Here is a 57671-nt window from a genome sequence, read left to right as displayed (position 1 = left end):
GTGACAGAAACGTGCTTGTGCGTTCGCGATATGACGGCATATTCGACAGGGATGCAAGCAGCGCCACCGCTATCGCGAGCAGGCTCGCTCCCGCAGGTTGTTCCGGGGAGCATCAGAGCTTTGGGATAATTCCCGTGGCCTCGGCAATCGTCGCCAGCACTTCTTCCATTCCGGCAATGTGATTCTGAAGGTCTACAAAAGACTGATGGACCGCTTCGTTGGCGTCTACGGTCTGATGTCCGCGAAGCGCTACCACCCTGCGCAGCTCGTTTTCCTGAAGCTCATTCACGCTTTCTCGCAGGGCCAGGAGCTGGTCGAATATCTGTGCGACTTTGGTTTTGCTAGCGGCGTCCATCATCTCCAACCCAACCTCTCGATGAATGCACCCCAGGGACACGCGACCAGGATGCCAGGTCTTGAGATCTTGCCCGCGGGCTGTGGGGTGATCAATGGACACCTGAACACGCCGAGGAGTTTCGGTCCGGCCACGGCAGGTCTTCCTTGGAACGTAACGATGGCAAAGACAGTCGGAGCAATCAGGCCCTTGGCAAAGAAATCGTCCCATGCCCTTACGATCAGCCGTCCTCGCTGCGCTATTCACCCTGGCGACTGGCACAGCAGCCGATGCCCAGGAATCGCTACGCCTGGAAAACCTGAAACGTTGCGGTGACCTTTTGGAAAACCAGCGCCAGGACTGGTGCCTGACGGTGCGCGGGTTGGACGATGGCGTACCGCAATTGAAGCTGGGTAACCGAGCGATCCCCCCGGACGCGGTCCAGCGCAAGGGACAGCACCTGCGCTTGCAGCTGGACAGCGCCGACTACCAAAGTGGCCCTCTCTGGCTGGAGGATGGTCCACGCACCAGCAACGCCGCCTGGCTGACCCTGCGCAACAGCCACGTAATGGCCGCCGGCCCGGACGAGGTGGCGAAGAACATGGACGGGCTGACCACTTACGTCAATCTGGTCAGCCTGCTGATCGAGGAGGATCGTGCCGGCCGCCAGGAAGCCGAGCGCCTTGCCCGCAAGTATGGGGCGACGGTGGTCGGCAGCATTGCGCCCTTGAACCTTTATCAGCTTCGTCTGCCGGCCAGGGATCTGGTACAGCGTGACGCACTGGTGCTGCGCCTGGGCAGTGAAACCAGTGTGGACGCAGTGGTGATCGAGGAGTCCGCGGCGGAAGAAACCGAACAGTCCACGGCTCGGCCTGAAGAACCGAAGAAACCGGCGCAGGACTCCGACGAATGGGCCGCGAACCGCTTTCTCGACGCGGTGCACTACTACCAGCGGCGCATCCCCGGACAGCAGGCACCCATCCAGCCGCAGCCCGTGCGCATCGGCCTGATCGAGCGCGACGTGGATTTCGACACTGCGGATTTTGCCGACTATCTCGGTGCCTGCTCGGTACCGCGTACCTGTGTCTACGCCCGCGATGCCGCTGCCCCGGACGGCCACGGCACCACCGTCGCAGGCCTTCTCGCCGCGCGCTGGAACGACGGCGGCAACACCGGTTTTCTAAGCGGCCTGAATAAGGCCAGTGGTGGCTTCGAGGTCATCGTCGAACGTAATTCCGACGCCGGGATTACCGCCAATATCGCCGCCTCGGTCAACCTCGTTGAAGATGGCGTACGCGTGCTCAACTGGAGCTGGGGCATCCACCGGGTGGGTGCCAAGGACATCAAGGGGGACAATGTGGACTCCCTGCTGCGCTCGGGCATTGCCATGAGCGGCTACGAGGAACTGTTGGAAGAATTCTTCCTCTGGCTGCGCAAGGAGCACCCCGACGTGATCGTGGTGAACTCCGCCGGCAACGGTTCCTCGTTCTCGGGCAGCGATGAATACCGCCTGCCCTCCTCCTTCATCACCGAGCAATTGCTGGTGGTCGGCGGTCACCAGCGCAGCGAGCGTGCCGGAGTCTCGGTCGACGATCCGGCCTACGCGGTCAAGCGCAGTTCCTCGAACATCGACATGCGCGTCGACATCACCGCCGCCGCTTGCGCCCATGCCTCGACACCCGGCACAGGCCAGGATGGGGCGGTGCATTGCGGCACGTCCTACGCCACGCCCATGGTCGCAGGCCTGCTGGCGGCAATGCTGTCCATCAACCCGCAACTTCAGCCCGAGCAATTGCGCACGCTGCTGCGTCGCAGCGCCCTGACCATCGGCGACAACCACGATTTCGAACGGATGGACGCGGAAGACCTCACCGCGCCCATCCTGCCGTCGGAGCGCCGCTACCGGCTCAATGACAAGGACGTGGGACGCTCGGCGCGATTGGACATGCAGAAGGCACTGGATCTGGCGGTGGAAAGTCGCGAGCGGGTACGCTGATTCTCCGCGTATGCAATGCTCGGTGAATCACCCATTCCCGAGCATCTGCCACAACGACGCGCCCACCCCGGTCATGCTCTCCCCGGCAATCAACCCCGCCGCCGCGGTGATTGCGAAGCGCTCCGTGAGGCTCGGCCAGCGACAGCTCATCGCCCAGGTCAGCACCGCGCCGAGGGCCATCATCAGCGACACCGAGGCCGGCAGTACGAAAGCCAGGCCCAAGGCCGCGGTACTCGGCAGGAACCGGGCGCGGTGCTCGGGCAACAGGCTGTCGAGTACTCCCAGCAGTAAGCCGACCAGCCCACCGATGGCGATCGCCCAGCGGATGCTCACCGATAACGACGCCAGCCCCTGGGTCAGGGTTTGCGCCACGGCTTTCCAGGTGGCCACCGCCGGAGCCGGCCACTCTTCGGAGAGCAGCATGGCTTGAGGGTCCGGGATCAGAGCCAGATAGGCCAGTACGCCGACGATGCTGCCGACGAAAATACCCAGGGTCTGGGCGACCAACTGCTTGCGCGGTGTCGCACCAATGGCCCGGCCGACCTTGAAATCGTTCATCAAATCCGTGCACTGCCCCGCCGAACCACCGGCGGTGTTGGCACTCATCAGGTTGATCGGCACCTGCCCCGGCGCAACGATGCCGAAGCTCAACTGGGACAACTGTCCGATAGCGCCGATGGGCGGAATACCCGTGGCGCCGACCACTCGGGCGGCCACCGCCGCCAGGCAGATCGCCAGGGGAATGGTCAACAGCGCCATCCATGGATTGATGCCGAACAACAGCGCCTGCAAGCTCACCACCAGTACGATGGCCACCACGAAACCGACGGCAGGCCCAGCCTTGGGCACCACCCAGATTGGCCCACCGCCAGCCCGGATGGTGTTGCGCAAAGTCCATAGGCGAATCGCCAGGGAAGCCAACGTCGAACAGACCATCAGGCTCACGCCCGGCCATAGCAACCACTCCACCAGCGCAGCGAACTGCGGGCCACTGCTGCCATGCGGTAGCTGCACCAGGCCGCGCTCCAGCAGCCACGGCGCCAGCCCGCCCCACGCCAGCAAGGCGCCGAATAGCAGGGTCAAGCCAACGCGAATACCAATGATCCCGCCAAAACCCACCAACAGCAGCGAAGGATCGGCGGTGAATGTCAGCCGCTCCAGTTGAGCGGTTGGCGACCAACGCGGGAAAGCCCACATGAAGGTGTCCACCCACTTGGCCAGCCCGGACAACAACGCGGCGCAGAGCAGCACCCTCAAGCGCGTCGCCGCTTCATGGCCTTGGTTGTAAATGTGCAACAGGGTTTCCAGCGTTGCCATGCCTTCGGGAAACTTCAACGCCTTGTCGTTGAGCAGCGACGGTCGCATATACCAGGCGATCCAGATGCCCAGGAAGCTCACCGAAAATACCCAGGCGACCATGGGAATGGCATCTAATTGTTGGCCAGTCAACAAGGTGTAGGCCGGGATCGGTGCCACCAGTCCACCGGAAATGATCGAGGCCGCCGCGGAGGCCACCGTCTGGTTGATGTTGCTTTCGTGCAGCGTCCAAGGTTGTCGTCCGGCTGAACGCCTGGCGAGGCCTTGCCAGATGGCATAGCCGATCAACAAGGCAATGATCGACATGTTGAACGACCAGCCGATCTTCAACCCGGCGTATACATTGGAAGGCGTCAGCAGGATACCGATCACGATGCCGGTACTGACCGCGCGCACGCTGAGCTCCCGTTCGACGGGGCCATGAAGGGGCAGCGATGACGAGGTTTGAAGCATGCGAAATCCTTATCGGCAGTAAGACGGCGCGATCACTCAACGAGCGACCTAACAAGTGAGCGTCGTACTGGCGGAAGGTTCACAGGTTTAAGACAAGTCCTCGCGCACGTGCTCCGCGAGCCAGGGGTCCGGGATGCCGTTCAGAGGGTGATGTCGCGTGGCATCAAGGCTTGATGTTCTTCAACTCGTTGAGCAACGCCAGCAGTTGCTGCATCTTTTCCTCGCCGAACTGCTCTTCGATCCGTCGATAGTTGCCTTCCATCCCCTCGCTCATGGACACGAAGCACTGCTGGCCGCGTTCGGTCAGGCCAACGAACACCCGACGCTGGTCCTGGCTGGATTTCTGCCGGCGCACCAGTCCATCGCGCTCCAGGCGGCTGAGCACGCCGGTCATGCTGGGTTTGAGGATGCAGGCCTGATGGGCGAGTTGGTGGCTTTCCAATTCACCTTGCTGATGCAGGATGCGGATCACCCGCCATTGCTGCTCGGTGAGGTCGTGCTGGTTCAACGCCGGGCGGAAAAACGCCATGGCCGCTTCGCGGGCCTGCAGCAGGGTCAGCGTCAATGAAGGTCTGGGGTTGGCCATGTTCGGACTGCTTGGATGGACGAGTGGGCAGCTTAGTGGCGCAAATAATTAGCTGCAAGAGCAAGCCGCTTGCTCAAATTTGCCACGGGTTTGTGGCGAGGGGATTCATCCCCGCTGGGCTGCGAAGCGGCCCCAAATCAACTCACTCGGTCAAACAGATACACCGGAGTGTTTGGTTTTAGGTCTGCTCCGCAGCCCAGCGGGGCGGTGCGACGGTTCGCTGAATCCCCTCGCCACAAAAGCAAGTGTTCAATCGAAAGGAGGTTCAGCGCAATCCCGACTGCCGCTGGCGATACTCCCCAGGGGTGAGTTGGGCATAGCGCTGGAAAAAACGGCTGAAATAGGCCGGGTCCTTGAACCCGAGCTGGTAGCAGATTTCGTTGGCCGAGCTGCCGGTGAACAGCAGCAGGCGCTTGGCCTCCTGCATCAACCGCTCCATGATCAGTCGCTTGGAAGGCAGGTCGGCAATGCGCCGGCACACGTCGTTGAGACGCGCCTCGGTCACCCCGATGCCCTCGGCATAGCGCGACAACGGCCAGTGTTGCAGATAGTGCGCTTCGATCAACTCGTTGAAGCGGTGAAAAATCTTCAAGTCCTCATGCCGCGCCGGCCGCGCTTCCAGGGAGTTGGAGCACAGCCGCAACAGGCTGATCATGATCAGCCGCGTCAAACCGTCCAGCGCCACGCTGCGCCCCGGCCGAGCCGCCGCCACCTCCGCGCTCAGTTCCTCGAACAAGTATTCCAACCGGCGTACTTCCCCGGCCTGCTCCGGCCCCAATTGCGTCAGCGCCACACAGGCTGCCGGTAACTGCACGCCAGCCGGTGCGAGCCCGGGGTCGGCGTCGATCAACTGCCAGACCAACTGCTGGCGCACCGTCAGCACGTGTCCGTCGCTGTCGGCTTCGGTCACGAAGGAATGGGGAATGGTCGGTGGCGTGAGAAAGAACATCGGCCCGGATTCAACGTACTGCTGGTCGTCCAGATACACCCGCACGGTACCGCTCTTGACGTAGTGCACCTGAAAGAACCGGTCATGGCGGTGCACCGGCATGTTCCGACCAAAAAAGCCCGCCAGGTTGGCGAGCCGGTCGTAGTGCACCTCGGCATCGCTGTAGCGCTGGTCGTACACCTGGCCAATGTTGATGTTCGGGATCGGCTGACGATCGGTCATCACGCAGTACTCGTTTCTATTCTGATTCAGGCAACGCCCGAGGCTCATCCTGCACCGAATCCGGGAAGGCAACCAGTGCCGGTCATTCTGTCACGCTTGACGATAGTTAACATCTTAATTATAACTGTTAACACATTAACAATATCGCAGAGCCCTCCTCCCTCTGCACCGCCAGGAGACAAGCATGAGCCGTGCCCTGCATGACGTCGCAACCGGCACCCTGTTCGGGGTCGCGCTGAACTATCAGGGGCTGCTGAAGCAGCGCCTCGCCGAGTTCGAGCAACCGCCCTACCAGAAGCCGCCGGTCAAGCCGGTGCTGTTCATCAAGACCCCCAACACCCGCAACCGGCACGACGCCGCCGTGGTCCATCCCGGCCATGGCGAACGATTGCAACCGGGACCCGCCCTGGGCGTGGTGATGGGCAGGTCGGCCAGCCGCGTCAGCGCCGCCGAGGCCCTGGACTACGTGGCCGGTTACACCGTCGTCAATGAATTCAGCCTGCCGGAAGACAGCTACTACCGCCCTGCCGTCAAAGCCAAGTGTCGGGACGGCTTCTGCGCCATCGGCCCGGAACTGGTGCCGAGCGCCAACGTGGCCGATCCCCACAGTCTGGCGATCACGCTCTACGTCAACGGCGAGGTGCGGCAGCAGAACAGCACGGCCAATTTCGTTCGCAACATCCCCCAACTGATCGCCGAGATCAGCGAGTTCATGACCTTGCACGCCGGTGACGTGTTGATCACCGGCACGCCTGAAGGCCGGGTCGACGTGGTGCCCGGCGATCGCGTCGAAGTGGACATCCGCGGCCTGGGCCGTCTCGTCAATACCGTCGTGGCCGAGCAACCAGGAGTACGTTCATGAAACACGCGCGCATTCGTTTCGAGGGTCAGGTCCATGCCGTCACCGTGGAGGCCGGCAACACCGTGCGCCTGGCCGACGGTCGCCTGCTGGCCGAAGACCAGGTCGAGTGGCTGCCACCGGCCACTGGCAGCATGTTCGCCCTGGGCCTGAACTATGCCGACCACGCCGCCGAGCTGGCCTTCAAACCGCCCACCGAGCCCCTGGCGTTCATCAAGTCCCCCGGCACCTACACCGGTCACAACCAGCAGACCTGGCGCCCGGACAACGTCGCGTACATGCACTACGAGTGCGAGCTCGTGGCCGTCATCGGCAAGGCCGCCCGCAACGTCAAGCGCCAAGACGCACTGGACTATCTGGCCGGCTACACGGTGTGCAACGACTACGCGATCCGCGACTACCTGGAAAACTACTACCGCCCCAACCTGCGGGTGAAGAACCGCGATGCCACGACCCCCGTCGGGCCGTGGATCGTCGATGTCGCCGACGTGCCGGACCCGGCCAACCTGAAGCTGCGTACCTGGATCAACGGTGAACTGCGCCAGGAAGGCAGCACGAAGGACATGATTTTCGACATCCCCTACCTGATCGAGTACCTGTCCAGCTTCATGACCCTGCAACCCGGCGACATGATCGCCACCGGCACGCCGGAAGGCCTGGCGGACGTGGTGCCCGGTGATGAAGTGGTGGTGGAAGTGGAAGGCGTCGGCCGCCTGGTCAATCGAATTGTCAGCGAAGCCGCGTTCTTCGCATCCCGTAAAGAGGCTTGAGCAACATGATCAAACACTGGATCAACGGCCGTGAGGTCGAAAGCAAAGACGTCTTCATCAACTACAACCCGGCCACCGGCGAAGCCATTGGCGAAGTCGCCAGCGGCGGTGCCGAGGAAGTGGCCCAGGCCGTGGCCGCGGCCAAGGAGGCCTTTCCGAAGTGGGCCAACACCCCTGCCAAGGAACGTGCCCGGCTGATGCGCAAGCTGGGTGAGCTGATCGATCGCGACGTGCCGAAACTGGCCGAGCTGGAAACCCTCGACACCGGCCTGCCGATCCACCAGACCCGCAATGTGCTGATTCCCCGGGCCTCTCACAACTTCGACTTCTTTGCCGAAGTCTGCACCCGCATGGACGGTCACACCTACCCGGTCGACGACCAGATGCTCAACTACACCCTGTACCAGCCGGTGGGCGTCTGCGGGTTGGTGTCGCCGTGGAACGTGCCGTTCATGACCGCGACCTGGAAGACCGCGCCGTGTCTGGCCCTGGGCAACACCGCCGTGCTGAAGATGTCGGAGCTGTCGCCCCTCACCGCCAACGAACTGGGGCGTCTGGCCGTGGAAGCGGGAATCCCCAACGGCGTGTTGAACGTGATCCAGGGCTACGGCGCGACGGCGGGCGATGCGTTGGTCCGGCACCCGGATGTGCGGGCGATTTCCTTTACCGGCGGCACCGCCACCGGCAAGAAAATCATGCAGACCGCCGGGTTGAAGAAGTATTCCATGGAGCTCGGCGGCAAGTCGCCGGTACTGATTTTCGAAGACGCGGACCTGGAACGGGCACTCGACGCGGCGCTGTTCACGATCTTCTCGCTCAACGGCGAGCGCTGCACCGCCGGTAGCCGGATCTTCATCCAGGAAAGCGTCTACCCGCAGTTCGTCGCCGAATTCGCTGCCCGCGCCAAGCGCCTGATCGTGGGCGATCCGCAGGATCCGAAGACCCAGGTCGGCTCGATGATCACCCAGGCCCACTACGACAAAGTCACCGGCTACATCAGGATCGGCCTCGAAGAAGGCGCCACCCTGCTGGCCGGTGGCCTGGAACGCCCGGTCAACCTGCCGGCACACCTGAGTCGCGGCCAATTCATCCAGCCGACGGTGTTCGCCGACGTGAACAACAAGATGCGCATCGCCCAGGAGGAAATCTTCGGCCCGGTGGTCTGCCTGATCCCGTTCAAGGATGAAGCCGAAGCCTTGCAACTGGCCAACGACACCGAATATGGCCTGGCGTCGTACATCTGGACCCAGGACATCGGCAAGGCCCATCGCCTGGCCTATGGCATCGAGGCCGGCATGGTGTTCATCAACAGCCAGAACGTACGCGACCTGCGCCAGCCTTTCGGCGGCGTAAAGGGTTCCGGAACGGGGCGCGAAGGTGGACAGTACAGCTTCGAGGTGTTTGCCGAGATCAAGAACGTTTGCATTTCCATGGGTGGGCATCACATTCCGCGATGGGGTATCTAAAACCAGCGATGAACCCTGTGATGACCACAACCCCTGTGGCGAGGGGATTTATCCCCGCTGGGCTGCGAAGCAGACCTCAAACCAGACACCTCGGTGTGTCAGGTTGATCGGGGTTGACTGATTCAGGGCCGCTTCGCGCCCCAGCGGGGATAAATCCCCTCGCCACAAGGGCTGTGGTCCATTCAGAACAGGTTGTGACTCACCGATTACCCAAGACCCAACAAGAACAATTTTTCAGGAGAATCATCATGGGCGAAGTCGTCCTGGCTGCGAAGATCTGCCACGTTCCCTCGATGTACCTGTCCGAGCTGCCCGGCAAGCACCATGGCTGCCGCGCGGCAGCGATCGCCGGGCACAAGGAAATCGGCCGCCGCGCCCGTGAGCTGGGTGCCGATACCGCCGTGGTGTTCGATGTGCACTGGCTGGTCAACAGCGCCTATCACGTCAACAGCGGCGAACATTTCAAGGGCATCTACACCAGCAACGAGCTGCCGCACTTCATCAAGAACATGGAGTACGAGTACTCGGGGGCCCCGGAACTGGGCGAGCTGATTGCCGCTGAAGCCAACGCCGCCGATGTCCGTACCCTGGCCCACAACATCCCCAGCCTGGAACTGGAATACGGCACGCTGGTGCCCATGCGCTACATGCACATGGACGTCCCGCCGGAGCAGAAGCTCAACGTCGTCTCGATTGCCGCCTGGTGTGCCTGGCATCGTCTGCAAGACAGCTTCACCTTCGGCGCCGCCGTGCGCCGGGCCATCGAAAAAAGCGACCGCAAGGTGCTGGTGCTGGCGTCCGGCTCGCTGTCCCACCGGTTCTCCGATGATCGCAACGCCGAAGCCAACATCCATAACTGGACCCGGGAATTCGACAAGCAAGTCGACCTGCACGTCGTCCAGATGTGGCGCGAGGGTCGCTGGAAGGAATTCTGCGCCATGCTCCCGGACTACGCCGAGCACTGCTTCGGCGAAGGCAAGATGCATGACACGGCGATGCTCCTGGGGTTGCTGGGCGGACCGGACTACGACAAGCCCGCCGAAATCATCACCGAACCCTTCGGCAGCTCCGGCACCGGCCAGATCAACGCCATTTTTCCGGTTTGACCAGCCTACGCAGGAGATCCGACGATGCCGCACTTCATCGCTGAGTACACCGACAACATCGAACAACAGGCTGACTTGCCCGGCCTGTTTGAAAAGGTCCACGCCTTGCTGGGCGACAGCGGCGTGTTTCCCCTCGGCGGCATCCGCAGCCGGGGGGTGCGCCTGGACACCTGGCGCATGGCCGATGGCAAGCATGACTACGCCTTCGTGCACATGACGCTGAAAGTCGGCCACGGCCGCGACCTCGCCACCCGCCAGAAAGTCGCGGAGCAACTCTTCGAGGTGATCACCGCGCACTTCGCCGAACTCCAGGCCCAGCGCCTGCTGGCATTGTCGTTCGAGATGATCGAACTGCACGAGCAACTCAACTTCAAGGCCAACAACGTCCACGCCTTTCTCAAGGCCCGGACGAGCTAAGCGCGCCTGCAGTTACCCATCGGCCCTCTGACAAAAAGTACAAGATCATGAGCATAGCCAATCCCGCTGGCACTGCCGGCTCCGTCGCGCACGACCGCACCCACGCCACGATCACCTGGCGGCTGATGCCGTTGCTGTTGGTCTGCTACCTGTTTGCCCACCTGGACCGCATCAACATCGGCTTCGCCAAGATGCAGATGAGCGCCGACCTGCAGTTCAGCGACACGGTCTACGGCTTCGGCGCCGGCCTGTTCTTCATCGCCTACGCGCTGTTTGGCGTGCCGAGCAACATGGCCCTGGACCGGGTCGGACCACGCCGCTGGATCGCCACGCTGATGGTGGTCTGGGGGGCCTTGTCCACCAGCATGTTCCTGATTGACAGCGCCGCCGGTTTTTATGTGCTGCGCTTTCTGCTGGGGGTGGCCGAAGCCGGGTTCTTCCCGGGCATCCTGGTCTTTCTCAATCGCTGGTACCCGGCGCGACGTCGGGCCCAGGTAACCGCGCTGTTCGCCATCGCCGTACCGATGGCGGGGGTTATAGGCGGGCCGTTGTCCGGAGGGATTCTCGAACACTTCCACGAGGTGGGCGGCCTGCGCGGCTGGCAGTGGATGTTCGTCCTCGAGGGGTTGCCGGTGATCCTGCTGGGCCTGGTGGTGCTCAAGTGCCTGCCGGACAGTTTCGAGACGGTCGGCTGGCTCACGCCCCACGCCAAGCAGCAACTGCGCGAACAACTGAGTGTCGAGGAGCAGCGAAAATCCATCACCTCGTTCTCGGCGATCCTCAATAACCCGCAGGTCTGGTTGCTGGTGGCGGTGTACTTCGCCGTGATGCTGGCGGTAAACACCCTGGCCTTCTGGATGCCCACCCTGATCCACGGCGCCGGTATCGGCAGCGATGGCAAGGTCGGCTTGCTCAGTGCGGTGCCCTACCTGGCGGGCTGTTTCTTCATGATCGGCTGCGGTCGTTCTTCGGATCGCAATCGTGAACGCCGCTGGCACCTGTGCGTGCCGCTGCTGATGGCGGCGGCTGGCATCGCCATCGCCGGGCTCTCCCCCGGCAACTCGACGCTGGTGCTCGGAGGCCTGATTGTCGCCGGCATGGGTGCCAGCGCCGCGTTGCCGATGTTCTGGCAATTGCCGCCCGCCTTCCTTTCCAACAACACCCAGGCCGCCGGGATTGCCCTGATTAGTTCCTTCGGCAGCATCGCCTCATTCTTCGCGCCCTACCTCATCGGCTGGATGCGGGACACCACCCAGAGCGCCAGCCTGGCCCTTTATGTCCTGGCGCTGTTCATCACCCTGGGTGGCCTGCTGGTGCTGCGCACCCGGGCCGCCGTCGTCAATCCTCAATAGGGACCTTGTCATGCTCGATCAAAGCCTCATCCAGCAAGCCGCCGCCCGCCTCGACCATGCCGAGCGCTCACGGGAACAGGTGCGGCAGTTTTCCCTCGATCACCCGCAGATCACCCTCGATGACGCCTATGCCATCCAGCGCGCCTGGGTGTCACAGAAAATCAAGGATGGCCGCAAGCTGGTCGGCCACAAGATCGGCCTGACCTCCCGGGCCATGCAAGTCTCTTCGAACATCACCGAGCCGGACTACGGCGCGCTGCTGGACGACATGTTCTTCGACGAAGGCACCGACATTCCCTTCGAGCGCTTCATCGTCCCACGGGTGGAAGTGGAGCTGGCGTTCATCCTCGGCAAGCCGTTGAAAGGCCCGAACGTGACGGTGTTCGACGTGCTGGATGCAACCGAATGGGTGATCCCGGCGCTGGAAATCATCGATGCGCGCATCCAGCAGGTCGACCCGCAGACCAAGGCCACCCGCAAGGTCTTCGACACCATCTCGGACAATGCCGCCAACGCCGGCGTGGTCATGGGCGGTCGCGCGGTGCGTCCCACCGAGATCGACCTGCGCAAAGTGCCGGCGGTGCTCTACCGCAACGGCGTGATCGAGGAGTCCGGCGTTTCGGCGGCGGTGCTCAATCACCCGGCCAAAGGCGTGGCCTGGCTGGCGAACAAGCTGGCGGCCTATGACGTCACCCTGCAACCGGGGCAGGTCATCCTCGGTGGTTCCTTCACCCGCCCGGTGGCGGCCAACCCGGGCGATACCTTTCATGTCGACTACGACATGCTCGGTTCCATCGCTTGCCGTTTCGTCTGACTGTTCGAGGACTGCTTCATGGACATGCCGATCAACACGTTCAAACAACGGCTGAAAAGTGGCGAGGCGCAGATTGGCCTGTGGCTCGGACTGGCCGACGCCTACTGCGCCGAACTGGCGGCCAATGCCGGTTTCGACTGGCTGCTGATCGACGGCGAGCACGCCCCCAATGACGTGCGCACGCTGCTCGGCCAGCTCCAGGCCGTGGCGCCCTACCCCGGCCAGCCAGTGATTCGCCCGGTGATCGGCGACACCGCGCTGATCAAGCAAGTGCTCGACCTCGGCGTGCAGACTCTGTTGGTGCCGATGGTAGAAAGCGCCGGCCAGGCTCGCGAGCTGGTACGCGCCATGCACTACCCGCCCAGCGGCATCCGAGGCGTCGGCAGCGCACTGGCCCGGGCGTCGCGCTGGAACAGCGTCCCCGGTTACCTCGACAAGGCCGATGAACAGATGTGCCTGCTGGTGCAGATCGAAAGCCGCGAGGGCCTGGCCAACCTCGACGCCATTGCCGCCGTGGAAGGCGTCGACGGTGTGTTCATCGGGCCGGCGGACTTGAGCGCGTCCATGGGTTTTCGCGGCAATCCGGGCCATCCGGAGGTGCAAGCGGCCATCGAGGACGCCATCGCCCGTATTCGTCAGGCCGGTAAGGCAGCGGGGATCCTCAGTGCCGATGAGAAACTGGCCCGGCGTTACATCGAGCTGGGTGCGGCATTCGTTGCGGTGGGGGTGGACACGACCGTGCTGATGCGCGGCCTTCAGACTCTGGCGGCGACGTTCAAGGATGCGCCGAAGCCTGCGACGGGTGGGGTTTACTGACCCAAGTCGAGCACCCTGTGGGAGCAAGGCTTGCCCGCGATAAAGCTGATGCGGTTCACCATGAGACCGAGATGGCTTCATCGCGGGCAAGCCTTGCTCCCACAGCTATTCTTTCTCTCCTTAGAAGTCGCAACAGGAAGCTCAGCGCCTGACCGCCTTTAGCTCATTCAGCAACCCCAACAACGTCTGCAACTTCTCCTCCCCCAACTTCTCCTGCAATCGCTGGTAATTGGCCTCCATGCTCTGGCTCATCGAGTCGAAGCACGCCTGCCCCTGGGGTGCCAGGCGCACCAGGACCCGTCGCTGATCCTGCTCGGCCTTGCGCCGCACCACCATGCCCGCCGCCTCCATGCGCACCAGCACGCCGGTCATGCTGGGCTTGAGGATGCAGGCCAGCTCGGCCAGGCGATTGATCTCCAGTTCGTCGTGCTGGCTGAGGATACGAATGACCCGCCATTGCTGCTCGGTCAGGCCATGTTGATTGAGGGAAGGACGGAAAAACCCCATGGCCGCTTCACGGGCCTGTAGCAGGGTCAGGGTCAAGGATTGGCGCGGTTTGGGCATGGAGGAATGTTCGTCGGGGGATTTAGTTAATGAGTTAACTAAATCTTAGCATCACCGCTGCCCAGTTGTCCGTGGTGAGTGAAATCGAGCACCCGCCCCCCCCTGTGGGAGCGAGCCTGCTCGCGATGGCGGTGTGTCTGTCTCAAGATAATTGACTGACCTACCGCTATCGCGAGCAGGCTCGCTCCCACAGGGTACTGGGGTGTTATTGCCTTTTGTATTCGGCATCGAAACTGCATCAAGCGCCCTTGATCACCCCTTTGAGCACCGTCTTGAAATGCTCCACCTGAGCTTCGCCAAACTGGCCGAACACCTTGTCCTGCTGCTCCCTGGCAATGGCCCAGAGCCCTTCGGTTTCGTCGATGCCCTTGACGGTCAGGCGCACCCGGTCGCCGTCATCGCTCACCAAGCCCTTGCGTTTGAGGTTGGCCACGGCCTCTTCGATTTCTCGCACCGGCATCGCCACTTCCCGTTGCAGGTCAGTCAGGTTCAGCCCGGCGTCATTTTCCAGCACCATCAACATCCGCGCTTCGCTGGTCCGTAATCCAGTGGACAGTTGCCGTGGTTGGTAGCTGGCCTGGTACGCCCGCAATGCCTGGGTCATCAGGTAGTAAAGATTGTGGCTCAAGCGCCCCTGGAAGTGACTGCTGGGCGCTTGCCCCTCTTCGCGTCGGGTCATGCGCGTGTGGGGCAGGACCATCGAGTAGGCGCCCTGGTGATAGAGCAGCGGCGAGCGTCCGAAGTCGTCGAAGGCCACGACCTTGCCGATCATGATCCAGTGATCGCCGCCGTCGACCTGCTGGAATTTTTCACAGTGAAAACGTGCGGCGCAATCGGCGAACACCGGCGCCCCACCGACGCCGCTATCGAATTCGATATCAGCGAAGCGATCTTCCTTGGGCCGGGCGAAGTTGTTCGACAGGTCGATCTGGTCGGCAGCCAATACGTTCACGGCAAAGTGACTGGCCGCTTCGAACACGCCGTGGCTGCTGGAGCGTTTGTCGATGCTCCAGAGAATCAGCGGCGGGTCCAGGGACACCGAGTTGAAACTGTTGGCCGTCACGCCGACCTTGCGGCCATCTTCAGCCGCGGCGGTGACCACCGTCACACCGGTGGCAAAGTTACCCAGGGCGCGGCGGAATGCGCGGGTATCGAAGGGGCTATCGGAAATACTGGACATGCAAGACTCCCGGCCGCCTCAGGTGACGGCCTCGATTTATTGTTTTATGGGCGGGACTCGGCGAGCAGGCGGTCACACCATGGAGGGATCGGGCTCCAGGCCCATCAGTTCGCGCCCGAGGATCTGCGCGCAGACGTCGTAGTCGGTGTAGGCATGGGCGCCCGTGAGGTGCGCATCGCGGAACAGCCGTTGCAGTTCGTTGGTTTCGAACCAGGCGCCACCGCCGGCCGCTTCCATCAGCCGATCCACCGCCTGGATGCACATCTTGGTGGCATAGCCCTGGTTGGTTCGCCAGAACGCCAGGGTTTCCCGGCTCGGGTATTCGTGACGCTCGCTGTGCTCGGCGTGCTCCTGCCAGGTTTTTTCGAGGAAGGCCCGGGCCGCCGCCACTTGGTGGGTGGACTCGGCCAGGCGCATGAGCGCCGGGGTGGCCGCCCCCACTGCCGCACCGGTGTAGGCGCGCACGCGGTTGCGGGTTTTCTCGCGAAACACTTCGAGCATGCGTTCGGCCACGCCCAGGCTGACGGTGGAGAAGCCGCTGGCAAAATACGGCCGATACGGCGAGTAGAATATCTTGCTGTCGGGGTACAGGCCGAAGCCGCCGGACTTGCCTTCCATCATGTCCTTGGCTTTCTGGATCCGGTGTTCCGGCACAAACGCGTTGTCGATGATCAACGTCTTGCTGCCGCTGCCGCGCATGCCCACCGCGAACCAGTCATCACGAATGGCATAGTCGCTTCGAGGCAGTACCGCGAAGCAATAGTCCTGGGTGCCTTCGGCGTTCTTGCGGCGAAACCCGACAATCGCCCACTCGGCGTGATCGCAACCGCTGCTCCAGCCCATTTCACCGCTGAACATCACGCCACCCTCAACCTCTTCGGTTCGACCGAACGGTGCGATGCTGCTGCTGGCGGTGGCATCGGGATCGTCGCCCCAGACTTCTTCCTGGGTCTTGGCCGGGAACATCGCCAACTGATGGCTGTGGGTGCATAGCAGGCTCATGGCCCAGGCCGTACTGGCACAGGCGCCGGCCAGCAGCGCGATGCAATCGGCAAACTGTGGCAGGGAAATCTCCATGCCACCGTATTTCTTCGGCAGGAAGGCCCGATGCATACCGATGCCCTTGAGCAAGGCGATATTCTCGGCCGGAACGCTTCGGTCCTGTTCCGCCTGGAAGGCATTGGCGGCGATGACCGGGAGGATGGGCTTGAGGTCTTCGAGCAGCGGATTTGGCTTTTTCATGGACGGGCTCTTTTATTATTGGCGTCTGCCGATCCCACCTGGACTTGCAGGTTCGTGCTGCAGAAATGGTGGGATCAATGATTAAGGCCGGTCCAGTATGGGCATTCAAGGGCAGCCGAAAAATGCACCTTCCAGATCCAAGATTGTACTTTTCATGGCGAAAGAACCGAGCGATGGCGCGCTCGATCAAGTCCCGCGGCACGGATGATCAAGACAAGCGCCCCGCTCCGGGCCCTTAATAGAGGCATCGCGTGCAGGGCTCTGCACGGAGTTTCCTTTCACTTTGTCAGGTTGCGTCATGATCAATATCGAAACGCCCACCTATTACACCGCCACCAAGAAGTACAACCTCAGCTTCCCCACCCTGGAGCAAGACGTGGAAGCCGATGTCGTGGTGATTGGCGGTGGTTTCTCCGGCATCAACACCGCGCTGGAGCTCGCTGAAAAAGGCATCACCAATATCGTGGTGCTCGAGGCGCGCTACTTGGGCTTCGGTGGTACCGGGCGCAACGGCGGACAGATCATGGCCGGGATCGGGCATGACCTGGAAAAGATCAAGAAGGACGTGGGCGAAGACGGTCTGCGCCAGGTCTTCGAGATCAGCGACCTGGGCGCGGACATCATCAAGGACCGCATCGCCAAATACGCCATCGATGCCGACTTCTGCCACGGCTATGGCTACATGGGCTTCAACGCCCGCCAGGAAAAAACCCTGCGGGCCTGGGAGAAAGACTTCAAGTCGATCAACAGCAAACACGAGATCCGCTTTCTCGGCGGCTCCGATGTCCAGCAGATCATCGGCTCCAAGGCCTACGGCAGCGCCTTGCTGCACATGGGCGGCGGGCATGTGCATTCGCTGAACCTGCTGCTGGGCGAAGCCAAGGCCCTGGCCGGCCACGGCGTGCGTATCTTTGAAAACAGCCCGGCCCTGGAGGTCAGCTACGGCGAACGCATCACCGTGCGCACCGGGCGCGGCTCGGTCAAGGCCAGCAAACTGCTGTGGGCCTGCGACAGCTTCCTCAACAAGCTGGAGCCGGAGCTGCATCGTTCGACCATCAACACCTACGCCTTCCAGATGATGACCGAGCCGTTGTCGGATGAACTGATCCAGCGCATCAGCCCGATCCGCGGTGCCTACAGCGACATTCGCCCGGTGATCGACTACTACCGCGTCACCAATGAAAACCGTTTGCTGTTCGGTGCCGCCACGCCGCTGGTGGAACACATCCCCCAGGACCTCAAGGCCTGGAATCGGCACCTGATGCTGAAGATTTTCCCCTACCTCAAGGACGTGAAAATCGACCTGGCCTGGGGCGGTCCGATGGCGTGCAGCCCGAATCTGTTCCCGCAGATCGGCACCCTGCCCGGCCGCCGCAACGCCTTTTTCGTCCAGGGTTATTCCGGCTTTGGCGTCACGCCGAGCCACATCATCTGCAAGGTGCTGGCCGAAGGCATGAGCGAAGGCTCGGCCCGCTACGACCTGGTCAGTTCCATCAAGCGCCCGACCATCATCGGCAAAGATGCCATCCGGCCGCTGCTGCTGACCGCTGGCAAGTCCTGGCATCAGCTGTCGGGTTACTGGAATGGGCGTCGCTGACGTGTAGTGGGCCTGAATCCGTATCTGAGTGCCTATGGGGCTGCTGCGCAGCCCAACGGGGCGGTGCGACGTCTCGCTAAATCCCCTCGCCACAAAACCACATCCGTCTCAATCATCAGGAGTCACTGCCATGTCCCTCATCACCCTCAAGAAAGACATCCAGCTGTCCGAACTGGACGCCTGGGGCACCGTTGCCGACCTGGGTTCGCAAATCCTCGAAGGCGAAGTCAAAGCCTTCGGCAAGATGACCTTCGGCGCCCCGACCGACGCCATCAGCAGCGCCTACTTTGGCACCACCCAGGGCAAGTTCAGGATGGTGTATCCCTTCGCCGAACAAGCCACCGTGGTCACTGGCGAAGTGGTGCTCACCGACGAAGCCACCGGCCAGAGCACCCGCTACAAGGCCGGCGACAGCTGGTTCGTGACCAAGGGCACGCCAGTGCTGTGGGAAGTGGTCAGCGAGAGTTTCGTCAAGCACTACTTCGCGGTAGCCTGACCGGACAGGGCCGCCGGAATCACCGGCGGCCCGTATGACGAAGGTTACGCCCATGAACCTGATCGCCACCCAGGACATCGCCGGCCACTGCCTGCAAGCGTTCACCCAGCTGATTCCCGCCAGCCGGGCGGCCTTCTACTGCGTCGACCGGCACTTGCAGGCCCATGATTTCAGCCTGCACGGCATGAGCGGCGAAATGCACCGCGATTACCTGGACAATTACTGCCAGTTCGATCCGCTGCAACCGCGCAAATGCGTGTCCGGCGAGCAGGCAGTGGTGCCGCTGGGCCTGGCGATGGCCCGCCAACCGGTACGGGACAACCAGCGCTACCGCAGCTTCTTGCAGCGCCACGGCATTGTGGATGTGGTGGAAGTCTTCGCCCGTCGGGACGGTCAGCCGCACGCCGCCATCTCGTTGCTGCGCACCGCCGAACAAGGTGCCTTCACCAGCCAGCAGTTGAGCCAACTCAACGCCTTGCAGGGGCTGCTGCAACTGGCCGTCGCCCACCTGCCCGACCACGAGGATGCCTTGAGCAATTTGACGCCCAAGGAGCGCCAGATCGCCTTGCTATTGCGTCAGGGCGTCAGCAACAAACACCTGGCCCGGGAGTTGGATGTGGGCTTGCCGACCATCAAGACTCACCTGATCAACCTGTTCCGCAAGGTCGGCGTGAGCAGCCGCACCGAGTTGGTCAGTTCGCTGTTTCTCTGACACGGCTCAACCATCCGGTTGATAGTCCACGACTGCACAGGCGCCCATGATCCGGGTGGACACTTCATCCAACCGGAGCCTTGCAATGAGCACATCTACAGACTGGATCACCGTCGGCGCCCTGGCCGATGGCTTTGCCCCAGAAGCCTTCATCCTGCCAAACCTGGCGGACCTGAGCGGCAAGACCTTCACCCTGAATTTCGCCAATGGCTGGCAGATCGAGCACCGATTCGAGCAAGAAACGTTGTCGTGGCACGCGGCCGATGGGCACTCCAGCGGCACGGCACCGTATCGGGCCACGTCGGTACGCCCCGGGTTGTACCTGGTGGACTTCCTCAAGGGCGAAGGCGCGCAAACCCTGTCGGTCAGCCTGGTGCTCGATACCGCCAACGCGGCGTTCACTGCGGTGATCGGCCGCATGCCCGAGCAGGCACAAACCCGCGAAGGACTGTACGGACGCGCATTGGCGGGCCAGCCGCTGACGGCTGTCGGTGTCGAATTTCTCCATGGCAGCCTTGATCGCCCTTGGCAACCAGGCCTCTGCCCGCATGCCCCGAGCACGGAGCTGGTGGGCCTGCGCAACCTGTATCGCTACAGCCCGAGTGAAGTCTACGAACACATTTACCTCAACGACCGGTTCTATGCCTGGCAGTGCCTCAAGGGCGTGGAGCAAGGCCTGTGCGACACCGATCGGTGCGACACCTACAAGGTCGCCGATGAGTTGTACCTGTTCGTCTGGCGGGAAAAGATCATCCCGACCCTCGGCCTGGTGTTGATCGACCTGCAACAGCATCGCAGCGACGGCAAGATCTTCGGCTACGCCGGGGCGTCGTTCGATGAGTTTTCCAACTTCCCGGTCAGTTCCTACTGCCAGGTCCTCAACCGCACGGAGTATCCCGATGTCTGAATCTCGCACCGTGGTGATTACCGGCGCCGGCACCGGGATCGGCGCCGCTTGTGCCCGTTTGCACGCGGCCGAAGGCGCCAACCTGGTGTTGATTGGCCGACGCCGCGAGCCCTTGGAGCAACTGGCCGCAGAGATCGGCGGTCTGGTGCTGGTGGGCGATGCGGCTTGCCCGGCGACCTGGGACGGTTTCGTCGCACAGATTCGCCAGCGCTTCGGCCGACTCGATGTGTTGCTGGCCTGTGCCGGTGGCATGGGCCAGGGCAGCGCCACCGAGACCAGCCCACAGGCCTGGGACGCGGCCATGCGCAGCAACCTCGACAGCGCGTTCTACAGCGCACGGGCTTGCTTGCCACTGCTTCAGGAAAGCGCCGGCAACATTGTGATGGTGGCTTCCATTGCGTCATTGGCAGCGGGGCCGCAGGTTTGCGGCTACACCACCGCCAAGCACGCGCTGCTGGGCCTGAACCGCTCCTTGGCGCGGGATTACGGGCCAAAAGGCGTGCGGGTCAATGCCGTCTGTCCAGGCTGGGTCCGCACACCGATGGCCGATGAGGAAATGCAGGTATTGATGCAGTTCCATGGCGAAACGCTGCAACAGGCCTACGCCCGGGTCTGCGCCGACGTGCCGTTGCGCCGGCCAGCCAGCGCCGAGGAAATTGCCCATATCTGTCGCTTCCTGGCTTGCCCGGACGCGTCGATCATCACCGGCGCGGCGCTGGTGGCCGATGGCGGTTCCAGCATCGTCGACGTGCCGACACTGGCCTTCAGCCGAATGGAGATACCCCATGCCGGATGATCTGGATTTCACAGGTAAGACGGTACTGGTGACTGGCGGTGCCCAAGGCATTGGCCGGGCCATTGTCGAAGGCTTCGCCTGGCGCGGGGCCTGCGTGGTGATCGCCGACCTGGGCCTGACACGGGCCGAAACGCTCGCCGATGAATTGACTGCCGAGGGCTGTCGGGTGGAAGCCGTCGGCGTTGATCTGGCTGACGCCACGGCGATTGCTGCGATGATGGCCGGGCTGGAGCAGCGCCTGGGACGGCTGGATGTGCTGGTGCACAACGCCGGGTACTTTCCGCTGACGGCTTTCGAGCAGATTACGCCGGCGGTACTGGAACGGACGCTGGCGGTGAACCTGTCGGCGCTGTTCTGGCTGACCCAGGCGGCGCTGCCAATGTTCCGGCGCCAGGGCCAAGGTTGTGTGCTGGTGACTTCATCGGTCACCGGCCCACGGGTGGCGTATCCGGGGCTCAGCCATTACGCCGCGTCCAAAGCCGGGGTCAATGGTTTCATTCGCAACGCGGCGCTGGAACTGGCGGCTGAGAATGTCCGGGTCAACGGCGTCGAACCCGGCATGATCGCGACACCGGCCATGGCCAACCTCGGTGACGATGACCTCAACCAGGACATCGCCCGGCGAGTCCCTCTGGGGCGCTTGGGCAAACCGGCCGACATCGCCGGCGCCATGCTGTTCCTGGCGTCCGACCTGGCCAGCTATGTGACTGGCCAGACCCTGGTGGTCGACGGCGGCTCGACCTTGCCGGAGGTTTGAAGCGGGGTCGGCTTGCGGTGGTGGTGACAGAACCACCGCCATCGCGAGCAGGCTCGCTCCCACATGGGTTCCAGGTGTTCACCGCAATCGCACAGCACCACAACCCCTTTGTGGGAGCGGGCTTGCTCGCGAAAGCGGTGTATCTGTCACAGAGATGTTGAAGGTGCCGCCGCCTTCGCGGGCTAGCCCGGCTCCCACAGGTTCAGCTGTGTCCCCAATGCCGCACACACCACAACTCCCCTGTGGGAGCGGGCTTGCTCGTGAAAGCGGTGTATCTGTCACAGAGATGTTGAATGTGCCGCCGTCATCGCGGGCAAGCCCGGCTCCCACAGGTTCAGCTGTGTCCCCAATGCCGCACACACCACAACTCCCTTGTGGGAGCGAGCCTGCTCGCGATGGCGGTAGTTCCGCCAACAACCATCCCGCCTCAAACCATCCCCAAGGCCAGCTGCAGGTGGCTGGAGCGAAAATCCTTGGGTGACTGTTCGAACTGCTTCTTGAACGAACGGCTGAAGTGGGCCGAGTCGGTAAAGCCCCATTTGTAGGCGATCGAGGTAATGGATTCGTCCCGCAGGAACGGGTTGCTCAGGTCATCGGCACTGCGCTTGAGCCGTGCCCGCTGGATGTAGCGGCAGACGCTGTCATCCTGCTCTTCGAACAAACGGTACAGGTGCCGCACCGAGATGTTCAGGCGATTGGCCAACCCGACCGGGCTCAGGCCGGGCTGGCTCAAGGATTCGTCGATGACCTTCTGCACATAGCTGCGCAGATGGCTGCCCTGCAGCGACACAGCGTCATCGCGGGCATCGGTGGTGTGTTCCAGCGCCGACCCCAGCAGCGAGACAAACGCATTCTGCAAGGCTTCCCCCTCCCCCTCCACGCCCTCGCCGTCCGGGGTGTCCTTGCACAACTGGTCCATCAGCACATGCAGCATCCGCCCGCAGGCCTTGCTCGAAGAGATCTTGCCGAAGGTCTTGGTCTCTGCGCCCAGTTGTCTCGACACATCCTGGCGAGACAAGGACAGCACGGCGTGCTCGATCAAGCCGAACGGGCTGATCTCAAGCGAGCCGGCCGAATCCATCAACAGCAGCTCACCGGGGGCCAGTTGGATGCTCAGGCCGTTCTGGGTGATGCGGCAGTAACCACTGCGCTGACTGACCAGCAGGCAATCCTGATCATCGTCGTGATCCGGATTGGGTGAATGGCGCTTGATGGAGCCGGCGTTGGTGCGCAGGTTGGAAAGGGATAGGCCGCCACGGCAGAAATTCGATACCTGACCGATGAACAACGCACGATTAAACGCCAACTCCGTCTCGAAGTGACCGCAAGTGGCGCGCAGATCCCGGTTCCAGGATTCCAGCCCGTCTTGCCCAACCTGTTGCATGCTCATGGCGCTCTCCGCAGTGGCTTATTGTTTTTGTACGGCAATAGTTAACATGTTATCTATATGCACGCAACAAGTACCTGATCGCCAGAGCAGTAGCAGGATTGATGCCAGGGCATCACAACAGAATCAAAGGTTCCTCAAGACCCGTTGCAAGCCGCTCAAGACCGTCAGCAACGCCCTGCGCTGCTCGTGTCCGATAGGAATGTAACGACGAAAGGCCGGCATGCGGTTGACCACCTCGCTGCCGCCCATGTGCTCCAGGCACACACGCCATTCGCGCCCTTGCAGCTCGATGCGCAAGCGCTTGAAGTCCAGTGGCATGAGCGCCTGATACAACGCCGGGTCCTGCTCTACAGCCTCCTGTAACCGGGCCGCCAACGCCGTGTCCCCGCCCCGCGGCCGGCAGCGAATGCCATTGCGGCGAATGGCCCCGCCATGGTGCAATTCCAGGCGCGCCATGCCCTCTATCGATGCCGGCACGCGCAGCACGAACTCAGTCATCACCAGGTGCATCAGGAGCTGTGACTCGGTGCGTTCGACAACCTCCAGATGAAGGCTGCCGTCGTCGGTGACCAGCGTCGCCGACGCCGGCCCCGATAACTCGAATCGAGCCAACCCGAGGTTGCGCCGCAGATATTCCAGGGTTACCCCAGGCCGATAACCGGCCGGGGCCCGGCTGGCGCTGAACAGCTCAGACAGTTTTTGCAGCACGCTCGTCAAACGCATCGACAGGTTGCCCTGGTTCATGGGAAAACTCCTTGGCCAGCACGTCTTCCACCGACGCCGGCGTGAATGGATTGACCTTCTGCACCACCAGGGTCCAGAACAACGCATAGGCTGCGGTGCCACCGAGCATCACCGCGAACGGGATGTAGATGTCCGCCGGGTTCATGCCCGGTGGCGTGATGAACCACATGCCCAACACGATGCCGACGCTGGACAGGATCTGTGGCAACGGGAACCACGGCGAGCGATAGGCCCGTGGCAGGTCGGGACGACGGATCCGCAGGCTGACCACCGACACGGTCACCAGCAGGTAGGCAAAACTCCAGGCACACACCGCCGCCAATACCAGGTGCATGATGTTGTCGGTGTTGCCGCCGAGCCACAGCGCGTGCAGGCAAGGAATCAGCACCGCCACCACGATGCACAGTAGCGGCGTCTTGAAGCGCGGGTGCAGGTAGGTAAAGACCTTCGGCAGAGCACCGTCCACCGCCATTCCATAGAGAATCCGCGGCACGCCGGCCATCAGGGTGTTGATGGTCGCAGCGCCGGCAAACAGAAAGCCGATCCCCAGCCATATCGGGCCGATATCACCCATGACCTGTTCGGCGAAGCGCGGAATCGCCATGGGCGTGTCCAGCAGGTGCACGCCGCTGGCAGCGTCCAGCAGCACGTTTTCCACCTGGCGTTTCATGGCTGCGCCGTAGATGAACATGCACGAAGCGACACTCAACAAGCCCAGCACCATCGCCCTGGGCATGACCTTGGCCGAGTTGCGCAGGTCCGGCGCCAATGGCGTCACGAACTCGCAACCGACAAACATGAACATTGCCATGCCCACCAGCGACAATATGGTGATCAGGTCAGTGCCCACCAGCGAGACGCCGAACCAGCCCTCCAGTTGCACCGCCGGCGCGGCGATCAGGCCCAGCACACCGAACACCATCAACGTGGTCCACATGCCGAAGGTCAGGATGATCTCGGCCCTGCCAAACGCGCTGACACCGAAAGCGTTGAGGACCCCGAAGACGATGACGAAGCCGACCCCAAGCAGCCAGGAGCCCCCGGCGGACTCGGCCAGGGTGTTCAGGTGTTCGAAGTTCACCAGTGCCATGACCCCGGAAAGAATGGTCTCGGCGGTGCCGGCGAACACGTGCACGATCAGATAGGCCGACAGCGTGCCGGTGATCGCAAAGAAGCGCCCCATGCCACAGTTGATGTAGTCATAGACCGAACCGGTGGTGGGCAGGATCGACGCGGCCTCGGCGAACGTGGTCGCCTGGGCCAGCATCATCACCACGGCGATCAGCATGGCCACGGCAAACGCGCTGCCGCCGATACCGAAACCCATGGTCGCGGTGAGAATCACCGGGCTGGCCATGATCAGGCCAATGGTGCTGGCCAGGGCGGTGGGAAAGCCCACCGTGCCCCGGTTCAAGTGGGCGGTGAGCCGGTCATTGATCGACATGGTGCAGATCCTCAAGAAGCGGATTTTTAGTATGGATGCCACCGCCGTCCAGGAGCCGGCATTCGAGCCCCCCAGCCAGTCCCTGATCGAAACGGCGTTGCGTGCAGCCTCACTTTGCGCCGCGCCGTCCCGGGCGTCTTGCCCATGTCTGCCGCCGGTTTTGTTGCTGCCTGCCAGCGTCCGTCACCTGGCGGGCTGGGTCAATTCCCTGGCAGCCAGGTGAAAGACTTCCCCGCCCCCCGCTCGCCTTAATGCGTGCTCTGCCATCCAACCACACTGGGGAAACACCATGGAGCACACACGTCACACACCACCGCTGCGCCACGCCATTGGCCTGGGCATCGCCTTGCTGGTCGCCGGGCCGTCGGTCCAGGCCTACGAGCTTTACGCCGACGAAGACACCACTGTCACCGGTAACTTCCTGGCGGTCTACGGGATGTTCAACAGCCGCAAGAACTACGACGGCAACGCCGGCGGTTCGAGCTGGCGGGAAGGTTTCATCAAGTATGGCCTGAGTATCGAGCAGACACTCGCAAGCATGGGCAGTGTCTACGGCACGGCCAATCTGGTCAGCTCCGGCACCTGGAGCGACGGCGATCCGGCCGGCCTGAGCGATGGTTCCGAACGCACCACCCAGTTCGATGAAGCCTTCGCCGGCTGGCGTTCGGGGGATCTGTTTCCGGTGCTGGGCAAGGATGGCGTCGACCTGTCCTATGGTCGCCAGGTGATCACCCTGGGCGATGGTTTCATCATCAACGACGACGGCTTGAACCTGGGCAAAGGCCCGGCGGATGGCGAATTCAATCGTGGCGGCGCCTATTACCTGGCGGCCCGCCACGCCTTCGACAAGACCGCCGTGCTGCGCCTGGGCGGCAAGGAAGGCGTGCACGGCAGCCTGATGTGGATCAAGTCCGATAACCGCGCCCAGGCCAACACCGAAATGGCCGCCGGCACCCTGGAATACACCCGTGCGCCCGGCACCCTGGGCTTGACCTACATCCATGGCATCGACGTCGATGATCACTATGCCAGCGACTTCCAGAAGCAGCGCGAAGGCATGGACATCTACAGCCTGCGCGGCAGCGGCAACGCCGGCCTCGAAAATGCTCACTTCGCCTTCGAATACGCCTGGCAGGACAAGGACGCCGGCCCGGAAAAAGCCTGGTACACCGAGGCCGGCTACACCTTCGCCGACCTGCCCTGGACGCCGGACCTGACCTATCGCTACAGCCGCTATTCACAGAACTGGGACTCGATGTTCAACGGCCTGAGCCGTGGCTACGGGACCTGGTTCCAGGGTGAGGTGGCCGGCAACTATTCCGGCCCGTTCAACAGCAATACCGCCATCCAGCACGTTGGTCTCAAGCTCAAGCCGACGGAAACCGTGACCCTCGGCGCGCTGCTCTTCGACTACAAGACCCTGCACACCCGCCAGGCATTGAACCTCGACGGCCGAGAGCTGGACCTGTATGTGGAATGGGCGCTGAATGAGCACCTGATCGTCACGCCGCTGGTGGGCCTGTACAAGCCGGAAAAGGACGAGAGCAACGGTGGCAATCAGGTGGGCGGCAACGGCACCAACGTCTACAGTCAACTGGTGGTGGCAGTGCCGTTCTGAACGTATCGGGAGCGGCCAGGACGGCAGCTCCCGACCCGCTTACTGTTTATGCTGATGCAGCATCGTCTGGATCTGATGCGTCGCCTGGCGGGTACTCTCCGCCAGCTTGCGCACCTCATCGGCTACCACGGAGAAGCCCCGTCCGACCTCCCCCGCCCTGGCGGCCTCGATCGCCGCGTTCAAGGCCAACAGGTTGGTCTGGTCGGCAATCCCCTTGATCACCCCCACCACCGTGGCGATCTGGGCGTAGGTGACCTGGTTCTGCTCCAACATGCGCTGGTGGGTGGATTGGGCCGAACGCTCATCACTGATATCACGCACCGCGCCAATGACCCGCACCAGTCGCCCCTGGGCATCCCGTACCGCACGCCCGCGCTCACGGCACCAGATGTAGTCGCGGCTGTTGTGGCGCATGCGGTACTCGAAGACGTATTCGCCGCTGCCCTGGGAACCGAGGATCTCCCGGTCGAAAATCGCCATGATCTTCGGCAGGTCGTCCGGGTGGGTGATCCCCACCTGGGCATCCCAGCCATCGGGCAGCTCGTCTGGCCTGTAGCCCAGCAGCGAGCGGAACTGGCTGGAAAAACGCATGCCGCTGGCAGGGTGCTGAAGATCGCCATTGACCACCGTGATGTCCCAGCAGCCTTCGGTCAGGGTCGATTGCAGCAACTCCCAGATCTGCGCTTCCTGGCGTTGCTGCTGCAACTGCTGGCGGTATTCATCCAACTGCATCTGCAGTTCGCGTTCGCGCAACTCCGCTTGGGCCAGGTGCTGATGCACCGTTTCGAGTTCACGCTCGCCTTGCTGACTTCGGGCCACTTGCTCGCCCAACTGCTCTTCGAGTCGAAGAAAGCGCTCGGTGCCTTCCGCCATCTGTCGAGCGTGCCGGGCCAGGCACGCCCGCAGCTGCGGATACGCGTCGAGCACGGCTGTGTCGTCGGTTTCACCGGCCAGCGCCCGTTGCACCTGGGCGCTCAATGCCAGCTTCTGTCTGTTGGTCTGGAGAAACATCGCCCGCCCCTTTGCCCATCACGTCGAAACACCGATCTGACCGCAAACCGACGACGCTGGCTTGTTCCTGGCTGCAATCGGTTTTGCTCCTGGCTGCCAACGCCTCCCTGGCAGGCACAGACATACGTCACGGCAGGCACAGTCAAGCCGCGCCATCCGCCAGCGATTAACCTCGGGTCTTCTCTTGTTCGCGATCAGGAAACTCCCATGAGCGATATTGCCCTGCTGCCTCAGGTCGACGCCTTTCTCGGTCGGCGTCACGCCCTGTTCATCGACGGCCGCTACGTCGAAAGCCAAGGCGGCCAGACCCTGGACGTCATCAACCCCGCCACCGGTCAAGTCATCGCCCAGGTCAGCGACGCCATGGCTGCCGATATCGACGCGGCAGTGGAGTCGTCCCGGCGCGGCTTCAAGGAATGGTCCCAGACGGCACCGGCGGTCCGGGGCCATGTGTTGCTCAAGCTGGCTGACCTGATGGAGCAGAACCGCGAAGAACTGGCGCAGATCGAAACCTGCCAGTCGGGCAAGATCATTCACATTTCCCGCGCCTTCGAAGTCGACCAGGCCGCTCACTTCCTGCGCTACTACGCCGGCTGGGCCACCAAGATTGGCGGCCAGACCATCACCCCGTCGCTGCCCTCCTTCGCCGGTGAGCGCTACACCGCGTTCACCCTGCGCGAACCGGTCGGCGTGGTGGTGGGTATCGTGCCGTGGAATTTTTCCACCATGATCGCCATCTGGAAACTTGCCTCGGCGCTGGTGACTGGCTGCAGCGTCATCATCAAGCCCAGCGAATTCACGCCGCTGACCATCCTGCGCATCGCCGAACTGGCCATGCAGGCCGGCCTGCCGGCGGGCGCCCTGAACGTGCTCACCGGTGGGGGTCAGGTGGGTAAAGGCTTGATCGAGCACCCGGGCACCAACAAGGTTTCGTTCACTGGCTCCGTGCCGACCGGCATCGCGGTGGGCCAGACGGCGATGGGTGCGGGACTGACCCGTGCCACCCTGGAGCTGGGCGGCAAGAACGCGGCGGGGTTCCTGCCGGATGTGGATCCGGACGTGGCGGTCAACGGCATCATCGAAGCCGGTTTCCTGCACTCAGGGCAAATCTGCGCCGCAGCGGAACGGTTCTTCGTCCACCGCTCGCAGATCGAGCCAATCATGGACAAACTGGCCCAGCGCCTGGGCCAGCTCACCATCGGCTCCCCCCTGGATGAAGGCACCCAGTTCGGCCCGGTCAGCAACCGCCCGCACCAACGCAAACTCGGCGAATGCTTCGCCAAGGCCCGGGCGCAGAACAACACCATCGTCCACGGCGGCAACCTGATCGAGGGGCCGGGCTGTTATGTCGAACCGACCATCATCCTCGCCCACCGTCGTGACGACACGTTGCTCCACGAAGAAACCTTCGGCCCCATCGCGACGTTCTTTCCCTACGACAGTGAGGAGGAACTGCTGGACCTGATGAACGACAGCCCATACGGCCTGAGCGCCAGCCTCTGGACCCAGAACTTGAGCAAGGCCCTGCGCATGGTACCGGCCATCGAAGCCGGCACCGTCTGGGTGAACATGCACACCCTGCTCGACCCGGCCGTGCCGTTCGGTGGCAGCAAAGCCTCGGGGATCGGCCGGGAGTTCGGTGGTGCCTTCATCGATGACTACACCGAACTCAAATCAGTGATGATTCGCTACTGAGGACCGCGGCCGCGTTCGCCCTGGAGATCCGGCTCGTCTCAACCCACCCAGCCGACTGCCGTCTTGGGAATGACATCGGACTCATCGAGCTTGGATGCAAACATGCTCACCGCTTCGAGTGCGTCCGTGGTGCCGGCCCTGATCTGCACGATGACCGATCCGGCCTGGTCGGCCAGGGTCACCCCGCGCAACGCCCCCTCATGGGTCACGCTCATGCTGGCGACCGCTTCGCGGGTTTCGGACAGGATCATGTTGATCATTTCCGCGATCTCCGACGTCGAGCGACTGGTACGCCCGGCCAGTTGCCTGACTTCGTCGGCCACCACCGCGAACCCCCGTCCCTGATCACCGGCGCGCGCCGCCTCGATGGCGGCGTTCAGGGCCAGCAGGTTGGTCTGCTCGGCAATGCCGCGAATGGTATTGACGATTGCCGTGATCTCTTCCGAACGAGCCCCCAGTTGCCCGACCAGGCGCGCGGAGGCACCGATGTTGTCGGCGATCTCGCGCATTTCCTTGGCCGTCTGATGGATCACCTGGGCGCCCTGCTCGGCGACCCTCTCGGTCTCGGCGGAGATGTGATAGGCACGGGACGCCCCTCGGGAATCTTCCTCGAACTTCTCCACCCGTTCGGTGATGTCGGTGGCGAACTTGACGATCTTGCTCAACTTGCCTTCAGCGTCGTAGACCGGGTTGTAACTCGCCTCCAGCCAGACCACCTTGCCGTGCTTGCCGATACGCTTGAACTGGCCGCTGAAAAACTCACCGGCGTTGAGACGGCGCCAGAAATCGCTGTACTCGGAACGGCTGACCAGCTCCGGTTCGCAAAACATCCGGTGATGCTTGCCCTTGAGCTCAGTCAGCGAGTAGTTCATGACGTGCAGGAAATTATCGTTTGCGGTCAGGATGTTGCCGCCCAGGTCAAACTCGATCACCGCCATGGCCCGGTCGAGCGCCGCCAGCCTGCCGCGGGTTTCGGCCTCGTTCGCGACTTTGGCCGTGACGTCCAGTGCGTACTTGACCACCTTCACGACGCGGCCATTTTCATCCTTTACAGGGTTGTAGCTGGCTTCCAGCCAGATGTGCTGGCCTTGTCCGCCGACGCGTTGAAAAGTGCCGGAAACGAACTGACCGGCACGCAACTGATTCCAGAATTCGCGATATTCAGCGCTGCCTGACAGCTTGGGGGTACAGAAGTCACGATGGGACAGGCCGCCCAACTGGTCCGCACGGTAACCCATCGTACTGAGAAAATTCTCATTGGCCCGAAGCAACTTGCCATCGGGGCTGAACTCGACAACGGCCATCGACCGTTCCAATGCACCAACCAATCCCTTGTAGGTTGCCAACTCGGCTGTCCTGGCCATCAGTTCGTTTTTTAGCGTTGAATTAAACATGACGTACCCCTCGACGAAACTACAAATCAGTCGGACCTTGTAGGGCTATCGACTCATCAGTCGGGGGCTTGATACCGCCTAACAAAATTATGTATTGACGTCAAGAAAGCATCGCAAGGACCCTAACGATCTAATCCGGTCAGCGGCTCGAGCACTGCTCCAGTATTGCGCTGGCCTCGCGGGTAAAGCGGTAGCTTTTGTCAGGCTGAAAAAGAATGACGCCCTCATCACACAACCGTCTGAGCACTTCACGGACACTGACAAGCGACAACTCGGCAGCAAACAGCCCCAGGTAGTGGTGCACCCCGCGCACGTTGATGGAACGCCCATCCCTGGCGGCAACGAGCAATGCATCGATGACCTTGAGGCGGATCAGACTGGTGCGCAGCCCGTAATGTCGTAGCAACTCACGGATGCTGTGACGGTCGTCTTCGGGGGGTTGTCGAGTGGCAGCTGTCTCGCCTTGTTTATGTGTAGCGGGAGACGCGGATACGGAATGTCTGTACATGCGAATAGTCCTTTTCAAAATGTACGGGTAGCAAAAGTCTGGTGACCTCTTCCCGACCAACAGGCTTGCCGTCCCTGTCGGCAAGCCTGTTGGGGGATCCTTTAGCGAACGGGACGCTCGTTGATCGTGCTGGCCGCTTGGAACAGGATTTGCGCGACGAAATCGATTTCCTGTTCGGTGATGATCAGCGGTGGCAAGAAGCGCACGGTCGCACCGTGGCGTCCGCCCAGTTCGACGATCAAGCCATGCTTCAGGCAGGCCTGCTGGAAAGCCTTGGCCCGGGTGGTATCCGCCGGTGCATGTCCCTGCACGTCGACGGTGCCCTGTGGGTCAACGATTTCCATGCCCAGCATCAGCCCGCGCCCACGCACGTCGCCAATCCAGGCGAACTCGCTTTGCAGCGCCTGTAGCTGTTTGCGCAGGTGGGCGCCCACGGTTTCGGCATGCTTGACCAGGCCCTCGTCGCGAATGAAGCGCAAGGTCGCGGTGCCGGCTGCCATGGCCAGCTGATTGCCGCGGAACGTGCCGGCGTGGGCGCCCGGTTGCCAGGTGTCCAGCGAATCGTTGTAGACCATCACCGCCAGCGGCAGACCACCGCCGATGGCCTTCGACAAGGTGATGACATCCGGGGTGATACCCGATTGCTCGAAGCCGAACATCCGGCCACTGCGGCCGATGCCGCACTGGATCTCGTCGACGATCAGCGGAATGCCGTGGGCCTGGGTCAAGCGGCGCAGTTCCTGGAGCCAGCGGTCCGGCGCGGCAATCACCCCGCCCTCGCCCTGGATCGGCTCCAGGATCATCGCCGCCGGGGCGGTCACGCCACTTTCCGGGTCATTGAGCAGATGCTCCAGATACCGCACGTTCAACGTCACGCCCTGGTCCCCGGCCACCCCGAACGGGCAACGGAAATCATGGGGGTACGGCAAGCGTTGCACCCCCGGCGTCAGTGCGCCGAGGGCATTTTTCGGCGACAGGTTGCCGCTGATCGCCAGCGTGCCCAGGGTCATCCCGTGATAAGCGCCTTCGAACGCCAGCACCGAGTGGCGGCCGGTGGCGGTGCGGGTGAGCTTGAGCGCGGCCTCGACCGCGTCGGCACCGCTCGGGCCGCAGAATTGGATGCGGGCGTTACGGGCGAATTCGCTGGGCAGGCAGGCGAAGATCTCCTGGACGAAAGCGTCCTTGACCGGGGTCATGAGGTCGAGAGTGTGCATGGGCACGCCGGCCGCCATGACCTGGGTGATGGCTTCGACGATCACCGGGTGGTTGTGGCCCAGAGCCAGGGTGCCGGCGCCCGCCAGGCAGTCGACGAACACCTGCCCGCGACTGTCCTGCACATAAATACCATGGGCCCGTTCGAGCACCAGGGGAATGCGTCGCGGGTAGCTGCGGGCATTGGATTCCTGCTGTTGCTGGCGCTCCAGCAGCGGCGTCGGATCCAGGCAGTAAGGGCTCGACAGACCGGTGTGCAACAGGCGTAGCTGTGGCGCGCCACCTGTCGTGGCATTTGAAAAAGCGTTCATGATTTCCTCCATGGAGGCTGGGTTTGAAGGGAACAACAGCCTGAAAACAAACTTCCGTGACGCTGCAAGCCGGGCGCGGGAAGATTGCCTTCCCGCGCCCCTGGGCTTACATGTCGTAACGCAGGATCATGCCCAACGTGCGTGGTGCGCCGACGTCGATGATGTCGTCGTCACGGTTGTTGGTGATGTATTCCTTGTCGAACGCGTTCTTGACGTAGGCGGACACAGCAACATTCTTGGTGATTTTGTACTCGGTGTTGAAGTTCACCAGTACATAGGCATCGCTCTTGCGCTCGCCACTGACCTTGCCATTCGAGTCGAACTCGTATTCCGACGGCGCGGTGCTCTGATAGACGATATCGGTGCCAAACATCAGGCGATCGTCGAAGCGATAGACACCACCCACCGAAGCCTTGTATTTGGGCGAATAAAGGAACGACTCGCCGCTCCTGTCCTGGCCATTGTCAGCGACAAAGTCCTTGTACTTGCTATCGGTGATTGCGCCACCGAAGTTCAGGGTCAGTTGATCGGTGATGTCTTTCTCGACGAAGACCTCAAGGCCCTTGATGTCACTGCGACCGGCGTTATAGATGTCAATGACGGTACTGCCAGGCTGCCGCACGCTGACCTGCTGGTCTTTCCAGTCGGTGTAGTACAGGTTGGCGCGGGTGCGCAGGGTCTTGTCGAAGAATGAACCGCGATAGGACAGCTCGTAGTTGGTGGTGTATTCCGGGTCGTAGGCCTGGTGACCGCTACCGGAACGCAGGTTGACGCCACCACCGCGATAGCCCTTCTGCACCATGAAGCCGAGGTACTGGTCCGTTGCCAGTTCGTAGTCGATGCCGAGTTTCGGCAGCACGGCATCAAACGATTTTTTGATTTTCTCGGGAACGAAGCGGCCGTCTGCCTCGATGTCGGTATCGTTCGTTTCGTGGTCGTACCGCAGGCCGGTGATCAATGTCCAGCGCGGCACGAACGTCCAGTTGACTTCACCGAAGACCGCCTGGTTATCAATCTTGGTATCACCTTTGACGGTGCGAGCCAGGACGTTATCGAACAACAGCCGATCATGGAATTTGTTGGTGTTGTGACCGTAGTAGGCACCGACGAAACTCTTCACGGTGTCCGACGCGTAGTTCAGGCGCAGCTCCTGGCTGAACAGGTTACCGTCCTGCTTGCGCAGAACGACCTCGTTGTCCACGGCGGTCTGGTCAAAGTCCAGGCGGTTGCTGTAGTCCGAGCTGGTATTGGCGGTCATGCTCGTCAGCGACCAGGCATCGTTCAGACGATAATCCACCTTGGCGCTGAGGGTGTCCTGCTTGAGGTTGTCGTAGGCCTCGGTGTTGGACGCGATATCGTAATAGCTGGGCTTTCCATCGGCGCCGCGCATCGTCGAGCGGTCACCCTGGCGGTGTTCGCTATGGGCGTAGGTCAACAGGACGTCAGTGTCGTCATTGGGCAGGATCAGCAATTTGCCGCGGCTGTTGCTGGTGCGATGCGGGTTGGCATCCTTATCCAGCGTGGTGTTGCGGATGTAGCCGTCGCCGTCGGTATAGTCCACGGCAATCCGGCCGGCGATCTTGTCATCGACGATAGCGCCACCACCTGCGACGGCCGCCCCATGCTCACCATAATTCCCCATGCTGGTCTGCGCCGAGAAGCTGGGCTCGAACGTCGGTTTCTTCGTCTCGATCACCACCGCCCCGGCCAGGGAGTTACGGCCCTGGGTAGTGGATTGCGGACCGAGGAACACTTCGACCTGCTCCGCGTCCCAGAGCGGAACCGGGCTCAAGGTCAACGCACGGTTCGGCTGTACGGCACCGTCGACATACACGGAGACCGCACCGTTGAGGGCTGCCGGCCCCTGGTCGTCAAAGCCGGACACCGGCACGCCACGAATACCCCAGTTTTCGTTGCCGGCCTGACTATAGACACCCGGCGTGCGCGCAAACACATCCACCAGGTCCTTATCAGCATGCTCACGCAGCTTCTCTTCGGTGACCACTACAACGCTGGACTGAGTCTGCTCCAGGGTACGGTTGATTTTCTCACCCGTCACAGTGATCGGAGCGATCTCCACGGCAGTGGACTCTTCCGCTGCCCATGCACAGTTGCCGAGGCCGATTGCCGACCCCACAGCCAACGCAATTGTATTCTTTTTGAAATTCAAGCCCCGCACCCCTGCGACAGATATTTTTGGTTTTTTTGAGCTGGCCGAACGCTGTTTGGCGCCAGCGGAGCGGAGTCTAATCCAAAAAAAAAATTAAATAAATAGTATTGATAATCTCTCTCATTTGTACCTAGTATGTCGTCCTGTATTAGATCCAAAACACTACAGACGAGTCCTACAGAGGCGCCTGGCGCGCCATCTTCAGGTCTCGTAACGGGTCGAAAAAGATAGAAGAGGATGTGCAAGGATGACCTCAATCGAACACCTGGACAGGCGTTCCGAGCCTTTTTCAATGACTTCCACGGACGGCGGTGAACACTCGTTGCCCGTGTTGGTGCAGGCGACGCCTGGGCAGTCGATTCACGATTTGGACGCCTCGCTGCGCGACATCCTGCCCCATGTGCTGAACACCGTGGGCGGGGTCTTGCTTCGCGGCTTCAACGTGGCGACCCCGATCGACTTTAAGCGCTTCGCCGCCAGCTTCGGTGCCCCCCTGGCCAGCTACGAATTCGGCTCCACGCCGCGCAGTAAAGTCTTCGCCGGGGTGTACAGCTCCACGGAATACCCGGCCCATCAGTTCATCCCCCTGCACAACGAGCAGGCCTATACCCGACCCTGGCCTTCGCGCATCTGGTTCCACTGCATCAAGGCCAGTGAAACCGGCGGCGAGACGCCGATTGCCGACAGTCGCCTGATCTACCAGCGCATGCCCACCGAGATCCGCGAGCTGTTCGCCAGCCGCGAGCTGCTTTACGTGCGCAACTACAGCGGCGCCCTGGACCTGCCCTGGCAGAAAGTCTTCAACACCGAGGACCGGGCCCAGGTCGAACGCTACTGCCAGGACAACGACATCGAGTGGGAATGGAAAGCCGACGGTGACCTGCGCACCCGTCAGCGTTGCGCGGCGGTGCAGCAGCATCCCGAGACCGGCGAGTGGGTCTGGTTCAACCAGGCTCACTTGTTCCATGTGTCGGCCATCGAACCGAGCGTACGCGCCAGCCTCCTGGCCGCCGTGGGTGAAGAGAACCTGCCGCGCCATGTGTATTTCGGCGACGGCTCGGCCATCCCCGACGAGATGCTCGACCGCGTGCGCGAGGTCTACCGCCAGACCGCCGTCAGCTTCCCCTGGCAGCCCGGCGACGTGCTGATGCTCGATAACCGACTGGTCGCACACGGTCGCAATCCTTACACCGGTGACCGCAAGGTCATCGTGGCCATGGCGTGAATTGCACAATGTCTTCATTCGAACAGTGGATCGAAGTGCTGGAAACCAATTCCCGGCGCTTTCCAGAACGTGCTGCCCTGCACTTTTTGCCGGACGGCGTCACGATCGGCGAAACCCTGACCTTCTCCCAGTTACACGAGCAGTCCCAGTCCCTGGCGGCCGCGTTGCAGTCGCGCTATGCGCCGGGCGATCGCGTGCTGTTGATGCTGCCCAGCAGCCTCGACTATGCCCGGGCGTTCTGTGCCTGCCTGTATGCCGGCATGATCGCCGTGCCGTTGTTTCCGCCGCCGTCGCGCAAACCGCGGCACCTCGAACGCGTGCGCAACGTGGTGGTGGACGCTGAGCCGGCACTGATTCTCGCCCCGGCAGATCACTGCGAAGGCTTGTTGGAACTGGTGGAGAGCCGTGTCGACGTGCTCACCGTCCAGCACCTGGGCACACCACCGCCCAGCCAATGGCAACGCCCGGCCATCGACGGTTCGACCGTGGCCTTCCTGCAATACACCTCCGGCTCCACCGGCTCGCCCAAGGGCGTCGAGGTGCGTCAGCGCAACCTGATCGCCAACGTCGAGCTGATGCGCCAGGCCTATGGTTTCGATGAGCACGGCGCCATGGTCAACTGGCTGCCGCTATACCACGACATGGGCCTGATCGGTGGCCTGCTGGCGCCGATCTACAGCGGTATGCCCTGCTACTTGATGGCTTCGCAAACCTTCGTCAACGCACCGTCGACCTGGTTGCAGGCATTGAGTCGCTACCGCGGCACCGTCAGTTTCGCGCCGAATTTCGCCTATGCCCTGTGCAATCGGGTGGTCAGCGACAACCTGATCGCCCAACTGGACCTGAGCGCCTGGAAACACGCCATCAACGGCGCCGAGCCGATCCACCCCGGCACCCTGGAAACCTTCGCCCAGCGCTTTGCCGCCTGTGGCCTCAACCCGTTGGCGATCAGCCCCGGTTACGGCCAGGCCGAAGCGACTCTGTGTGTCAGCGCTACGCCGGAAGACGCCTTGCCGGTGACGCTGCGCCTGGACAAAGCGGTGTTGGAAACTGGTCGCGTGGCCCTGGCGGCCGCCGGTGCCGCCGCCGTCGAATTCGTCGCCTGTGGCTTCCCCCAGGCTTTGCACAGCATTGCCATCGTCGACCCGCAAACCCATGAGCGCTGCGCTGCCGATCGCATCGGTGAAGTGTGGCTGAAGGGGCCGAGCAACGCCGAGTCCTATTGGAAAAACCCCGAGGCCACCCGCGAAGCCTTTGAAGCGCGCATTGTCGGCTCGACCGACCATTACCTGCGCTCCGGCGACCTGGGTTTCATGCACGAGGGCCAGGTGGTGATCTGCGGGCGGCTCAAGGACTTGCTGATTCTCAACGGACGCAACCTGTACCCCCACGACATCGAGTTCGCCATCACCGATGCCGAACCGGGCATCCGCACCGGGCGCATCGCCGCGTTCTCGGAAATGGACCCGACCCTGGGCCGGGAGAAACTGGTGATCGTCGCCGAGCCGCAGCGCAAGTTCGTCGACCCGGCGCGGCACCCGGCGCTGTTCGCCTCGATGCAGAACGCCGTGCGCGAAGCCGCCGACTGCGGCATCGACCAGATTGTGCTGGTGGAAGCCGGCACCATCCCGATGACCACCAGTGGCAAAATCGCCCGCCAAGGTGCGCGCAAGCAACTGGCGGCGGGTACGCTGAGCATCATCGCCCAGAGCGGCGGGCAGCTCGCTTCCAGCGGCGAAACCCTGGAACTCGGCCAACTCAGAGGTCTTGTGCAGGCTTCGGCGCAAGACGCCCAGGCCGCTTGCCGGCAATGGCTCCAGCAGACCTTGCACGGGGTGAATCCGTATCTGCTTCCAGACTTCGAACGGAGTCTGATCGGCCAAGGCCTGGACTCCATCGGCGTCGCCGATTTCGCCGCTCGCCTGCACAGAGACCTGGGCTGGAACCTCGATACTCAGAGCCTGTTCGGCGAACAGACGCTGGCGCACTGGGCGCAAGATCTGCTGGCGTTCCTCAGTGCACCATCAGCGGCGCTCACTCCGTCGGCCGAACGTACGGATGGCAGCGAAACTCGCCAGTCCTTCGCCCAACGCCGGCTGTGGTTCCTGCGCCAGATGAACCCGGACGACACCCGCCACAATCTGGTGCTGCACCTGCGCCTGCAAGGTCCATTGGACGTCGAGGGGTTGGCCGAGCGCTTGAACAGCCTCGTCAGCCGTCACAGCGTGCTGCGCACGGTCTATCGCGACGGTGTGGACGGCCCGCAGCAACAGGTTCTCCCCGCCACGCCTGTGCCGTTGAACTGGCACGGACAGACCGAACAGCAAGCGCTGCACGACTACCTGGCGAGCGAACACGCCACGCCGGTGGATCTGGTCAACGGTCCCCTGCTGCGGGCGCAGTTACTGAGCCAAGCAGACCAGCACCACCTGCTGCTGACCGTACACCACATCGCCTTTGACGGTCGCTCGGCGCAAGTGCTGCTGGCGGAACTGGCTGGCTCGGCAGGCGCTGAATGGCCGGTGCAGTACCTCGATTTCGCCCAGTGGGAAGCGGCGCACTGGAGCGAACAGCGGATCGTCACCGAGCAGGACTTCTGGCGTGAGCATCTGGCCGGTCTGCCACAGACCCTCGAACTGGGCGGCAGTGGCCAGCCCCCGGGCGAACACAGCCTGGACTTCAAGGTGCCCCAGGCCCTCTGCGAGCCACTTTCGACGCTGGCCCGAGAACGCGGCATGACCTTGTTCATGCTGTTGCTGGCCAGCTATCAACTGGTGCTCAAGCAACTGGGCGGCCAACAACGATTCCTGTTGGGCACTGACGTCAGCGGCCGTCCACTGGCGGAGCACAATGACGTCATCGGTTTCTTCGTCAACCAGCTGACGTTGCGCTGCAACCTGCAGGGTGAACCGACCCTGGCCGGTTTCCTGGAGCGTGTTCGCGATGAGGCGCGCCTGGCCTATGCCCACCAGGGCCTGCCTTTCGACCTGGTGGTGTCGGCCCTGGCGCCGCAGCGCCTGCCCGGTCACTCGCCATTGTTCCAGGTAAAGCTCAACTATCAGCCGTCACGAGTCACGCCGACCGCCATCGCCGGCGCGCACCTGCAGACCCTGGAGGTGGCACAGGCTCCGGGAGATTTCCACCTGGTGCTCGACCTGGTGCACGGCACCGAAGGGCTCGACGCGACGCTCAAGTATCGCGGCGAATATTTCGACCAGGACCGCGCCTTGCGCCTGCAACACCTGTGGACGCGCCTGCTGGAAGAAACGCACCAGTTGCTGGACGAGCCGCTGCCGGCCCTGGCCGAGCGCATCGATACCTGGGACCTGGCCTTCCAGCGCGAGCGGCAACAGGCCCGGACGCTGGCCGGTCGCAGCCAGATGCTGCAAGCCAAACGTCGCTCAATGTCCCTTTAACCGAGTCGGATGCCGTTATGTCTACCCTGCCCCCATCGCCCCGCGCCCTTGGCGCCGTGCGCCGCAAAGCCATGAACGTCTCGGAACAGCAACTGGTCACCGAACGCCTGCTCAGCCCCGACCACGCCCTGCCACTGGTGATCGAGCCGGCGGTGAGTGGCGTCGATCTGGTGGCCTGGGCCGCTGGCGAACGCGAGTCCCTGGAGAAAAAACTGCTGCAATACGGTGCCCTGCTGTTTCGCGGGTTCAACGTGGCGTCCGTCGAGCAGTTCGACCAGGTGATCGCCACCCTCTCCCCCGGCGCCCTGGAATACATGTTCCGTGCTTCGCCCAGGACCCGGGTCGGCGGCAACATCTACACCTCGACCGACTACCCGGCCGACCAGATGATCTTCCCCCATAACGAACACTCCTATTCGCCGCGTTTCCCGCTGCGACTGTTCTTCTATTGCCAGCTTCCCTCCGAGACCGGTGGCGAAACCCCGATTGGCTCGACCCGTGCGGTCAAGGCCGCCATCAGCCCGGAGATCGAAGCACGCTTCCGGGAAAAAGGCGTGATGTACGTGCGCAACTATGGCGATGGTTTCGGCCTGCCGTGGCAGAGCGTGTTCCAGTCCGAAGACCGTAGCGACGTCGAAAGCTACTGCGCCAGCGTCGGCATCGAAGTGGAATGGAAAGACAACAATCGCCTGCGCACCCGCCAACGTGGACCTGCCGTGGTGCGCCATCCGCGCACGGGTGAAGAGGTCTGGTTCAACCATGCCACCTTCTTCCACATCAGCACCCTGCCGCCGCACATCCGCGATTCGCTGCAGAGCAACTTCACCGACCTTGACCTGCCCACCAACACCTTTTATGGCGACGGCGAACCCATCGAACCGCAGGTCCTGGAGTCGCTGCGAGCGGCCTACCTCGACTCGCTGGTGCGCTTCAGTTGGCAACAGGGCGATGTGTTGTTCATCGACAACATGCTCGCGGTCCACGGACGCGAACCCTTTACCGGCAGGCGCGCAATCATGACCGGCATGGCTGAAGCCCTGCTGTCGAGCGACGTGACCCTTTGACTTTCAACGGCGGCACCCGTCGCTCGCCAGCGGCTTGCGTGACGGTCAGTCCGTAAGCCCCGGCGCCGGCGCTGCCCCCAGATCAAACCCCATTTTCCAGTCGAGTTGAACATGAGCGGACTTCAAGGTTTTCGTATTTCGCCGCAACAGGCAGCGCTGTATCCCCACATCAAGGGCGCTGCCGAGCACCCGTTCGGTTGTCACTTGCAATGGTCGCTGTCCGGCCCGACCGATGTAGAAGCGCTGAACAGCCGCCTGCAAGCGTTGCTGGCTGCCAGTGAAATCCTGCGGACTCGCCTGATGCCGGTACCCGGCCTGCGTCATCCGGTGCAGGTCATCGACGAGACCGGCACACTGACGGTGGCCCAGCTGGATCTGCGCCAGCACAACAGCGCCGACCAGGATGCCGAACTGGCGCGCCTCGTTTCACACTCCCGGGACTGGACCGCGCCGCTGGCCGTGACCCTGGTGCGCCTGGCGGATGACGCATCGGTGCTGGACCTGGCTGGCGCGGGCAGCCATTTCGACCTCGCCAGCCTCAGGCTGCTGGCCGACGCCTTGCTGCAAGATACCCCGGCGGATCTGTCCGAGGCCCTGCAATACGCCGACTACGCCGAATGGCGCTGGAACCTGGTGGAAGACGAACCCGACCATCCAGGCGTGAGCTTCTGGAAAGCCTTGGGCGAGGTCGAGCAGCCCACTTTGCAGCTGTCCCTTGAAGCGCCCAGCGGTGCCGGCTTCGCCCCTGCCCGGCAGGCACTGGCACTCCCCGCCGACCTTGCCCGTCACCCGGCCCTGACCTCGGCGTTGATGCTGGCCGCCTGGGCGGCGGTACTCGGCCGGTTGGCCGGTCAGCAACAGGTCCCGCTGACCCTGATCCACGAAAGCCGTGGCGCCGAACTGGACAACGTCCTCGGCGTGTTCGAACAGTGCCTGCCCCTGAACATCGACCTGGATGCCCAGGCCACCCTGCTCCAGCAGAGCCAACAACTGGCTGCCTCGGTGGAACGCAGCACCGGCTGGCAAGACTATTACACCCGGGACCTCACTGCGGGCTACGCCTTCGCCTGGCGTTCGGGCGATATCCGGGAACGCTATGCCGACGCGCTGATGGGCCCGGTGAAAGCCTGCCTGAATGTCCGCCAATTGCCGGACAGCCTGCACGCCAGCGTGATTTACGATCGCCACACCCTGAGCGCCGAAGCCGCACGCAGCCTTGGCGAACAATGGCTGCAATTGCTGCAAGGCGCCCTGGCCGAACCGCAACAGGCCTGGTCCCACCTGCCCCTCGGCGGACCGTTGCAATCGACGATTATCGCGAACACGCCAAGCTCGCCATCCATCGAGCCGCTGACCCTGGTGGACCTGATTGCCCGTCAGGTTCGTCAGCAACCGGACGCCATCGCCCTCAGCGACACCGACGGCGACCTGAGCTATGCCCGCCTCGACGCCTGCGCCACCCGTCTGGCCCATCAACTGGTGGCCGCCGGCATCGGCCGCGACGTGCCCGTCGGCATTCTGTTCCCCCGCAGCAACGCCGCCATCGTCGCCATGCTCGCGGTGTTGAAAGCCGGTGGCGCCTATGTGCCGATCGACCCGACCTATCCGGCCGATCGACGTGCCTACATGCTGGCCGACAGCGGCATCGCCCACATCGTGGTCAGTGCCGAATTGGCCGACAGCCTGCCGGCGACCCTGCAACGTTTCGTGCTGGATGACTTGAGCGGGCACGACACGAGCGACCTGCCGCCGCTGCCCCTGCCTGACGCGAACGCCCTCGCCTACCTGATCTACACCTCGGGCTCCACCGGCGCACCGAAAGCCGTGGAAATCAGCCACGGCGCCCTGAGTTTCTCGACCCAGGTGCGCATGGCTGCCTATGAAACGCCCGTGCGCGCTTACCTGCTGTTGTCCTCGTTTGCCTTCGACAGCTCGGTCGCCGGGATCTTCTGGACCTTGGCTCAAGGTGGCCGACTGGTGCTGCCGGCGCCTGGGGAAGAACTGGAGATGGCGCGCCTGGCGCAGCTGGTTGCCCAGCACAAGGTCAGTCACGGCCTGTCGCTGCCATCGCTGTATCAGGCCCTGCTCGACCAATTGCAACGCAGCGCCAGCGCCGACAGCCTCGAGTGCTGGATCGTCGCCGGTGAAGCTTGCCCGCCGGCCCTGGTCGCCCAACACAGCAAGACCCTGCCTCACGCCCGCCTGGTGAACGAATACGGCCCTACCGAAGCCACGGTCTGGGCCAGTCATGAGGTACTGGAGCCGAGCCGCAGCGTCAGCATCGGCCGTCCGATTGCCGGCATGGACCTGCGCCTGCTGAACGAGTTCGACCAGGCCTGCGGCATCGGTGAACCGGGTGAGATCGTCCTCGCCGGCCCGACCCTGGCGCGGGGCTACCGCAACAAACCGGAAGAAACCGCCAAAGCCTTCGTCACCCTGGCCGACGGTACTCGCGCCTACCGTACCGGTGACCTGGCCTGCTGGCTGGCCGACGGGCGCCTGGCGTTCCTCGGACGCAAGGACCACCAGGTCAAAGTGCGCGGCTATCGCATCGAACTCGGGGAAATCGAACGGCAACTGTGCAGCCATAGCGACGTGCGCGAAGCCGCGGTGATCGTGCAGGAGCATGCTGCCGGCAAACGCCTGCTCGCCTACGTCCTGGCCGCACATGGCTATGCACCGGACTCGGAAGCGATCAAGCGTTTCCTCGGTGAGCGTCTGCCGTCGTACATGGTTCCGGCCCAGGTGCTGACCCTGGCGACGTTCCCACGCACCCCCAACGGCAAACTCGACACCCGTCAGTTGCCCGACCCGGATCAGTTCGACGAAAGCACCCACGTCGCGCCGCGCAACGCCATGGAAACCACTTTGCAAGCCATCGTCGCCAAGGTCCTGAAGCTGGCGAACGTGAGCGTCACCGACAACTTCTTCGCCATCGGCGGTGACTCGATCCTGAGCCTGCAAGTGGTGGCCCAGGCCCATGAGCAAGGAATCGCGCTCTCGGCCAAACAAGTCTTCGAACGCCAGACCATCGCCGCCATGGCCGAGGTCGCGCAACCACTGGCCGAATCCGCCGCCCCGCTGGCAGACAGTGCCGAGTTCAGCGCCTCGGGCCTGTCCGACGACGAAATGCAAGCGCTGATGGCCGAACTGGACGAGGCCGACCTGTGAGTCGCTCCTCCCGTCGCCAGGCCATCACCGTTGCCCCCTTTTACGCAGGACGCTTTCAATGACCACCGAAAAAACCACCGGCAATCCAATCGAAGACGTTTACCCGCTGTCGCCGTTGCAGCAAGGGATGCTCTTCCACTCCCTGCTCCACGAAGACTCCGGTGTCTATCTGATGCAGGACCGCTACCGCATCGGCGGGGCCATCGATGAAGTGGCCTTCCTGGAATCATGGCGCCAGGTGGTGGCGCTACACCCTTCCCTGCGCGCCAGCTTCCAATGGAAAAGCCAGAAGCAACCGGTGCAGGTGATCCACCGCGAGGTCAAGGTTCCGCTGGACACCCTCGACCTGCGCGGGCTCGCCGCCCACGAGCAGGAAGCGCGCATCCGCAGCCTGCTGGAAGACGAACAGAAAGTCGGCTTCAACCTGTCGAAGCCACCGCTGATCCGCTTTCGGCTGGTGCGCCTGGCCGATGAGTCCTACGAATTCATTCGCAGCTTCCATCATATCCTGATGGATGCCTGGTGCATTTCCCTGGTGACGGTGGACTTCCTCAAGGTCTACGAGGCGCTGTGCAACGACCGGACTCCGGAGCTGAAAAGCCCACGGCCGTTTCGCGACTACATCCAGTGGCTGCAACGCCAGGACGCGGGCAAGGCCGAGCAATTCTGGCGCGGCCAACTGCAAGGCCTCAATGCGCCGACGCCGCTGACCGTGGACAACGGCGTGGCCCATGATCGCTACACCGACGCGGTGCTGGTGGACGATCAGTTGATTCACCTGAGCGAACAGCAAACCCAGGCGCTGGCGGCGTTCTGCCGTAGCCGTCGGATCACCCCGAACACCTTTTTCCAGGGCGTCTGGTCATTGTTGCTGTCGCGCTACAGCGGCCAACGGGACGTGGTCTTCGGCGTCACCGTGGCCGGTCGTCCGGCGGACCTGACCGGCGTTGCGGAAATGATCGGACTGTTCATCAATACCTTGCCGCTGCGGGTGTCGGTGGACCCGGACGCCTCCCTCGGCAGTTGGCTGGGTGATCTGCAAGGGCTCAACGTCGACATGCGCGACTTTGAACACACGCCCCTGACGGATATCCAGGGCTGGAGCGATTTCCCTCGTGGCGAAACCCTGTTCGACAGCATCCTGGTGTTCGAAAACGCCCCCATCGATGAGCAAATTCTCGAAGGTGGTTTCCAGTTCAGCCTCGAAGGCATGGACCACAGCGTGCACACCCACTACGGCTTGACCGTGGTGATCCTGCCCGGCGAACAACTGGGCATTCGCGTGTCCTATGACCGCGAACGCTTCGAAGCCGCCACCGTCGAGCGCCTGCTGGGCCATATCGCCAGCCTCGTAGCGGGCATGCTGGCAGCGCCGGATGCGCCGTTGAGTCATTTTGATTTGCTGGCCGTCGAGGAGCGCCAACAACTGTTGGGCGATTGGGCGGTCAATCCCCATGATTTCCCGCTGGATCAGAGCTACGCGCAGTTGTTTGCCCACCAGGTCGCCCAACGCGGCGGGCAGGTCGCCGCCCTCTGTGACGGCGAGTCCCTGACCTACGCCGAGCTGGACCAGCGCTCCACACGACTGGCCCACGCCTTGCGCGAGGCCGGCGCCGGCGAAGATCAACTGGTCGCCCTGGCCGCCCCCCGTGGCCTGGCGCTGTTGACCATGATGATTGCCGTGTTCAAGACCGGCGCGGCCATGCTGCCCCTGGAAGTCAATCATCCGCCTGAACGCCTGCGGGAGATCCTCAGCCTGTCCCGCGCGCCGTTGTTGGTCGCCAGCGAAGGTTGCAGCGTCCTGCTCGATCCGTTGCTCAGCGGTCTGGAGCAGGCCCCAGTGGCGCTGTTCGCCGAAGCCTGCTGGAAGACTGGCAACGACTCGCCACTACCTGTTCTCGGCCGTCCGGACAGCCTCGCCTACGTTCTCTTCACCTCGGGTTCGACCGGTACGCCGAAGGGCGTGATGATCGAACAACGGGGCATGCTCAATAACATCTTCGGCAAGGTCCCGGCCCTGGGGCTCGGCGCCGAAGACCGGATTCCGCAGACCGCTTCGGTGGCGTTCGACATTTCCGTGTGGCAGTTCCTCGCCGCGCCGGTGCTCGGTGCCACCGTGCACATCCTCCCGGACGAAGTCGCCCACGACCCGCAGCGCCTGCTGCAGGTACTCGCCAGCGAACGCCTGAGCGTGCTGGAAATCGTCCCGAGCCTGATGCGCACCCTGCTCGCCCTGTGCCCGTGCGACCTGCAACTGCCGGACCTGCGCTGGGTGCTGCCCACCGGTGAAGCCCTGCCGCCCACCGTGGCCCGGGACTGGTTCGCGCGCTTCCCCGACATCGCCTTGATGAATGCCTACGGGCCGGCCGAATGCGCCGACGACGTAGCGTTCCAGCCGATCTTCGAAGCCCCGGCCGCTTACATCAGCCACATGCCCATCGGCCAGCCGACCGCCAATAACCGCCTGTATGTGCTGGACGAAGCCCTGCGTCCGGTGCCCGTGGGTGTCGCTGGGGAAATCTGTGTCGGTGGCGTCGGGGTCGGCCGTGGCTACCTGCATGATCCGCAGCGCACTGCTGATGCGTTCATCGAACATCCGCAACTTGAAGGCCGCGTGTACCGCACCGGTGACTTGGGACGCTGGCGCGCAGACGGGGTGATCGAATACCTCGGCCGCCGCGACCAGCAGGTGAAACTGCGTGGCCACCGGATCGAACTGACCGAAATCGAACACCGCCTCGCGCAACACCCGAACGTGCGCGAAGCCGCCGTCCTGCTGCGGGAAAACAGCGTCGGTGAGGCCTGGCTGGTGGCGTACTGGTCGGCCCATGACGACACTCTGGGCAGCGACGGCCTGGGCGAGCACCTGCGGGCGCAACTGCCGCCGTACATGGTCCCGGCCGCCTTCGTCTGCCTGGACAGCCTGCCGCTGAACAACAACGGCAAGGTCGATCGCAAGGCCCTGGCCGCCCGGGAACTGGACTGGCAGGCCGACGCCCAGCAAAGTATCGCCCCGCGCAACCCATTGGAAACCGCCGTGGCGGCGATCTGGGCCGAGGTCCTGGGGCGCGACACCGTGGGTGTGGAAGACAACTTCTTCACCCTCGGCGGCCATTCGTTGTTGGCGACCCAGATCGTTGCGCGACTGCGCAGCCATTTCAAACTCGACCTGCCGCTGCGCACGCTGTTCGAACAGCCCACCGTGGCCTTGCTGGCCGTGAGCATCGCCGCCCGCCAGGCCGATGCCGCCGCGCCACAAGCCGTCGCTCTCAAAGCGCCGAAAGCCCAGCCGCGCCCGGCCCTGTTGCCGCTGTCGTTCTCGCAACAACGCCTGTGGTTCATCGAGCAACTGACCCCGGGCACGACGCTGTTCAACATCCCGTTCGCCCTGCACCTCAAGGGTGAACTCAATGTCCAGGCGCTGCATGCCAGCCTGAATGACCTGCTGGCGCGCCATGAAATCCTGCGCACCGGCATCCACAGCACCGACGGTGTGCCTTGCCAACGCATCAGCGAATCGCTGGATATTGCATTGCCTTTCGAGGACCTGTCCGGCCTGACCGCCACCGCCCGCGAAGGCGCACAGTTCAACGCCCTGCAAGACACCTTCGAGCAGCCGTTCGACCTGACCTGCCCACCGTTGCTTCGCGCCCGCCTGCTGCGCCTGGCACCGGGAGAGCACGTGCTGGGCATCGCCCTGCATCACCTGGTGTCGGACGCCTGGTCAGCCACTATCGCGCTGCGGGAACTGGCCCTCGGGTATGAAGCCCGTTGCAATGGCGCCGCCGCTGAACTGCCGGCCTTGCCGGTGCAATACGCCGACTTCGCCCTCTGGCAGCGCGAACACCTGCAAGGCGCCGAACTCAAGCGCCAGCTGGATTACTGGACCAGCACCCTGGACCGCCGCGACAGCGAAGGCAGCCCGCTGCTGGCGCTGCCCACCGACCATCCACGGCCGTCGATGCAGAGCTACCGCGCCGGGATCGTCCAGCGCGAACTCAGTGCCGACCTCAGCGGCCGGGTGCAAGCCTTCGCCAGTCGCCTCGGCACCACGCCGTTCACGGTGCTGTTCGCCGGCTTCGCCGTGTTGATGCACCGCCTGAGCGGCGATGCCACCGTGCTGGTCGGCACCCCGGTCACCCACCGCGAACAACCGGGCACCGAAGGCCTGCTCGGCATTCTGCTGAACAACCTGGCGATCCGCGCCGACTTTGCGCCGCAGGCGGATTTCACCGCCCTGGTGCGACAGGTGGCCGAGCGCCTGCGCAGCGGCCTGCTGCACCAGGACCTGCCCTTCGAGCAACTGGTGGATAGCCTGCAACTGCCCCGCAGCCTCAGCCACGCACCGCTGTACCAAGTGATGGTGGCCCAGCAACTGGCCATGGAATCGCGGTTGCGCTTCCCGGGGCTGGAATTCGAAGCCCTGGACACTCCGTTGCGGCATTCGGAATGCGACCTGGATCTGCACGTGCTGTGCCCCGCCAATGCACCGATCCAACTGGAGCTGATGTTCGCCCTGGACCTGTTCGTCGCCGACAGCGCTCGCCAGACCCTGGCCCGCCTGGAGCACTTGCTCGAGCAGATGCTCGCCGAACCGCAACGCCCGGTGGCAGCCCTGCCGCTGTTAATGGACGCGGAATGGCAGCGCACGGTGGTGGAATGGAACCGTACCGAGATGGCGGTGCCCACCCATCTGACCTTTGCCCAACTGTTCGAACAACAGGCCGAGCGCACCCCCGAGCGTGACGCGTTGTGCTTCGAGGGCCGTCGCCTGAGCTACGGCGAGTTGAACCGCCGGGCCAACCAGGTGGCGCACTATCTGCGCAGCCGTGGCGTGGTCGCCAATCGTCCGGTGGCGCTGTGTGTCGAGCGCTCGCTGGAACTGTTGGTCGGCCTGCTGGGGATTCTCAAGGCCGGCGGCGCCTATGTGCCGCTGGACCCGACCTACCCGGTGGATCGCCTGGCCTACATGCTCGAAGACGCGCAACCGGCGCTGTTCCTCGGCCAACAGGGCCTGTTGGAACAGTTGGGCGCGGACCTGCCACGCCTGCGCCTGGACAGCGACGCGGCGCTGTTCGCCGATCAGCCGGACGACAACCTGCCTCCGCTCGCCGGGCCGCACGACCTGGCCTACATCATGTACACCTCCGGCTCGACCGGTAAGCCCAAGGGCACCCTGGTCACCAACGGCTCGGTGGTCAACCTGGCCTGGGCGCGGATCCATGGCCTGTACCGCCGTTACACCGACCAGCCGATGCGCACCAGCTTCAACTACTCGTTCGCCTTCGACAGCTCGGTGGCCGAACTCATCCTGCTGCTCGACGGCCACAGCCTGTACCTGACTCCGGAAGACGTGCGCTACGACCCACAAGCACTGGCGCAGTTCTTCGAGGAAACCCGCCTGGAGGCCTTCGAGTGCACCCCGGCGCAACTCAAGGCCCTGCTCGAAAGCGACGGCGTACGCCGTGGCGAGGTGTACCTGCCACGCTTCGTGCTGTTCGGTGGCGACGCCGTGGACGCGCAGTTGTGGCAACGCCTGCCGTCGATTGCCGGCAGCCGCTTCTTCAACACCTACGGCCCGACCGAGTGCACGGTGGATGCCACCGGTTGCGCGGTCGATGATTTCCCGGCGCGCCCCATCATCGGACGGCCGATTGCCAACGTGCGCACCTACGTTCTCGACGGGTTCCTCAACCCACTGCCGGTGGGCGTTCCGGGCGAACTGCACATCGGCGGTGCCGGGGTGACCCTGGGCTACCTCAACCGTGCCGAGCAGACCGCGAAGGTGTTCATCGAGGACCCCTTCTCGCCGCTGGAAGGCGCGCGGATGTACAAATCCGGCGACCTGGTGCGCTGGCTGCCCGACGGCCAGCTCGAATACCTCGGGCGCATGGACCATCAGGTGAAGATCCGTGGCTTCCGCGTCGAACTGGGGGAAATCGAAACCCTGATCGGCGCCCAACCCGGCGTCCGCCAGGCCGTGGTGCTGGCTCGGGAAGACGTGCCCGGCGAGAAGCGCCTGGTGGCCTACGTGACCTGTGACGAGCAGGCCGATGTCAACGCCTGGCGCAAGACCATCGGCGCCGCCCTGCCCGACTACATGGTGCCTTCGGCGTTTGTGCTGCTCGATGAACTGCCGCTGACCGACAACGGCAAACTCAATCGCAAGGCCCTGCCGGCGCCGGACATCCAAGCCGCGCCGGACGCCCTCGATCCGCCACGCAGCAGCGCCGAACGACAACTCGCCGCGCTGTGGTCGGAGTTGCTGAAGGTGCCGTCGACGCAGATCGGTCGCGACAGCCATTTCTTCTACCTCGGCGGTCATTCGCTGCTGGCAGCGGCGTTGTTTGCCCGTCTGCGCCAACAGTTCGCCACGGTGCCGCCGCTGCGGGCCGTGTTCGAACATCCGACCCTGGAGGCCCTGGCCGCGCTGCTGGGCGATCCGCTGCAAGCGTCCGCCGCGACCTTCGTCCCGGCACCACGTCCGGCGCGCTTGCCGTTGTCGTTCGAACAACAACGCTTGTGGTTCCTGGAACAACTGAGCGCCGGCGGTGGCGAATACAACGTGGTCAGCGCCGTGCAATTGGACGGTGAGCTCGACACCCGGGCCCTGCAAGCGGCCCTGAACAGTGTGGTGCAACGTCACGAAATCCTGCGCAGCCGCATCGTGCGCGAGAGCGATGGCGAGTTGGCGCTGGTCATCGAGCCGCAAGTCGACATCACCTTGCAGTCGACAGCCCTGGAAGCCACCAGCGACGCGCACTGGCAGCAACTGAGCGACGACGCCATCCACGCAGAAACCGGACGCCGTTTCGACCTCGCCAGCCAAGTGCCGATCCGCGCCACCCTGCTGCAACGCAGCGGTCACGCCCAAGCCTTGCTGTTGCTCACCGTGCACCACTGCGCCACCGACGATGCCTCCAGCCAGAACCTGCTGGATGAACTGGGCCGCTGCTACAGCGCCCATTGCCAGGGCTCCGTGGCAACGCTGCCGGAACTGGTGCTGCAATACCCCGACTACGCCCTCTGGCAGCGCGAGCCGGGTCAACAGACCGCGTTCAGCAGCCAGTTGGAATACTGGCGTGGGCAACTGGAGGACGGCGACTACCTGCTGGACCTGCCCACCGAACAGGGCCGCCCCAACCACCTCGCCCCGGCAGCCGGTGCGGTGCAATTGCAACTGCCGCCGGCCCTGGTCGGACGTCTGCGACAGTTCGCCCAGCAACGCGGCGCCACCCTGTACATGCTGATGCTCAGCGCCGCGCAACTGCTGCTGGGTCGCTACGCCAACCAGCGCGACGTGCGGGTCGGCAGCCCGGTGGCCCAACGTCCGTTCGCCGAGCTGCAGCCGCTGATCGGTTGCTTCGTCAATACCGTGGTCATGCGCGCCGATCTCGATCCGAGCCTGGACTTCGAAGGCTTGCTGAGTCAGGTCCGTCACCGCGTACTGGACGCCCAGCAGCATCAGGACGTACCGTTCGACCAGGTTGTCGAGCACCTCAAGCCGGCCCGCAGCCTCGGCCAGACGCCGTTGTTCCAAGTGCTGTTCGCCATGCAGAACGGGGATTCCTCCTGCCCGCACTGGCCGTCGTTGCAGGTCAGCGAACGCGCCGTGAGCGCCCAGGCCACCAAGTACGATTTGAACTGGGAAGTGTATGACGGCGAGGTGCTGTCGGTGTTGCTGGAATACCGCGCCGCGCTGTTCAGCGAAACCACCGCCCGGCGTTGGCTGGAGCAATGGCAGCAACTGCTGGAAGCCATGCTCGATGCACCACAGACCCGCCTCGCGGACTGGTCGCCGTTGGCAGCGACAGAGCGCCAGCGCCAACTGGTCGAGTGGAACGCCACCGAGCGTCACTACAGCGGCCCTACCGACCTGCACACCGCCCTCAGCCAACAAGCCGCCCTCAGCCCCAACGCCCCGGCGCTGGTGTTCGAAGGCCAGCACCTGAGCTACGCCGAGCTGGATCACCGGGCACAAGCCGTTGCCCGGGCCCTGCGTGCGGCCGGCATCAGCACCGATGACATCGTGCCGGTGTGCATGGAACGCTCGGTGGACATGGTCGTCGCCCTGCTCGGCATCGTCCATGCCGGCGCCGCGTGGCTGCCGCTGGATCCGGAACTGCCCGCCGGGCGCCTGGCCTTCCTGATCGAAGATGCCGACGCCAAGGTCAGCCTGACCCAGGCGCAGTGGTTGTCGCGCCTGCCAACCGGCCATCAGGCCTGGACCCTCGACACCCTGCCCCAGGCTCCGGCGTTCGACCCGATCAGCGTCGCGGCCAGCGACCTGGCCTACGTGCTCTACACCTCCGGCTCCACCGGCCAACCGAAAGGCGTGATGAACGAACACGGCGCCTTGATGAACCGCCTGTACTGGATGCAGGACGCGTTCCCGATTGGTCCGAACGACCGCGTGCTGCAGAAAACCCCGTACAGCTTCGACGTCTCGGTGTGGGAGTTCTTCTGGCCGCTGATCACCGGCGCCACCCTGGTGGTAGCCCGTCCGGATGGTCATCGCGACCCGGCGTACCTCAGCCAACTGATCCAGCAAGAACAAGTCACGACGTTGCACTTCGTACCGTCGATGCTCCGCGCCTTTGTCGAGGAGCCGAGCCTGGTCGATTGCCGCAGCCTGCGCCAGGTGTTTGCCAGCGGCGAGGCGCTGCCAGTGGATCTGGTGCGGCGTTTCATGGGCCAACACCCGACGGCGCTGATCAACCTGTACGGTCCGACCGAAGCGGCCATCGACGTATCGGTATGGCGCTGCTCGGTGGACGATGTGATCGTGCCCATCGGCAAACCCATCGCCAACCTGCGCCTGTACATCCTCGACGAGAACATGCAACCGCTGCCTATTGGCAGCATCGGTGAGCTGTACATCGGTGGTGTCGGCGTCGCTCGCGGTTACCTCAAGCGCCCGGACCTGACCGAGGAACGCTTCCTCGCCAGCCCGTTCATCGACGGGGATCGCCTGTACCGCACCGGTGACCGCTGCCGTTTCCTGGCCGATGGCAACATCGAATACCTCGGACGTCTGGATCACCAGGTGAAGCTGCGCGGCCAGCGTATCGAACTTGGCGAAATCGACGCTGAGCTGCTGGCGCAAAGCGGCGTTCGCGATGCCGCGACCCTGCTGCTGGACCAACGCTTGGTGAGCTTCTGGTGCGGTGACGCAAACGAGGCAGTCATTCGTAGCGCATTGAGCAACAGCCTGCCCTCGCACATGCTGCCCAGCTTCTTCGTCCAGCTCGACAGCCTGCCCCTGAACAGCAACGGCAAACTCGACCGCAAGGCCCTGACCGCGACCCCGCTGCCGGAACACCACAGCGACCGGCCGCACACCGCGCCGCGCACTGCCACGCAAAGCGCGCTCTGCGAGTTGTTCAGCGAAGTGCTGGAATGCGCGTCGGTGGGCATCGAAGATCACTTCTTCCAGCTCGGCGGCCATTCCCTCTTGGCGACCCGACTGGTCAGCCGGGTCCGTGAACGCCTGGGGGTTTCCCTGCCGTTGGCAGTGGTGTTCGAACGCCCGACAGTCGCGGCCCTCGCCGATTACCTGGGCGTGGCGACAGCGGACGAATCAATCACCGTGCAGCCGCGTCCGGCGACACTGCCCTTGGGGCTGGCGCAGAAGCGCTTCTGGATGCTCAGCCGCCTGGTGCCGGACTCTCGCGAGTACCACATGCCGTTCGCCCTGACGTTGCGCGGCGAGCTGCAGGTCCGCGTCTTGCGCGAAGCCTTCGAACTGGTCAGCCAACGCCACCTGGTGTTGCGCAGCCGGATTGTCGAAGTCCAGGGCGAGCCGCAACTGCTGATCGACGACCACGGGCCAGCGCTCGCGGTCACGGCCGTTGCCACACAGGATTGGACCGCGACCTGCGCCACGGCCCAAGCCGAGTTGATGGCGCCGTTCGACCTGGCCGCCGCCGCGCCTTGGCGGGCGCACCTGCTGCAACGCCTGGACAGCGACGAAAGCCTGTTGCTGGTGTGCCTGCACCACAGCGCCACCGACGGCTGGGCCATGCAGTTGCTCATCGATGAGCTGACCCAGGCTTACGCCGCCGGCCTCGATGGGCAATCGCCGGGCTGGACGCCGCTGGCGATCGACTATGTCGACTTCGCCCTGTGGCAACAGCACCCGGACACCCAGGCCCGACGCAATGACAGCCTGGATTACTGGAAAAACCACCTGGGCCAGGACGACTACCAGCTCGACCTGCCCATCGACCATCCACGGGGCGCCGAAGCCGATCGTCGGGCCCGTCAGTTGATCGTCAACCTCGGCACCCAGCGCGCCGAATCGATCCGCCAGTTCGCCCGTCAGCGCGGCACCACCACTTACGTGGTGCTAGCCTCGGCCCTGAGCGCACTGCTGGCGCGTTACAGCGGTCAGCGCGAGATTCGTCTCGGCACTCCGGCAGACCAGCGCGATCAGCCGCAATCCCAGACGTTGCTGGCCTGCCTGGTCAACACCCTGGTGATCCGCAGCGAAGTCGACCAGCGGGCCCCGGCCGAGCAATTGCTCGCCAGTCTCGAAGCCGATCTGCGTGCGGCCCAGGCCCACGCGGACCTGCCCTTCGCCACCCTGGTCGGCGCCGTCGCCCAACACCGCGACCTGAACCGCACGCCGCTGTTCCAGGTGCTGTTCTCCCTCAACTATGGCCGCGTGGACAGCAGCCAATGGCCGGGACTGGAGGTCGAAGAGCAGACGCTGCCGGTGATCGACGCCAAGTTCGAACAGAGCTGGGAAGTCCAGGACGACGGCAGCGACATGACCCTGGCGCTGGAATACCAAGCGGCGCTGTTCGACGAGTCGACGATGCAACGCTGGAGCGCGCAGTGGTGTGCGCTGCTGGATGCGTTGGTGGCGGCGCCTGGGCGAACGCTGATCGAGCTGTTCCCGCAGCAGCAGGATCAGCAGCAACTGGACCGCTGGAACGCTACCGAGCGTCACTACAGCGGCCCTACCGACCTGCACACCGCCCTCAGCCAACAAGCGGCCCTCAGCCCCAATGCCCCGGCACTGGTGTTCGAAGGCCAACGCCTGAGCTACGCCGAGCTGGATAATCGGGCGCAAGCCGTCGCCCGGGCCCTGCGTGCAGCCGGCATCGGCACCGATGACATCGTACCGGTGTGCATGGAGCGCTCGGTGGACATGGTCGTCGCCCTGCTCGGCATCGTCCATGCCGGCGCCGCCTGGCTGCCGCTGGATCCGGAACTGCCCGCCGGGCGCCTGGCCTTCCTGATCGAAGACGCCGACGCCAAGGTCAGCCTGACCCAGGCCCAGTGGCTGTCGCGCCTGCCAAGCGCGCATCAGGCCTGGACCCTCGACACCCTGCACCCGGCACCGGCGTTCGACCCGATCAGCGTCGCGGCCAGCGACCTGGCCTACGTGCTCTACACCTCCGGCTCCACCGGCCAACCGAAAGGCGTGATGAACGAACACGGCGCCTTGATGAACCGCCTGTACTGGATGCAGGACGCGTTCCCGATTGGTCCGAACGACCGCGTACTGCAAAAAACCCCGTACAGCTTCGACGTCTCGGTGTGGGAGTTCTTCTGGCCGCTGATCACCGGCGCCACCCTGGTGGTCGCGCGTCCCGATGGTCATCGCGATCCGGCGTACCTCAGCCAGCTGATCCAGCAGGAACAGGTCACCACGTTGCACTTCGTGCCGTCGATGCTCCGCGCCTTTGTCGAGGAGCCGAGTCTGGTCGACTGCCGCAGCCTGCGCCAGGTGTTTGCCAGCGGCGAGGCGCTGCCGGTGGATCTGGTGCGGCGCTTCATGGGCCAACACCCGGCAGCACTGGTCAACCTGTACGGCCCGACCGAAGCGGCCATCGACGTGTCGGTCTGGCGCTGCTCGGTGGACGATGTGATCGTGCCCATCGGCAAACCCATCGCCAACCTGCGCCTGTACATCCTCGACGAAAGCCTGCAACCGCTGCCCATCGGCAGCATCGGTGAGCTGTACATCGGCGGTGTCGGCGTCGCTCGCGGTTACCTCAAGCGTCCGGACCTGACCGAGGAACGCTTCCTCGCCAGCCCGTTCATCGACGGTGATCGCCTGTACCGTACCGGCGACCGCTGCCGTTTCCTGGCCGATGGCAACATCGAATACCTCGGACGTCTGGATCACCAAGTGAAGCTGCGCGGCCAGCGTATCGAACTCGGTGAGATCGACGCCGCGGTGCTGAACCTGCCGGCCATCACCGGGGCCTGCACCCTGGTCATCGATAACCGGCTGGTGGCGTTCTACAGCAGCAGCGCGGCGCAATCGGGCCTCGACACCCTGCTCGCCGCCGAGTTGCCGGCCTACATGGTGCCGGCGGTGTGGGTCCACGTCCCGACGCTGCCGCTCAACAGCAACGGCAAGATCGACCGCAAGGCCCTGGCGGCCCTGCCCTTGCCGCAAACCCAGAAAGACTACGCCGCGCCGCGCAACGCGCTGGAAAGCCTGTTGTGCCAGTTGTTCGGCGAGCTGCTTGGCGAAAGTCTGACCGGCGGCCGCGAGGTCGGCACCACCGACAGTTTCTTCGCCTTGGGCGGGGATTCGATTCTCGGTCTGAAGCTGATCTCACGCCTGCGCGAACACGGCTACTCGCTGACGCCACGGGACCTGTTCCGCTCGCCCACCCCGGCGGCGCTGGCCCAGGTGACCACGGCCCTGCTGACCCAGGCCGAACAGGGCGAAGTGACCGGTACGATGCCGCTGATGCCTTTGCACCAGTGGTTCTTCGACCAACAGCAACCCCAGGCCGCGCACTGGAACCAGTCCGTGCTGGCCGACAGCGACCGGCGTCTTGAGCCAGCCATCGTGCAGGCGGTGTTGGATCGCTTGGTCGCGCACCACGACGCCCTGCGCTTGCGCTTCGCCGAGGTCGACGGACAGTGGCAAGCACGGATCGCTCCTGTAGCGCCGGCGCAAATGACTTGCTGCGAGCACCCGGATCAACTGCTACAGGTCGCACAAAGCCTGGACCTGCAACACGGTCCCCTGTTTGCCGCTGCCCTGCTGGAAGGTGAACCGCAGCGCCTGTATCTGGTGGCTCATCACCTGGTGGTGGATGCGGTGTCCTGGACGCCGCTGCTGGAGGATTTCCAACAGCTGTATTCAGGACTGGAGCGCGGCGAACAAACCACCTTGCCGGCGAAAACCACCTCCTACCGCCAGTGGGCCGAGCACCTGCATGCCCACGCCGCCAAGGTAGCGGGCGAACAGCGCTACTGGAGCACTCAGATCAGCGTGAACCGGCCGCCGGTTGCCACCGTGGCCGAGCGCCGGACCCTGTCGGCCCGTTGGGAGGTCACCCGCACCCACCAATGGCTAACCGAGTCCCACGCAGCGTACCGCACGCAACCGGAAGAACTGCTGATCGCCGCCCTCGCCGCGACCCTGGCGGAAACCGAAGATCGCAGTGACATCGTCGTGGATCTGGAGCGCCATGGCCGCGATGCGCCTTTCGACGGCCTGGACGTCAGCCGCACGGTTGGCTGGTTCACCACGCTGTTCCCGTTGCGCGTCAGCGCCAGCGGCGCCCATGGCGACCAGGTGCGCAACGCCAAGGAAGCCTTGCGTGCCGTGCCGGG

General features: G+C 63.5%; 37 protein-coding genes and 2 pseudogenes (1 of these 39 cut by a window edge). 23 read left to right on the top strand and 16 right to left on the bottom strand.

All coding sequences use genetic code 11. From position 1 onward, the window contains the following. Positions 1 to 112: 112 nt before the first annotated feature. Complete coding sequence (locus FGE05_RS05975) at positions 113 to 358, bottom strand: hypothetical protein (RefSeq protein ID WP_306669518.1); 246 nt, start codon at positions 356 to 358, stop codon at positions 113 to 115. Between the two features lie 205 nt (positions 359 to 563). Here FGE05_RS05975 and FGE05_RS05970 point away from each other — a divergent pair, with 205 nt between their 5' ends. After that, complete coding sequence (locus tag FGE05_RS05970) at positions 564 to 2330, top strand: S8/S53 family peptidase (protein WP_139642396.1); 1767 nt, start codon at positions 564 to 566, stop codon at positions 2328 to 2330. 27 nt (positions 2331 to 2357) lie between these two features. On the opposite strand, the gene FGE05_RS05965 is transcribed toward FGE05_RS05970, so the two are convergent. The 3 genes from FGE05_RS05965 to hpaA all read right to left on the bottom strand — a co-directional run bounded on the left by FGE05_RS05965 (position 2358) and on the right by hpaA (position 5857). Further along, on the bottom strand, positions 2358 to 4100 hold the full coding sequence (locus tag FGE05_RS05965; RefSeq protein WP_139642394.1) for an OPT family oligopeptide transporter: 1743 nt from the start codon (positions 4098 to 4100) through the stop codon (positions 2358 to 2360). A 163-nt stretch (positions 4101 to 4263) separates the two neighbouring features. Beyond that, on the bottom strand, positions 4264 to 4686 hold the full coding sequence (gene hpaR, locus FGE05_RS05960; protein WP_060742174.1) for a homoprotocatechuate degradation operon regulator HpaR: 423 nt from the start codon (positions 4684 to 4686) through the stop codon (positions 4264 to 4266). A 265-nt stretch (positions 4687 to 4951) separates the two neighbouring features. Then, positions 4952 to 5857, bottom strand: coding sequence for a 4-hydroxyphenylacetate catabolism regulatory protein HpaA (gene hpaA, locus FGE05_RS05950; protein WP_139642391.1), 906 nt, complete (start codon positions 5855 to 5857; stop codon positions 4952 to 4954). Positions 5858 to 6041: 184 nt separating this feature from the next. Between hpaA and FGE05_RS05945 the strand changes: the two genes are divergently transcribed. The 8 genes from FGE05_RS05945 to hpaI all read left to right on the top strand — a co-directional run bounded on the left by FGE05_RS05945 (position 6042) and on the right by hpaI (position 13457). Next, positions 6042 to 6719, top strand: a complete 678-nt coding sequence (locus FGE05_RS05945) for a fumarylacetoacetate hydrolase family protein (protein ID WP_139642389.1) — start codon at positions 6042 to 6044, stop codon at positions 6717 to 6719. Next, complete coding sequence (locus FGE05_RS05940; RefSeq protein WP_139642387.1) at positions 6716 to 7486, top strand: fumarylacetoacetate hydrolase family protein; 771 nt, start codon at positions 6716 to 6718, stop codon at positions 7484 to 7486. The genes FGE05_RS05945 and FGE05_RS05940 overlap by 4 nt, the downstream gene beginning before the upstream one ends. A 5-nt stretch (positions 7487 to 7491) precedes the next feature. After that, positions 7492 to 8952, top strand: a complete 1461-nt coding sequence (gene hpaE / locus FGE05_RS05935) for a 5-carboxymethyl-2-hydroxymuconate semialdehyde dehydrogenase (RefSeq protein ID WP_139642385.1) — start codon at positions 7492 to 7494, stop codon at positions 8950 to 8952. A gap of 248 nt (positions 8953 to 9200) precedes the next feature. After that, positions 9201 to 10058, top strand: coding sequence for a 3,4-dihydroxyphenylacetate 2,3-dioxygenase (gene hpaD, locus FGE05_RS05930; protein WP_024779825.1), 858 nt, complete (start codon positions 9201 to 9203; stop codon positions 10056 to 10058). Positions 10059 to 10082: 24 nt separating this feature from the next. Continuing rightward, complete coding sequence (locus tag FGE05_RS05925) at positions 10083 to 10475, top strand: 5-carboxymethyl-2-hydroxymuconate Delta-isomerase (RefSeq protein ID WP_139642382.1); 393 nt, start codon at positions 10083 to 10085, stop codon at positions 10473 to 10475. A 47-nt stretch (positions 10476 to 10522) separates the two neighbouring features. After that, positions 10523 to 11827, top strand: a complete 1305-nt coding sequence (locus FGE05_RS05920) for an MFS transporter (protein ID WP_139642379.1) — start codon at positions 10523 to 10525, stop codon at positions 11825 to 11827. A 10-nt stretch (positions 11828 to 11837) separates the two neighbouring features. Beyond that, the gene (gene hpaH / locus FGE05_RS05915; protein ID WP_139642377.1) at positions 11838 to 12641 is read left to right on the top strand and encodes a 2-oxo-hept-4-ene-1,7-dioate hydratase; all 804 of its coding nucleotides are present in this window, start codon (positions 11838 to 11840) and stop codon (positions 12639 to 12641) included. A gap of 18 nt (positions 12642 to 12659) precedes the next feature. Then, complete coding sequence (hpaI, locus tag FGE05_RS05910; protein ID WP_139642375.1) at positions 12660 to 13457, top strand: 4-hydroxy-2-oxoheptanedioate aldolase; 798 nt, start codon at positions 12660 to 12662, stop codon at positions 13455 to 13457. Between the two features lie 141 nt (positions 13458 to 13598). Here hpaI and hpaR (FGE05_RS05905) read toward each other — a convergent pair whose 3' ends face one another. From hpaR (FGE05_RS05905) to FGE05_RS05895, 3 genes are all read right to left on the bottom strand, one after another. Beyond that, on the bottom strand, positions 13599 to 14021 hold the full coding sequence (gene hpaR, locus FGE05_RS05905) for a homoprotocatechuate degradation operon regulator HpaR (RefSeq protein ID WP_041020126.1): 423 nt from the start codon (positions 14019 to 14021) through the stop codon (positions 13599 to 13601). Positions 14022 to 14259: 238 nt separating this feature from the next. Beyond that, entirely contained in the window at positions 14260 to 15201 is a 942-nt protein-coding gene (locus tag FGE05_RS05900) for a p-hydroxyphenylacetate 3-hydroxylase reductase component (protein WP_139642373.1), read from the bottom strand. Between the two features lie 72 nt (positions 15202 to 15273). Further along, positions 15274 to 16443, bottom strand: coding sequence for a p-hydroxyphenylacetate 3-hydroxylase oxygenase component (locus FGE05_RS05895; RefSeq protein WP_139642371.1), 1170 nt, complete (start codon positions 16441 to 16443; stop codon positions 15274 to 15276). A 298-nt stretch (positions 16444 to 16741) separates the two neighbouring features. Here FGE05_RS05895 and FGE05_RS05890 point away from each other — a divergent pair, with 298 nt between their 5' ends. From FGE05_RS05890 to FGE05_RS05865, 6 genes are all read left to right on the top strand, one after another. After that, the gene (locus tag FGE05_RS05890; protein WP_024779817.1) at positions 16742 to 18040 is read left to right on the top strand and encodes an FAD-binding oxidoreductase; all 1299 of its coding nucleotides are present in this window, start codon (positions 16742 to 16744) and stop codon (positions 18038 to 18040) included. Positions 18041 to 18170: 130 nt separating this feature from the next. Beyond that, positions 18171 to 18536, top strand: coding sequence for a cupin domain-containing protein (locus tag FGE05_RS05885; protein WP_139642369.1), 366 nt, complete (start codon positions 18171 to 18173; stop codon positions 18534 to 18536). Positions 18537 to 18588: 52 nt separating this feature from the next. After that, positions 18589 to 19248 (top strand): LuxR C-terminal-related transcriptional regulator, encoded by a 660-nt coding sequence (locus FGE05_RS05880; RefSeq protein ID WP_139642367.1) that lies wholly within the window; start codon positions 18589 to 18591, stop codon positions 19246 to 19248. A gap of 85 nt (positions 19249 to 19333) precedes the next feature. After that, positions 19334 to 20155, top strand: coding sequence for a molybdenum cofactor biosynthesis F family protein (locus FGE05_RS05875; protein WP_139642364.1), 822 nt, complete (start codon positions 19334 to 19336; stop codon positions 20153 to 20155). Continuing rightward, complete coding sequence (locus FGE05_RS05870; RefSeq protein WP_139642363.1) at positions 20148 to 20951, top strand: SDR family NAD(P)-dependent oxidoreductase; 804 nt, start codon at positions 20148 to 20150, stop codon at positions 20949 to 20951. Before FGE05_RS05875 ends, FGE05_RS05870 begins: the two co-directional genes overlap by 8 nt. Next, positions 20941 to 21708: an SDR family oxidoreductase gene (locus tag FGE05_RS05865; RefSeq protein WP_139642360.1), complete on the top strand. Its 768-nt coding sequence runs from the start codon at positions 20941 to 20943 to the stop codon at positions 21706 to 21708. Before FGE05_RS05870 ends, FGE05_RS05865 begins: the two co-directional genes overlap by 11 nt. Positions 21709 to 22135: 427 nt before the next feature. Here FGE05_RS05865 and feaR read toward each other — a convergent pair whose 3' ends face one another. From feaR to FGE05_RS05845, 3 genes are all read right to left on the bottom strand, one after another. Then, entirely contained in the window at positions 22136 to 23098 is a 963-nt protein-coding gene (feaR, locus tag FGE05_RS05855) for a transcriptional regulator FeaR (protein WP_139642355.1), read from the bottom strand. Positions 23099 to 23221: 123 nt separating this feature from the next. Further along, positions 23222 to 23842 (bottom strand): DUF3156 family protein, encoded by a 621-nt coding sequence (locus tag FGE05_RS05850; protein WP_175362900.1) that lies wholly within the window; start codon positions 23840 to 23842, stop codon positions 23222 to 23224. Next, positions 23787 to 25286 carry an APC family permease gene (locus FGE05_RS05845; RefSeq protein WP_139642352.1) on the bottom strand — a complete coding sequence of 500 codons (1500 nt, stop codon included), beginning with the start codon at positions 25284 to 25286 and terminating at the stop codon, positions 23787 to 23789. Before FGE05_RS05845 ends, FGE05_RS05850 begins: the two co-directional genes overlap by 56 nt. 31 nt (positions 25287 to 25317) lie before the next feature. Between FGE05_RS05845 and FGE05_RS05840 the strand changes: the two genes are divergently transcribed. Beyond that, the gene (locus FGE05_RS05840; protein WP_139642350.1) at positions 25318 to 25509 is read left to right on the top strand and encodes a hypothetical protein; all 192 of its coding nucleotides are present in this window, start codon (positions 25318 to 25320) and stop codon (positions 25507 to 25509) included. A gap of 66 nt (positions 25510 to 25575) precedes the next feature. Beyond that, entirely contained in the window at positions 25576 to 26904 is a 1329-nt protein-coding gene (locus FGE05_RS05835) for a hypothetical protein (RefSeq protein WP_139642349.1), read from the top strand. Between the two features lie 39 nt (positions 26905 to 26943). Here FGE05_RS05835 and FGE05_RS30200 read toward each other — a convergent pair whose 3' ends face one another. Continuing rightward, on the bottom strand, positions 26944 to 27915 hold the full coding sequence (locus FGE05_RS30200; protein ID WP_139642347.1) for a methyl-accepting chemotaxis protein: 972 nt from the start codon (positions 27913 to 27915) through the stop codon (positions 26944 to 26946). A gap of 207 nt (positions 27916 to 28122) precedes the next feature. Here FGE05_RS30200 and FGE05_RS05825 point away from each other — a divergent pair, with 207 nt between their 5' ends. Further along, on the top strand, positions 28123 to 29610 hold the full coding sequence (locus FGE05_RS05825) for an aldehyde dehydrogenase family protein (protein ID WP_139642346.1): 1488 nt from the start codon (positions 28123 to 28125) through the stop codon (positions 29608 to 29610). 38 nt (positions 29611 to 29648) lie between these two features. Here the strand turns inward: FGE05_RS05825 and FGE05_RS30300 are convergent. The 5 genes and pseudogenes from FGE05_RS30300 to FGE05_RS05805 all read right to left on the bottom strand — a co-directional run. Then, positions 29649 to 30122: pseudogene (locus FGE05_RS30300) on the bottom strand (methyl-accepting chemotaxis protein); the annotation flags it as partial. A 114-nt stretch (positions 30123 to 30236) separates the two neighbouring features. Beyond that, a pseudogene (locus tag FGE05_RS30295) lies at positions 30237 to 30914 on the bottom strand (PAS domain-containing protein); the annotation flags it as partial. A 229-nt stretch (positions 30915 to 31143) separates the two neighbouring features. Continuing rightward, positions 31144 to 31512 carry a fe2+ zn2+ uptake regulation protein gene (locus FGE05_RS05815; protein ID WP_139642344.1) on the bottom strand — a complete coding sequence of 123 codons (369 nt, stop codon included), beginning with the start codon at positions 31510 to 31512 and terminating at the stop codon, positions 31144 to 31146. A 101-nt stretch (positions 31513 to 31613) separates the two neighbouring features. After that, positions 31614 to 33035 (bottom strand): diaminobutyrate--2-oxoglutarate transaminase, encoded by a 1422-nt coding sequence (locus FGE05_RS05810; protein ID WP_139642342.1) that lies wholly within the window; start codon positions 33033 to 33035, stop codon positions 31614 to 31616. A 106-nt stretch (positions 33036 to 33141) separates the two neighbouring features. Continuing rightward, the gene (locus FGE05_RS05805; RefSeq protein ID WP_139642340.1) at positions 33142 to 35205 is read right to left on the bottom strand and encodes a TonB-dependent receptor; all 2064 of its coding nucleotides are present in this window, start codon (positions 35203 to 35205) and stop codon (positions 33142 to 33144) included. Positions 35206 to 35452: 247 nt separating this feature from the next. Between FGE05_RS05805 and FGE05_RS05800 the strand changes: the two genes are divergently transcribed. The 5 genes from FGE05_RS05800 to FGE05_RS05780 all read left to right on the top strand — a co-directional run. After that, entirely contained in the window at positions 35453 to 36430 is a 978-nt protein-coding gene (locus FGE05_RS05800) for a TauD/TfdA family dioxygenase (RefSeq protein ID WP_139642338.1), read from the top strand. An 8-nt stretch (positions 36431 to 36438) separates the two neighbouring features. Next, the gene (locus FGE05_RS05795; RefSeq protein WP_139642336.1) at positions 36439 to 39846 is read left to right on the top strand and encodes a condensation domain-containing protein; all 3408 of its coding nucleotides are present in this window, start codon (positions 36439 to 36441) and stop codon (positions 39844 to 39846) included. A 17-nt stretch (positions 39847 to 39863) separates the two neighbouring features. Then, positions 39864 to 40910 (top strand): TauD/TfdA family dioxygenase, encoded by a 1047-nt coding sequence (locus FGE05_RS05790; RefSeq protein ID WP_139642333.1) that lies wholly within the window; start codon positions 39864 to 39866, stop codon positions 40908 to 40910. Between the two features lie 111 nt (positions 40911 to 41021). Next, entirely contained in the window at positions 41022 to 44081 is a 3060-nt protein-coding gene (locus tag FGE05_RS05785) for an amino acid adenylation domain-containing protein (protein ID WP_139642330.1), read from the top strand. A 58-nt stretch (positions 44082 to 44139) separates the two neighbouring features. Then, a protein-coding gene (locus FGE05_RS05780; RefSeq protein ID WP_139642328.1) for a non-ribosomal peptide synthase/polyketide synthase crosses the window boundary here: on the top strand, positions 44140 to 57671 show its 5' portion. The gene runs 418 nt beyond the window's last position; only the first 13532 of its 13950 coding nucleotides appear in the window; it begins with the start codon at positions 44140 to 44142; its stop codon lies off the right edge, out of view.

The sequence above is a fragment of the Pseudomonas sp. ICMP22404 genome (assembly GCF_006227205.1).
In the GTDB taxonomy this organism is placed as follows: Bacteria; Pseudomonadota; Gammaproteobacteria; order Pseudomonadales; family Pseudomonadaceae; genus Aquipseudomonas.
Note: the sequence above shows the minus strand (reverse complement) of the source record. Positions and strands in the feature narration are given on the sequence as shown.

Bases quoted from the DNA above. Each gene is read 5' to 3' on its own strand.
- FGE05_RS05975 (WP_306669518.1), bottom strand. From the start codon at position 358: ATGATGGACGCCGCTAGCAAAACCAAAGTCGCACAGATATTCGACCAG.
- FGE05_RS05970 (WP_139642396.1), top strand. From the start codon at position 564: ATGCCCTTACGATCAGCCGTCCTCGCTGCGCTATTCACCCTGGCGACT.
- FGE05_RS05965 (WP_139642394.1), bottom strand. From the start codon at position 4,100: ATGCTTCAAACCTCGTCATCGCTGCCCCTTCATGGCCCCGTCGAACGG.
- hpaR (WP_060742174.1), bottom strand. From the start codon at position 4,686: ATGGCCAACCCCAGACCTTCATTGACGCTGACCCTGCTGCAGGCCCGC.
- hpaA (WP_139642391.1), bottom strand. From the start codon at position 5,857: ATGACCGATCGTCAGCCGATCCCGAACATCAACATTGGCCAGGTGTAC.
- FGE05_RS05945 (WP_139642389.1), top strand. From the start codon at position 6,042: ATGAGCCGTGCCCTGCATGACGTCGCAACCGGCACCCTGTTCGGGGTC.
- FGE05_RS05940 (WP_139642387.1), top strand. From the start codon at position 6,716: ATGAAACACGCGCGCATTCGTTTCGAGGGTCAGGTCCATGCCGTCACC.
- hpaE (WP_139642385.1), top strand. From the start codon at position 7,492: ATGATCAAACACTGGATCAACGGCCGTGAGGTCGAAAGCAAAGACGTC.
- hpaD (WP_024779825.1), top strand. From the start codon at position 9,201: ATGGGCGAAGTCGTCCTGGCTGCGAAGATCTGCCACGTTCCCTCGATG.
- FGE05_RS05925 (WP_139642382.1), top strand. From the start codon at position 10,083: ATGCCGCACTTCATCGCTGAGTACACCGACAACATCGAACAACAGGCT.
- FGE05_RS05920 (WP_139642379.1), top strand. From the start codon at position 10,523: ATGAGCATAGCCAATCCCGCTGGCACTGCCGGCTCCGTCGCGCACGAC.
- hpaH (WP_139642377.1), top strand. From the start codon at position 11,838: ATGCTCGATCAAAGCCTCATCCAGCAAGCCGCCGCCCGCCTCGACCAT.
- hpaI (WP_139642375.1), top strand. From the start codon at position 12,660: ATGGACATGCCGATCAACACGTTCAAACAACGGCTGAAAAGTGGCGAG.
- hpaR (WP_041020126.1), bottom strand. From the start codon at position 14,021: ATGCCCAAACCGCGCCAATCCTTGACCCTGACCCTGCTACAGGCCCGT.
- FGE05_RS05900 (WP_139642373.1), bottom strand. From the start codon at position 15,201: ATGTCCAGTATTTCCGATAGCCCCTTCGATACCCGCGCATTCCGCCGC.
- FGE05_RS05895 (WP_139642371.1), bottom strand. From the start codon at position 16,443: ATGAAAAAGCCAAATCCGCTGCTCGAAGACCTCAAGCCCATCCTCCCG.
- FGE05_RS05890 (WP_024779817.1), top strand. From the start codon at position 16,742: ATGATCAATATCGAAACGCCCACCTATTACACCGCCACCAAGAAGTAC.
- FGE05_RS05885 (WP_139642369.1), top strand. From the start codon at position 18,171: ATGTCCCTCATCACCCTCAAGAAAGACATCCAGCTGTCCGAACTGGAC.
- FGE05_RS05880 (WP_139642367.1), top strand. From the start codon at position 18,589: ATGAACCTGATCGCCACCCAGGACATCGCCGGCCACTGCCTGCAAGCG.
- FGE05_RS05875 (WP_139642364.1), top strand. From the start codon at position 19,334: ATGAGCACATCTACAGACTGGATCACCGTCGGCGCCCTGGCCGATGGC.
- FGE05_RS05870 (WP_139642363.1), top strand. From the start codon at position 20,148: ATGTCTGAATCTCGCACCGTGGTGATTACCGGCGCCGGCACCGGGATC.
- FGE05_RS05865 (WP_139642360.1), top strand. From the start codon at position 20,941: ATGCCGGATGATCTGGATTTCACAGGTAAGACGGTACTGGTGACTGGC.
- feaR (WP_139642355.1), bottom strand. From the start codon at position 23,098: ATGAGCATGCAACAGGTTGGGCAAGACGGGCTGGAATCCTGGAACCGG.
- FGE05_RS05850 (WP_175362900.1), bottom strand. From the start codon at position 23,842: ATGAACCAGGGCAACCTGTCGATGCGTTTGACGAGCGTGCTGCAAAAA.
- FGE05_RS05845 (WP_139642352.1), bottom strand. From the start codon at position 25,286: ATGTCGATCAATGACCGGCTCACCGCCCACTTGAACCGGGGCACGGTG.
- FGE05_RS05840 (WP_139642350.1), top strand. From the start codon at position 25,318: ATGGATGCCACCGCCGTCCAGGAGCCGGCATTCGAGCCCCCCAGCCAG.
- FGE05_RS05835 (WP_139642349.1), top strand. From the start codon at position 25,576: ATGGAGCACACACGTCACACACCACCGCTGCGCCACGCCATTGGCCTG.
- FGE05_RS30200 (WP_139642347.1), bottom strand. From the start codon at position 27,915: ATGTTTCTCCAGACCAACAGACAGAAGCTGGCATTGAGCGCCCAGGTG.
- FGE05_RS05825 (WP_139642346.1), top strand. From the start codon at position 28,123: ATGAGCGATATTGCCCTGCTGCCTCAGGTCGACGCCTTTCTCGGTCGG.
- FGE05_RS05815 (WP_139642344.1), bottom strand. From the start codon at position 31,512: ATGTACAGACATTCCGTATCCGCGTCTCCCGCTACACATAAACAAGGC.
- FGE05_RS05810 (WP_139642342.1), bottom strand. From the start codon at position 33,035: ATGAACGCTTTTTCAAATGCCACGACAGGTGGCGCGCCACAGCTACGC.
- FGE05_RS05800 (WP_139642338.1), top strand. From the start codon at position 35,453: ATGACCTCAATCGAACACCTGGACAGGCGTTCCGAGCCTTTTTCAATG.
- FGE05_RS05795 (WP_139642336.1), top strand. From the start codon at position 36,439: ATGTCTTCATTCGAACAGTGGATCGAAGTGCTGGAAACCAATTCCCGG.
- FGE05_RS05790 (WP_139642333.1), top strand. From the start codon at position 39,864: ATGTCTACCCTGCCCCCATCGCCCCGCGCCCTTGGCGCCGTGCGCCGC.
- FGE05_RS05785 (WP_139642330.1), top strand. From the start codon at position 41,022: ATGAGCGGACTTCAAGGTTTTCGTATTTCGCCGCAACAGGCAGCGCTG.